The organism is Streptomyces sp. f51, from assembly GCF_037940415.1.
Classification (GTDB): Bacteria; Actinomycetota; Actinomycetes; order Streptomycetales; family Streptomycetaceae; genus Streptomyces.
In genome coordinates this window covers 1,370,655-1,420,000 of the sequence record NZ_CP149798.1, presented here as the reverse complement: position 1 = coordinate 1,420,000, position 49,346 = coordinate 1,370,655, and the positions used below count along the sequence as shown (strand labels likewise).

General features: G+C 71.3%; 41 protein-coding genes, 2 rRNA genes and 1 pseudogene (1 of these 44 only partly in view). 33 read left to right on the top strand and 11 right to left on the bottom strand.

Annotated elements, in window-relative coordinates; genetic code table 11:
* The 4 genes and pseudogenes from WJM95_RS06350 to WJM95_RS06335 form a co-directional block, all read left to right on the top strand.
* Positions 1-2,788, top strand: a 23S ribosomal RNA gene (locus WJM95_RS06350); it begins 334 nt to the left of the window's first position.
* Between the two features lie 137 nt (positions 2,789-2,925).
* Positions 2,926-3,042, top strand: a 5S ribosomal RNA gene (rrf, locus tag WJM95_RS06345).
* A gap of 477 nt (positions 3,043-3,519) precedes the next feature.
* A pseudogene (locus WJM95_RS06340) lies at positions 3,520-4,647 on the top strand (hypothetical protein); the annotation flags it as partial.
* A 159-nt stretch (positions 4,648-4,806) separates the two neighbouring features.
* Positions 4,807-5,652 (top strand): hypothetical protein, encoded by an 846-nt coding sequence (locus tag WJM95_RS06335; protein ID WP_339135386.1) that lies wholly within the window; start codon positions 4,807-4,809, stop codon positions 5,650-5,652.
* A gap of 98 nt (positions 5,653-5,750) precedes the next feature.
* Here WJM95_RS06335 and WJM95_RS06330 read toward each other — a convergent pair whose 3' ends face one another.
* Positions 5,751-7,043: a DUF1015 domain-containing protein gene (locus WJM95_RS06330; RefSeq protein ID WP_339128497.1), complete on the bottom strand. Its 1,293-nt coding sequence runs from the start codon at positions 7,041-7,043 to the stop codon at positions 5,751-5,753.
* Between the two features lie 72 nt (positions 7,044-7,115).
* On the opposite strand from WJM95_RS06330, the gene WJM95_RS06325 reads away from it, so the two are divergent.
* The 4 genes from WJM95_RS06325 (at position 7,116) to WJM95_RS06310 (ending at position 11,271) form a co-directional block, all read left to right on the top strand.
* Complete coding sequence (locus tag WJM95_RS06325; RefSeq protein ID WP_339128496.1) at positions 7,116-8,144, top strand: HAD hydrolase-like protein; 1,029 nt, start codon at positions 7,116-7,118, stop codon at positions 8,142-8,144.
* Positions 8,145-8,252: 108 nt separating this feature from the next.
* Complete coding sequence (locus tag WJM95_RS06320; protein WP_339128495.1) at positions 8,253-9,296, top strand: iron ABC transporter permease; 1,044 nt, start codon at positions 8,253-8,255, stop codon at positions 9,294-9,296.
* Between the two features lie 20 nt (positions 9,297-9,316).
* Positions 9,317-10,393: an iron chelate uptake ABC transporter family permease subunit gene (locus WJM95_RS06315; RefSeq protein WP_339135384.1), complete on the top strand. Its 1,077-nt coding sequence runs from the start codon at positions 9,317-9,319 to the stop codon at positions 10,391-10,393.
* Positions 10,390-11,271: an ABC transporter ATP-binding protein gene (locus WJM95_RS06310; RefSeq protein ID WP_339128494.1), complete on the top strand. Its 882-nt coding sequence runs from the start codon at positions 10,390-10,392 to the stop codon at positions 11,269-11,271. Before WJM95_RS06315 ends, WJM95_RS06310 begins: the two co-directional genes overlap by 4 nt.
* Here WJM95_RS06310 and WJM95_RS06305 read toward each other — a convergent pair.
* Positions 11,255-11,602 (bottom strand): SCP2 sterol-binding domain-containing protein, encoded by a 348-nt coding sequence (locus WJM95_RS06305; protein WP_339128493.1) that lies wholly within the window; start codon positions 11,600-11,602, stop codon positions 11,255-11,257. The two genes, WJM95_RS06310 and WJM95_RS06305, sit on opposite strands and share 17 nt — an antisense overlap.
* 42 nt (positions 11,603-11,644) lie before the next feature.
* On the opposite strand from WJM95_RS06305, the gene WJM95_RS06300 reads away from it, so the two are divergent.
* The 7 genes from WJM95_RS06300 to WJM95_RS06270 all read left to right on the top strand — a co-directional run bounded on the left by WJM95_RS06300 (position 11,645) and on the right by WJM95_RS06270 (position 19,224).
* A complete protein-coding gene (locus WJM95_RS06300; protein WP_339128492.1) occupies positions 11,645-11,962 on the top strand; it encodes a hypothetical protein in 318 nt (105 codons plus the stop codon).
* 108 nt (positions 11,963-12,070) lie between these two features.
* Complete coding sequence (locus WJM95_RS06295) at positions 12,071-12,886, top strand: TlyA family RNA methyltransferase (RefSeq protein ID WP_339128491.1); 816 nt, start codon at positions 12,071-12,073, stop codon at positions 12,884-12,886.
* Complete coding sequence (locus WJM95_RS06290; RefSeq protein WP_339128490.1) at positions 12,883-13,788, top strand: NAD kinase; 906 nt, start codon at positions 12,883-12,885, stop codon at positions 13,786-13,788. Before WJM95_RS06295 ends, WJM95_RS06290 begins: the two co-directional genes overlap by 4 nt.
* A gap of 162 nt (positions 13,789-13,950) precedes the next feature.
* Positions 13,951-15,693, top strand: a complete 1,743-nt coding sequence (gene recN, locus WJM95_RS06285) for a DNA repair protein RecN (RefSeq protein ID WP_339128489.1) — start codon at positions 13,951-13,953, stop codon at positions 15,691-15,693.
* Positions 15,694-15,776: 83 nt separating this feature from the next.
* On the top strand, positions 15,777-16,898 hold the full coding sequence (locus tag WJM95_RS06280) for an IS630 family transposase (RefSeq protein WP_339128488.1): 1,122 nt from the start codon (positions 15,777-15,779) through the stop codon (positions 16,896-16,898).
* Positions 16,899-16,944: 46 nt separating this feature from the next.
* A complete protein-coding gene (locus WJM95_RS06275; protein ID WP_060897217.1) occupies positions 16,945-17,496 on the top strand; it encodes a S1 RNA-binding domain-containing protein in 552 nt (183 codons plus the stop codon).
* 591 nt (positions 17,497-18,087) lie between these two features.
* The gene (locus WJM95_RS06270) at positions 18,088-19,224 is read left to right on the top strand and encodes a glycosyltransferase family 4 protein (RefSeq protein ID WP_339128487.1); all 1,137 of its coding nucleotides are present in this window, start codon (positions 18,088-18,090) and stop codon (positions 19,222-19,224) included.
* Positions 19,225-19,240: 16 nt separating this feature from the next.
* On the opposite strand, the gene WJM95_RS06265 is transcribed toward WJM95_RS06270, so the two are convergent.
* The 3 genes from WJM95_RS06265 to WJM95_RS06255 form a co-directional block, all read right to left on the bottom strand.
* Positions 19,241-20,869, bottom strand: coding sequence for a PucR family transcriptional regulator (locus WJM95_RS06265; RefSeq protein WP_339128486.1), 1,629 nt, complete (start codon positions 20,867-20,869; stop codon positions 19,241-19,243).
* 111 nt (positions 20,870-20,980) lie between these two features.
* Positions 20,981-22,375 (bottom strand): FAD-binding oxidoreductase, encoded by a 1,395-nt coding sequence (locus tag WJM95_RS06260; protein ID WP_339128485.1) that lies wholly within the window; start codon positions 22,373-22,375, stop codon positions 20,981-20,983.
* A 110-nt stretch (positions 22,376-22,485) separates the two neighbouring features.
* Positions 22,486-24,288: a glycoside hydrolase family 15 protein gene (locus tag WJM95_RS06255; RefSeq protein WP_339135382.1), complete on the bottom strand. Its 1,803-nt coding sequence runs from the start codon at positions 24,286-24,288 to the stop codon at positions 22,486-22,488.
* 548 nt (positions 24,289-24,836) lie between these two features.
* Here WJM95_RS06255 and WJM95_RS06250 point away from each other — a divergent pair.
* From WJM95_RS06250 to WJM95_RS06195, 12 genes are all read left to right on the top strand, one after another.
* Complete coding sequence (locus tag WJM95_RS06250; RefSeq protein WP_339128483.1) at positions 24,837-26,504, top strand: CTP synthase; 1,668 nt, start codon at positions 24,837-24,839, stop codon at positions 26,502-26,504.
* A 112-nt stretch (positions 26,505-26,616) separates the two neighbouring features.
* Positions 26,617-27,243, top strand: a complete 627-nt coding sequence (locus WJM95_RS06245) for an NUDIX hydrolase (RefSeq protein WP_339128482.1) — start codon at positions 26,617-26,619, stop codon at positions 27,241-27,243.
* A 216-nt stretch (positions 27,244-27,459) separates the two neighbouring features.
* The gene (locus tag WJM95_RS06240; protein WP_339128481.1) at positions 27,460-29,541 is read left to right on the top strand and encodes a tetratricopeptide repeat protein; all 2,082 of its coding nucleotides are present in this window, start codon (positions 27,460-27,462) and stop codon (positions 29,539-29,541) included.
* 162 nt (positions 29,542-29,703) lie between these two features.
* Positions 29,704-30,828 (top strand): alanine dehydrogenase, encoded by a 1,125-nt coding sequence (ald, locus tag WJM95_RS06235; RefSeq protein WP_339128479.1) that lies wholly within the window; start codon positions 29,704-29,706, stop codon positions 30,826-30,828.
* A 425-nt stretch (positions 30,829-31,253) separates the two neighbouring features.
* Complete coding sequence (locus WJM95_RS06230) at positions 31,254-32,381, top strand: ParA family protein (RefSeq protein WP_078943795.1); 1,128 nt, start codon at positions 31,254-31,256, stop codon at positions 32,379-32,381.
* Complete coding sequence (locus tag WJM95_RS06225; RefSeq protein ID WP_339128478.1) at positions 32,366-32,944, top strand: hypothetical protein; 579 nt, start codon at positions 32,366-32,368, stop codon at positions 32,942-32,944. Before WJM95_RS06230 ends, WJM95_RS06225 begins: the two co-directional genes overlap by 16 nt.
* 18 nt (positions 32,945-32,962) lie before the next feature.
* Entirely contained in the window at positions 32,963-34,357 is a 1,395-nt protein-coding gene (locus WJM95_RS06220) for a segregation/condensation protein A (protein ID WP_339128477.1), read from the top strand.
* Complete coding sequence (gene scpB / locus WJM95_RS06215; RefSeq protein WP_339128476.1) at positions 34,354-35,010, top strand: SMC-Scp complex subunit ScpB; 657 nt, start codon at positions 34,354-34,356, stop codon at positions 35,008-35,010. Before WJM95_RS06220 ends, scpB begins: the two co-directional genes overlap by 4 nt.
* A complete protein-coding gene (locus WJM95_RS06210; protein WP_339128475.1) occupies positions 35,010-36,248 on the top strand; it encodes a pseudouridine synthase in 1,239 nt (412 codons plus the stop codon). The genes scpB and WJM95_RS06210 overlap by 1 nt, the downstream gene beginning before the upstream one ends.
* A 174-nt stretch (positions 36,249-36,422) precedes the next feature.
* Positions 36,423-37,166, top strand: a complete 744-nt coding sequence (locus WJM95_RS06205; protein WP_339128474.1) for an NUDIX domain-containing protein — start codon at positions 36,423-36,425, stop codon at positions 37,164-37,166.
* Positions 37,167-37,177: 11 nt separating this feature from the next.
* Positions 37,178-38,200, top strand: coding sequence for an ADP-ribosylglycohydrolase family protein (locus WJM95_RS06200; protein ID WP_339128472.1), 1,023 nt, complete (start codon positions 37,178-37,180; stop codon positions 38,198-38,200).
* 3 nt (positions 38,201-38,203) lie between these two features.
* Positions 38,204-39,001, top strand: coding sequence for a nucleotidyltransferase domain-containing protein (locus WJM95_RS06195; RefSeq protein ID WP_339128470.1), 798 nt, complete (start codon positions 38,204-38,206; stop codon positions 38,999-39,001).
* Here the strand turns inward: WJM95_RS06195 and WJM95_RS06190 are convergent.
* The 4 genes from WJM95_RS06190 to WJM95_RS06175 are packed head-to-tail and all read right to left on the bottom strand — an operon-like array spanning position 38,998 to position 41,495.
* Positions 38,998-39,780: a nucleotidyltransferase domain-containing protein gene (locus tag WJM95_RS06190; protein ID WP_339128469.1), complete on the bottom strand. Its 783-nt coding sequence runs from the start codon at positions 39,778-39,780 to the stop codon at positions 38,998-39,000. The two genes, WJM95_RS06195 and WJM95_RS06190, sit on opposite strands and share 4 nt — an antisense overlap.
* A 21-nt stretch (positions 39,781-39,801) precedes the next feature.
* Positions 39,802-40,212 (bottom strand): Rieske (2Fe-2S) protein, encoded by a 411-nt coding sequence (locus WJM95_RS06185; RefSeq protein WP_339128468.1) that lies wholly within the window; start codon positions 40,210-40,212, stop codon positions 39,802-39,804.
* Positions 40,209-40,793, bottom strand: a complete 585-nt coding sequence (locus tag WJM95_RS06180) for a DUF6529 family protein (protein ID WP_339128467.1) — start codon at positions 40,791-40,793, stop codon at positions 40,209-40,211. Before WJM95_RS06180 ends, WJM95_RS06185 begins: the two co-directional genes overlap by 4 nt.
* 24 nt (positions 40,794-40,817) lie before the next feature.
* Entirely contained in the window at positions 40,818-41,495 is a 678-nt protein-coding gene (locus WJM95_RS06175; protein ID WP_339128465.1) for a hypothetical protein, read from the bottom strand.
* A 266-nt stretch (positions 41,496-41,761) separates the two neighbouring features.
* On the opposite strand from WJM95_RS06175, the gene aroH reads away from it, so the two are divergent.
* From aroH to der, 5 genes are all read left to right on the top strand, one after another.
* Positions 41,762-42,124 (top strand): chorismate mutase, encoded by a 363-nt coding sequence (gene aroH / locus WJM95_RS06170; RefSeq protein ID WP_339128464.1) that lies wholly within the window; start codon positions 41,762-41,764, stop codon positions 42,122-42,124.
* On the top strand, positions 42,121-43,206 hold the full coding sequence (locus WJM95_RS06165; protein WP_339128463.1) for a prephenate dehydrogenase: 1,086 nt from the start codon (positions 42,121-42,123) through the stop codon (positions 43,204-43,206). Before aroH ends, WJM95_RS06165 begins: the two co-directional genes overlap by 4 nt.
* Before the next feature lie 175 nt (positions 43,207-43,381).
* On the top strand, positions 43,382-44,077 hold the full coding sequence (gene cmk, locus WJM95_RS06160; protein WP_339128462.1) for a (d)CMP kinase: 696 nt from the start codon (positions 43,382-43,384) through the stop codon (positions 44,075-44,077).
* A 53-nt stretch (positions 44,078-44,130) separates the two neighbouring features.
* On the top strand, positions 44,131-44,748 hold the full coding sequence (locus WJM95_RS06155; RefSeq protein ID WP_339135380.1) for a lysophospholipid acyltransferase family protein: 618 nt from the start codon (positions 44,131-44,133) through the stop codon (positions 44,746-44,748).
* A gap of 76 nt (positions 44,749-44,824) precedes the next feature.
* A complete protein-coding gene (gene der / locus WJM95_RS06150) occupies positions 44,825-46,303 on the top strand; it encodes a ribosome biogenesis GTPase Der (protein WP_339128461.1) in 1,479 nt (492 codons plus the stop codon).
* Between the two features lie 79 nt (positions 46,304-46,382).
* Here der and WJM95_RS06145 read toward each other — a convergent pair whose 3' ends face one another.
* A complete protein-coding gene (locus tag WJM95_RS06145; protein ID WP_339128459.1) occupies positions 46,383-46,727 on the bottom strand; it encodes a hypothetical protein in 345 nt (114 codons plus the stop codon).
* Between the two features lie 550 nt (positions 46,728-47,277).
* A complete protein-coding gene (locus tag WJM95_RS06140) occupies positions 47,278-48,051 on the bottom strand; it encodes a hypothetical protein (protein WP_339128458.1) in 774 nt (257 codons plus the stop codon).
* Positions 48,052-48,586: 535 nt separating this feature from the next.
* Here WJM95_RS06140 and WJM95_RS06135 point away from each other — a divergent pair.
* A complete protein-coding gene (locus tag WJM95_RS06135; protein WP_339128457.1) occupies positions 48,587-49,279 on the top strand; it encodes a transglycosylase family protein in 693 nt (230 codons plus the stop codon).
* Positions 49,280-49,346 lie beyond the last annotated feature (67 nt).

Genomic DNA, 49,346 nt, shown 5'->3' with positions numbered 1-49,346 from the left:
ACAGTCTGCCGGCTGTGAGGCGAGTCAGAAACCGTTGATGTAGGCGAAGGACATGCGAAAGGTCCGGCGTAGAGGGTAAGACCCCCGTAGTCGAAACATCAACGGCTCGTTTGAGAGACACCCAAGTAGCACGGGGCCCGAGAAATCCCGTGTGAATCTGGCGGGACCACCCGCTAAGCCTAAATATTCCCTGGTGACCGATAGCGGATAGTACCGTGAGGGAATGGTGAAAAGTACCGCGGGAGCGGAGTGAAATAGTACCTGAAACCGTGTGCCTACAAGCCGTGGGAGCGTCGGGCAAGCACTTGTGCTTGCCTCGTGACTGCGTGCCTTTTGAAGAATGAGCCTGCGAGTTTGCGGTGCGTTGCGAGGTTAACCCGTGTGGGGAAGCCGTAGCGAAAGCGAGTCCGAACAGGGCGATTCAGTAGCGCGCTCAAGACCCGAAGCGGAGTGATCTAGCCATGGGCAGGTTGAAGCGGCTGTAAGAGGTCGTGGAGGACCGAACCCACCAGGGTTGAAAACCTGGGGGATGACCTGTGGTTAGGGGTGAAAGGCCAATCAAACTCCGTGATAGCTGGTTCTCCCCGAAATGCATTTAGGTGCAGCGTCGTGTGTTTCTTGCCGGAGGTAGAGCACTGGATAGGCGATGGGCCCTACCGGGTTACTGACCTTAGCCAAACTCCGAATGCCGGTAAGTGAGAGCGCGGCAGTGAGACTGTGGGGGATAAGCTCCATGGTCGAGAGGGAAACAGCCCAGAGCATCGACTAAGGCCCCTAAGCGTACGCTAAGTGGGAAAGGATGTGGAGTCGCAGAGACAACCAGGAGGTTGGCTTAGAAGCAGCCACCCTTGAAAGAGTGCGTAATAGCTCACTGGTCTAGTGATTCCGCGCCGACAATGTAGCGGGGCTCAAGCGTACCGCCGAAGTCGTGTCATTGCAGCAATAGGGCCAACGCCCGCTGTGATGGGTAGGGGAGCGTCGTGTGCCGGGTGAAGCCGCGCCGGAAGGCAGTGGTGGACGGTTCACGAGTGAGAATGCAGGCATGAGTAGCGATACACACGTGAGAAACGTGTGCGCCGATTGACTAAGGGTTCCTGGGTCAAGCTGATCTGCCCAGGGTAAGTCGGGACCTAAGGCGAGGCCGACAGGCGTAGTCGATGGATAACCGGTTGATATTCCGGTACCCGCTGTGAAGCGTCAAACATCGAGCCCATTAATGCTAAGGCCGTGAAGCCGCCCTGATCTCTTCGGAGTTGAGGGGAGTGGTGGAGCCGCCGACCCAAGGTGGTAGTAGGTGAGTGATGGGGTGACGCAGGAAGGTAGTCCATCCCGGGCGGTGGTTGTCCCGGGGTAAGGGTGTAGGCCGTGTGATAGGCAAATCCGTCACACATCAAGGCTGAGACCCGATGCCGAGCCGATTGTGGTGAAGTGGATGATCCTATGCTGTCGAGAAAAGCCTCTAGCGAGTTTCATGGCGGCCCGTACCCTAAACCGACTCAGGTGGTCAGGTAGAGAATACCGAGGCGTTCGGGTGAACTATGGTTAAGGAACTCGGCAAAATGCCCCCGTAACTTCGGGAGAAGGGGGGCCATCACTGGTGATTGGATTTACTCCATGAGCTGGGGGTGGCCGCAGAGACCAGCGAGAAGCGACTGTTTACTAAAAACACAGGTCCGTGCGAAGCCGTAAGGCGATGTATACGGACTGACGCCTGCCCGGTGCTGGAACGTTAAGGGGACCGGTTAGTCACTCTTCGGGGTGGCGAAGCTGAGAACTTAAGCGCCAGTAAACGGCGGTGGTAACTATAACCATCCTAAGGTAGCGAAATTCCTTGTCGGGTAAGTTCCGACCTGCACGAATGGCGTAACGACTTCTCGACTGTCTCAACCATAGGCCCGGTGAAATTGCACTACGAGTAAAGATGCTCGTTTCGCGCAGCAGGACGGAAAGACCCCGGGACCTTTACTACAGTTTGATATTGGTGTTCGGTTCGGCTTGTGTAGGATAGCTGGGAGACTGTGAAGCTCGGACGCCAGTTCGGGTGGAGTCGTCGTTGAAATACCAGTCTGGTCGTGCTGGATGTCTAACCTGGGTCCGTGATCCGGATCAGGGACAGTGTCTGATGGGTAGTTTAACTGGGGCGGTTGCCTCCTAAAGAGTAACGGAGGCGCCCAAAGGTTCCCTCAGCCTGGTTGGCAATCAGGTGTTGAGTGTAAGTGCACAAGGGAGCTTGACTGTGAGACCGACGGGTCGAGCAGGGACGAAAGTCGGGACTAGTGATCCGGCGGTGGCTTGTGGAAGCGCCGTCGCTCAACGGATAAAAGGTACCCCGGGGATAACAGGCTGATCTTCCCCAAGAGTCCATATCGACGGGATGGTTTGGCACCTCGATGTCGGCTCGTCGCATCCTGGGGCTGGAGTCGGTCCCAAGGGTTGGGCTGTTCGCCCATTAAAGCGGTACGCGAGCTGGGTTTAGAACGTCGTGAGACAGTTCGGTCCCTATCCGCTGTGCGCGTAGGAATATTGAGAAGGGCTGTCCCTAGTACGAGAGGACCGGGACGGACGAACCTCTGGTGTGCCAGTTGTCCTGCCAAGGGCATGGCTGGTTGGCTACGTTCGGGAGGGATAACCGCTGAAAGCATCTAAGCGGGAAGCCTGCTTCAAGATGAGTATTCCCACCCCCTTGAGGGGTTAAGGCTCCCAGTAGACGACTGGGTTGATAGGCCAGATCTGGAAGCCCGGTAACGGGTGGAGGTGACTGGTACTAATAGGCCGAGGGCTTGTCCTCAGTTGCTCGCGTCCACTGTGTAGTTCCCAGACAACGAACGGTTGTGCTGGCTGAACAGTTCCACTTAATCAATTGAAAAGTGTGCTTGTTCGCTGCCCGTTCGAGGCCTCGTTTCATCACGAGGCGTCTGACAGGGTTTCGGTGGTCAAAGCGTGAGGGAAACGCCCGGTTACATTCCGAACCCGGAAGCTAAGCCTCACAGCGCCGATGGTACTGCAGGGGGGACCCTGTGGGAGAGTAGGACGCCGCCGAACTAAATTTGGAGGACCCTTGGTCCCAGCGACTCGCTGGGGCTGAGGGTCCTTTTTTGTTTTGCCGAAGCGCGCCGGGTACCCGGCTGCGCGAGAATGACTTGCGGTACCGAAGACAGGAGTCACCCCATGTCCACCAACTCTCCCGACGAGCGACCGGAGCGCGACCAGCGCCGTCGTGACAGTGGTGACCGCGGTGACTACCGCGGCGGCCCTCGCCGAGACAACGACCGTGGTGGTTCCGGCCGCCGTGACGACAACCGCGGTGGCGACAACCGCGGCGGTGGTGACCGTGGCGGCTTCCGTCGCGACGACAACCGCAGCGGCGGCACCGGCGGCAGTGGCGGTGGCTACCGTGGCCGCGACGACCGCCGCGAGGGCGATCGGGGCGGCCGGCCGCCGTTCCGCCGTGACGACCGTCCGAGCGGCCCGCGCCGCGACGACCGCGGTGGCGCCGGCGGCAGCGGCGGTGGCTTCCGCCGGGACGGGGACCGCCCCGCCTTCAACCGCGACGACCGGCCCAGCAGCCCGCGTCGCGATGACGACCGCGGTGGATTCCGCCGTGACGACCGTCGTGACGACAACCGTGGTGGCGGCGACCGTGGCGGCTTCCGCCGCGACGACAACCGTGGTGGCAGCAGCGGTGGCGGCTTCCGTCGCGACGACCGTGGCGGCAGTGCCGGCGGCTACCGAGGCCGTGACGACAACCGTGGCGGCAGCAGCGGTGGCGGCTTCCGCCGTGACGACAACCGCGGTGGTGCCAGTGGCGGTGGTTTCCGTCGCGACGACAACCGTGGTGGTGGCAGCGGTGGCGGCTTCCGCCGTGATGACCGTGGCGGCAGTGCCGGCGGCTACCGAGGCCGTGACGACAACCGTGGCGGCAGCAGCGGTGGCGGCTTCCGCCGTGACGACCGCGGTGACTTCCGACGGGACGACCGTCGTGACGAGCGCAGGGGCGACGACCGTGGCGGCTTCCGCCGCGACCCCGACCGTCCGGCCTTCCGCCGTGACGAGCGCCGTGACGAGCGCCCCAGCGGCCCCCGTCGTGACGACGACCGCGGTGGGTTCCGTGGAGACTCCCGTCGCGACGAGCGCCCCAGCGGCCCGCGTCGCGACGACGACCGCGGCGGCTTCCGCCGTGACGACAACCGGGGCGGCGGCGACTTCCGCCGTGACGAGCGCAGGGGCGACGACCGTGGCGGCTTCCGCCGCGACCCCGACCGTCCGGCCTTCCGCCGTGACGAGCGTCGCGATGAGCGCCCCAGCGGCCCCCGTCGTGACGACGACCGCGGTGGGTTCCGTGGAGACTCCCGTCGCGACGAGCGCCCCAGCGGCCCGCGTCGCGACGACGACCGCGGCGGCTTCCGCCGTGACGACAACCGGGGCGGCGGCGACTTCCGCCGTGACGAGCGCAGGGACGGCGACCGTCCGCCCTTCCGCCGCGACGACCGTGGAGACTTCCGTCGTGACGAGCGCCCCAGCGGCCCGCGTCGTGACGACGACCGCGGCGGCTTCCGCCGTGACGACAGCCGTGGTGGCAGCGGCGGCGGCTACCGGGGCCGGGACGACCACCGTGGTGGCAGCAGCGGTGGCTTCCGCCGTGACGACCGCGGCGGGCGCCCCGGCGGCTTCCGCGGCCGTGACGACCGCGGGGGCGACGACCGGCGTGGTGGCGGCCGTTACCGCGACGAGCGGGACCGGGACCGTGAGCCGATCAAGCGCCTGCCGATCCCGGACGACGTCACGGGCGAGGAGATCGACCAGGACGTGCGACAGGAACTCCTGAGCCTGCCCAAGGGGCTTGCCGAGGACGTCTCCCGCAACCTGGTGATGGTCGCCCGGCTCATCGACGAGGACCCCGAGACCGCCTACGCGTACTCGAGGATCGCGCTGCGGCTGGCCTCACGTGTCGCGGCCGTGCGCGAGGCGGCCGGCTTCGCCGCGTACGCGAACCAGAAGTTCAGCGAGGCGCTCGCCGAGTTCCGCGCCGCGCGCCGGATGACCGGTGGCGTGGAGCTGTGGCCCGTGATGGCGGACTGCGAGCGCGGCATGGGCCGGCCCGAGAAGGCGCTGGAGATGGCGGGCGCGCCCGAGGTCCAGAAGCTGGACAAGGCGAGCCAGGTCGAGATGCGGCTCGTGGCGGCCGGCGCCCGGCGTGACATGGATCAGCTGGACGCCGCCATCGTCACCCTCCAGAGCCCCGAGCTGGCTTCGAACTCCGTCCAGCCCTGGACCGCGCGACTGCGGTACGCCTACGCCGACGCGCTCCTCGCCGCCGGACGCGAGGGCGAGGCACGCGAGTGGTTCGCCAAGACCGTCGAGTCCGACAAGGACGGCAGCACGGACGCCTCCGATCGTCTCGCCGAGATGGATGGCGTCGAGTTCGTCGACGCCCTCGTCGAGGACGACGAGCCCGTGAGCGTGACCGCGACCGACGCCACGCCGGAGATCCACGCCCAGGACGACGACGAGGACGACGACGAGGACGAGATCGGGTCCGAGACCAAGGACGCGATCACGGACGACATCGACGACGTCGACGACCTCGACGAGGACGAAGAGGACGAGGACAAGGACGACGAGGACGACGCTCCTCACCGTCCGCAGAGCTGACGCCGGACACCGGCACAAACACGTGGGCGGCAGGACACCGGAAGGTGCTCCTGCCGCCCACGTGGCGTTTCCGGGGGAGTTCCCGGGAGCCGGGTGCCTCAGGGAGTGAGCGCCCGCAGGACGAGACCGGACGCCGGCTTCGGCCCGAAGGACGTCGACTTGCGCGGCATCGTGACCCCCTGGCGGGCGAGTTCGCGTACGACCTCCTCGTGGACCGGGTGCATCAGCACGGCCGTGCCCCCGTCGTGCTCCGCCTTCTCGACCGTGGCGGTCGTGTCGTGGATGTACGCGATGTCCGCGGGGGAGTCCTCGGGGATGCCCCACACATGGTCGAGAAGGGTGGCGTGCAGCACCGTGGCGTCCAGCGCGCGCCAGGCCTCCGGGTGCCCGGCCGGGATCGTACGGGCGAGGAGGTCGGGCGAAGGGCGGTCGACGAGGTGGAAGGCGCCGTCGCCCGCGAGGAGGAACGCGTTCCCCTCGGCCGCAGCCGCCGCGAGGGCCTCCAGTGCCTCGGCGAGGGGCACGTCGAGGTGGCGTACGCGGAAGGAGTCCCCGAGCGCGGCCAGCGCCTCGGCGACCGGCAGACGGTGCAGCAGACGGTGGATCGCCCGGACGCGCAGCGGATAGCGGGCGGTGTCCACCAGGAGGACCAGACCGTAGTCCCAGGGGCTCGGGGAGGGGTGCTCCGCGCGTAGACGCAGATACGTGGCCCAGCGGTGGTGGCCGTCGGCGATCAGGGCCTGGTGCCGGCCCAGGTCCGTGCGGATCTCCGCGAGCTCCGCGGGGTCCGTGACCGCCCACAGACGATGGCTGATGCCGTCCTCCGTGGTGGTGCACAGCAGCGGCGGCAGGGCGACGGTGCGTTCGATGACGGCGCCGGCGCCGCGCCCGGAACCGTTGCCGCGATAGGTCAGCAGCAGGGGTTCGAGGTTGGCGGACGTGGCGCGCATCAGGGCAGCGCGGTCCGCGATGACGTGCGGCATCACGTCCTCGTGCGGGAGCACCACACCGTCGGCGGGATCGGACAGCCGCAGATTGCCGATCACGCCCCGTTGCAGCAGGTCGCCGTCGCGCTGTTCGTACACGTACAGGCCGGGCTCGGGATCGGCGGCCAGGACGCCCTCCGACAGCCAGCGGCGCAGCGTGTCGGCCGCCTGCCGGTTGCGGGCGGCCGGGGTGCCGTCCTGGGGGAGGATCAGCCGGACGATGTTGTACGGGTCGGCCGATTCGAGTTCGAGGAGTCCGTCGGGCCGCACGATCACGTCGTAGGGCGGGGACGTCACGGCGGCGAGACTGCCGACCCGGTCCGGGTCGTAGCGCAGGCCTCGGAACGGGGTGAGTTCGAGGCCGCTCCCCGCCGGTGTCGCCTCCTCGGGACCTGCATAGTTCATTGGGGCATCGTAAGTGTGTCGGTGGCATGAGCGATGATCGGGGGAAAGGGATCTAACGAGGAGCGATGCGCAATGAGCCAGACCGTCAGGACGCGGCCCGAGGGCAGTGGGCAGGCGCTGAGCGAGGCGTACGACACCGCGCTGCTTGACCTGGACGGTGTGGTGTACGCGGGCGGTGAGGCGATCGCGCACGCGGTGGACTCACTGGCGACGGCGCGCGCGGGCGGGATGCACCTCGCGTACGTCACGAACAACGCGCTGCGCACCCCGGACGCGGTCGCCGGGCACCTCACGGAGCTGGGCATACCGACGGTGGCCTCGGACGTCATCACCTCGGCGCAGGCCGTGGCCCGGCTCATCAGCGAGCAGGTTCCGGCCGGGGCGCGTGTCCTGGTGATCGGCGGCGACGGGCTGCGGGTCGCGCTGCGCGAGCGCGGGCTGGAACCGGTCGACTCGGCGGAGGACGAGCCCGTCGCGGTGGTCCAGGGGTACGGCGGTCCCGATCTGGCCTGGTCCCGTTTCGCGGAGGCGTCCTACGCCGTCGCGCGGGGGGTTCCCTGGTTCGCCTCCAACACGGATCTGACGATTCCGGGCGCGCGCGGGATCGGGCCCGGCAACGGAGCGGCCGTGGAGGTCGTCCGGATCGCCACGGGTGCCGAGCCGCAGGTGGCGGGCAAGCCGCTGCCTCCGATGCACCGCGAGACGATCCTGCGGACCGGGGCCGAGCGGCCGCTGGTGGTCGGGGACCGGCTGGACACGGACATCGAGGGCGCGTTCAACGGAGAGGTGGACTCGCTGCTCGTCCTGACCGGTGTGACGGACGGCGCCCAGCTGCTCGCCGCACCGCCGAAGCACCGTCCGACGTACGTCGACGCCGATCTGCGCGGGATGCTCACCGGGCAGCCCGAGGTCGTCGAGGCAGGCGACGGCTTCCGCTGCGGCGGCTGGACGGCGACGGCGGGCGGCGAGGAACTGGAGCTGACGGGCGAGGGCGAAGCCCTCGACGGCCTGCGGGCGCTGTGCGCGGCGGCGTGGACGGCCGCGGGTGAGGGCTCGTGCGAGCTGAACGGCGGGAAGGTGCTGGCGCGGCTGGGGCTCTAGGGCGCGGAGGGGCTCCAGGGCGCTGCCGGGGGCGTTGACCTGGGCCTCGGTGGGGTGTGAGGGTGCGGGGCCATCGAACGCGATGCGAGGGTAGGCTAACCTAACCTCGTGTTGGTCGACAGTCCTCCTGAACAGCGCGCGGAAACCGCCCCCGCGCCCCCAACCCGCCGGGCGATACGGACCCTTGGGCTCCTCGTCTCCGTGGGCGTCCTGCTGCTGGTCGCGCTGGCGAGCATCGCGATCGGCGCGAAAGCGCTGCCGCCGGCACAGGTGTGGCACGGCCTGTTCCACGACTCGGGGACGTACGCGGACGTCGTGGTCGGTGACCGGATCTCCCGCACCGTGCTCGGGCTGCTGGTCGGCGCCGCGCTCGGGCTGTCCGGTGCCGTCCTCCAGGCGCTCACCCGCAATCCCCTGGCCGACCCCGGCCTGCTCGGGATCAACGCGGGCGCGTCGGCCGCCGTCGTCACCGCGATCACCTACTTCGGCGTCACCTCGCTGACCGGCTACGTCTGGTTCGCCTTCCTCGGCGCGGCCGCAGTCGGTGCGCTGGTCTGGTTCCTGGGCGGCAGCCGGGGCGCGACCCCGGTGCGGCTCGCGCTCGCCGGAACCGCCATCAGCGCCGCGCTGTACGGCTATCTGCAAGCCGTGATGATCATGGACGACGCGGCCCTCGGCAAGATGCGCTTCTGGACGGTCGGTTCGCTGGCCTCGGCGACCGACGCGACGATCGAGCAGGTGGCCCCGTTCCTCGCCGTCGGCACGCTTCTCGCGCTGGCCCTCGCCCGGCCGCTGAACGCGGTGGCCATGGGCGACGACACCGCCCGCGCGCTCGGCGCCCACCTGAACCGCACCCGCGCGCTGTCCATGGCCGCCGCGACCGTGCTCTGCGGCGCGGCGACCGCCGCCTGCGGACCGATCGTGTTCGTCGGACTCATGGTCCCGCACGCCGTCCGCTCCTTCACCGGCCCCGATCTGCGCTGGATCCTGCCGTACGCCACCGTCCTGTCGCCCGTGCTGCTGCTCGGCGCCGATGTCCTGGGCCGGATGGTCGCCCGTCCGGCGGAGCTCCAGGTCGGCATCGTCACGGCGGTGCTCGGCGGTCCGGTCTTCATCTTTCTCGTACGGCGACGGAGGACGGCGCAGCTGTGACGACCCCACCTGTCCGAAGCATCCGAAGCGCCCTCGGGCGGCGCGCCCCGGGCCTTCCCGCGCGCCGCGTCCGGGCCCTGCGCACCGCGGGCGGGCTGTCCGTCCGGTTCGACCTCCGCGCGTTCACCGTGGTCGTCCTGCTGCTGCTGGCCGCGGTCGTCGCGAGCGTGGTGCTCATCGGCACCGGCGACTTCCCGATCCCGGCCGCCGACGTGCTCAGGACCCTGGCCGGCGACGGCAGCCCCAGCCAGGAGTTCATCGTCAACGACCTGCGGCTGCCGCGCGTACTCGTCGGGCTGCTGGTGGGGGCCTCGCTCGGGCTGGCCGGAGCGCTCTTCCAGTCGATCTCCCGCAACCCGCTCGGCAGCCCCGACGTGCTCGGCCTCGGCCAGGGTTCCACGGCCGGCGCACTCGTCATGATCGTCCTGTACTCGGGCAGCGCGACCGAGGTCGCCTTCGGGGCGCTCGTCGGCGGCCTGCTGACCGGGCTCGCCATCTATCTGCTCGCCTGGAAGCGGGGCGTGCACGGCTACCGCCTGGTCCTGGTCGGCATCGGCGTCTCCGCGATCGTCACGGCGGTCAACGGCTACCTCCTCACCAAGGCCGACCTCGTCGACGCGGCCCGCGCCGTCGTCTGGATGACCGGCTCCCTCAACGGCCGGGACTGGGCCCAGGTCTGGCCCCTGCTCATCATGTGCGCCGTCCTCGTCCCCCTCGTCCTCGGCAACGCGCGCGGGCTGCGGATGATGGAGATGGGCGACGACGTGTCGTACGCCCTCGGAGTGAGCGTCGAGCGGACGCGGCTGCTGCTGATGGTGGCCGCCGTGCTGCTCACCGCGGGTGCCACCGCCGCCGCGGGCCCGGTCGGCTTCGTCGCGCTCACCGCGCCGCAGCTGGCCCGGCGGCTCACCCGGTCGCCGGGACCGAACCTGACGGCCTCGATGTGCATGGGCGCGACCCTGCTGATCGTCGCGGACTGGGCCTCACAGCGGGCCTTCGGCGCCGACCAGCTGCCGGTCGGCGTGGTCACCGGTGTCCTCGGCGGCCTCTACCTGCTGTGGCTGCTGGTCACCGAACGCAAGGCGGGCCGGATATGAGCCGCCCGGCGAAGGCCACCCCCGTGACCGCGGACGAGAACACCCCAAGGAGCACTGTGAACCGCCTGTCCGCCGAGAACGTCACCCTCGGCTACGACCAGCGCGTCATCGCCGAGAAGCTGTCGGTGGAGATCCCCGACCGCTCCTTCACGGTGATCGTCGGCCCGAACGCCTGCGGCAAGTCCACCCTGCTGCGCGCCCTCTCGCGCATGCTGAAGCCGTCGTCCGGGCGGGTGCTGCTCGACGGACAGGCGATCCACTCGATGCCCGCGAAGAAGGTGGCACGCACCCTCGGGCTGCTGCCGCAGTCGTCGATCGCGCCGGAGGGGATCACGGTCGGCGACCTCGTCGGCCGGGGCCGCTACCCCCACCAGGGCCTGCTGCGCCAGTGGTCGGCGGAGGACGAGCGGGTGGTCAGGGAGTCGATGGCCTCGACCGGGGTCGCCGAACTCGCCGACCGCCATGTCGACGAACTGTCGGGCGGCCAGCGCCAGCGCGTGTGGATCGCGATGGCGCTCGCGCAGCAGACGCCGCTGCTCCTGCTGGACGAGCCCACGACCTATCTCGACATCCAGCACCAGATCGACGTCCTCGACCTGTGCGCCGAGCTCCACGAGACGCAGGGCCGCACCCTAGTCGCCGTGCTGCACGACCTCAACCACGCGGCCCGCTACGCCACCCACCTGATCGCCCTGACCGGCGGCGAGGTCGTCGCCGAGGGCGCCCCCGGCGACATCGTCACGGCCGCGCTCGTCGAGGAGGTCTTCGGGCTGCGCTGCCAGGTCATCGACGACCCCGAGACCGGTACGCCGCTCGTGGTGCCCGCGGCCCGCGGGGCCAGGGTCCGCGCCGGCGCGGCCGCTACAGAAGCGTCCTGAGCCGGAGCAGGTCGCGCAGGCCCGCCTCCAGCTTCACCCGGCCCGAACCCCAGGCCTTCGCGAAGTTCAGCTCGCCGTTCACCATCGACACCAGATCGTCGCCCTTCATCGTCAGGCGGATCTGGGCCCGCTCGGGGGGCGGGCCCTGGAGGGTGTCCAGCACCTCGATCCGGCCGCCCCTGAGGCGGCCCACGAAGGTGATGTCCAGGTCGGTGATACGGCAGCTCAGCGAGCGGTCGAGGGCCGCGGCGGCCCGTACGTCCCCGTCGGCGCCCGCCATGTTGTCCGAAAGTTTGTCGAGTGCGGTGCGGCACTCCTCAGTCGTCGCCATCGTGATCGACGGTACCGCAGCCCTTCGCGGTAGCGTCGGGGCATGAACGACTCAGTCCCCGAGGGCGGGCTCCCCGAGGCCGCGACCGCGGGAGGGCCCGTCCCGCCCGCGGAGGCGGAACCGGCTCCCGTGTACGACCCCGCCGCACCGGCCCCGCTGAACGTCCCGCGGGTCCCCACGGGCGACCCCGGTGTCGACGCCGGGCTCGACCGGCTGGCCGACGCCGACGACCTTGCCACGGACGGACACCTGGAGGTGTACGAGGATGTGCACCGGGGACTGCGCGACGCGCTCACCGCGCTCGACGTCCGCCCGGGAGGTCCGGCTCCCTCCGGCCGCCCGGCCGGCGCCCCGCAATGAGATCCTTCGGGACACCCGGGGAATCCGCCGGGGCGCCCGGAGGGACCCCAGGGGAACCTGAGGGACACCCCTTTCCATCGCCGTACGACCGCAGGAGCTGATCCGAACGTGGCAGGAGTGGCACGCCGCCGCCTCGACGCCGAGCTGGTCCGCAGGAAGCTCGCCCGCTCGCGCGAGCACGCCGGACAGCTGATCGCCGCGGGCCGGGTCAGCGTGGGCAAGACCCTCGCGACCAAGCCCGCCACCCAGGTGGAGACCGCCGCGGCGATCGTGGTCAGCAAGGACGACAGCGACCCCGACTACGTCTCGCGCGGCGGGCACAAGCTCGCCGGCGCGCTCGCCGTCTTCGGGCCGCAGGGCCTGAAGGTCGAGGGGCGAAGGGCGCTGGACGCCGGCGCGTCCACCGGCGGCTTCACCGACGTCCTGCTGCGCGCGGGCGCCGCCCACGTCGTCGCCGTGGACGTCGGTTACGGACAACTCGCCTGGTCTCTCCAGAGCGATGAACGCGTCACCGTCAAGGACCGTACGAACGTACGCGAGTTGACGTTGGAGGCGATCGATGGGGAGCCCGTGGACCTTGTTGTCGGGGATCTGTCCTTCATCCCGCTCGGATTGGTGCTGCCCGCCCTCGCGCGGTGCACGGCGCCGGATGCCGACCTGGTGATGATGGTCAAGCCACAGTTCGAGGTGGGGAAGGACCGGCTGGGCAGCGGCGGTGTCGTGCGCAGTCCGGAACTGCGCGCAGAGACGGTGCGCGGTGTGGCGGGGCGAGCCCGGGAGCTGGGGCTCGGAGTGAAGGGCGTGACAGCGAGCCCGTTGCCCGGACCGTCGGGCAACGTCGAGTACTTTCTGTGGCTGCGTGCCGGGGCACCCGAACTCGACCCGGCCGACGTTGACCGTGCAGTGGCGGAGGGGCCGCGTTGACACAGACCCGAGCTCGTACTGTTTTCCTGCTGGCCCACACCGGGCGGCCGGCAGCCATCCGCAGCGCCGAACTGGTCGTCCAGGGGCTGCTGCGTTCCGGGATCGGCGTACGGGTCCTGGCGGCCGAGGCGGCCGATCTGCCGCTGCCGCACGAGGTGGAACTGGTCCAGGAGGCGACTCCGCAGTGCCTCGACGGCTGCGAGCTGCTCATCGTCCTCGGCGGTGACGGAACGCTGCTGCGCGGCGCCGAGTTCGCGCGCGCCTCGGGCGTGCCGATGCTCGGCGTCAACCTCGGCCGGGTCGGCTTCCTCGCCGAGGCCGAGCGCGACGACCTGGACAAGGTCGTCGACCGGGTGGTCACCAGGGCCTACGAGGTCGAGGAACGCATGACGGTCGACGTCGTCGTGCACCGCAACGGCGACATCGTGCACACCGACTGGGCGCTGAACGAGGCGGCCGTGCAGAAGGTGTCCGCCGAGAAGCTCCTCGAAGTGGTGCTGGAGATCGACGGGCGGCCCGTCACCGGGTTCGGCTGCGACGGGATCGTCTGCGCGACCCCGACCGGGTCGACGGCGTACGCCTTCTCCGCGGGCGGCCCCGTGGTCTGGCCCGAGGTCGAGGCGCTGCTGATGGTGCCGATCAGCGCGCACGCCCTGTTCGCCAAGCCGCTGGTGACCTCGCCCGACTCGGTGCTCGCCGTCGAGGTGCTGCCGCACGTCCCGCCGGGTGTGCTGTGGTGCGACGGCCGGCGGACGGTCGAGCTGCCGCCGGGGGCGCGGGTCGAGGTACGGCGCGGGGCCGTTCCGGTGCGGCTGGCCCGGCTGCACCACGCGTCCTTCACCGACCGGCTCGTCGCCAAGTTCGCCCTCCCGGTCTCCGGGTGGCGCGGAGCGCCGCACTAGGAACCGCGGAGCGCCGCACGGGGAACGCGGTCCCGGCACCCGGATTCCGTCCGGGCGCCGGGCCTCTTCGCGCGGTCCGCCGCCGAACGAGACGACCCCCCGAAAGTAACGCTCGGTTCTCTTTGCGGGGGGCGGCGTCGCACGGTGGCGGGAAAACCTCGTATGGTCGGGGACGTGTTGGAGGAGATGCGGATACGGTCGCTCGGAGTCATCGACGACGCGGTCGTCGAGCTGTCACCCGGCTTCACCGCCGTGACCGGTGAGACCGGCGCGGGCAAGACGATGGTGGTCACCAGTCTCGGGCTGCTGCTGGGCGGGCGTGCCGACCCGGCCCTCGTACGGATCGGCGCCAAGAGCGCGGTCGTGGAGGGGCGGATCAGCGTACCCGCGGGCGGGACGGCCGTCGTACGGGCCGAGGAGGCGGGCGCCGAACTCGACGACGGTGTGCTGCTCATCAGCCGTACCGTTTCGGCGGAGGGGCGTTCCCGCGCGCATCTGGGCGGACGCTCGGTGCCGGTGGGCGTGCTCGCCGAACTCGCCGACGAACTCGTCGCGGTGCACGGCCAGACCGACCAGCAGGGGCTGCTCAAGCTGTCCCGGCAGCGGCAGGCCCTGGACCGGTACGCGGGTGACGCGGTCGCCGTGCCGCTCGCCAAGTACGCGGGCGCCTACCGCCGGCTGCGGGCGATCTCGGCCGAACTGGACGAGATCACCACCCGCGCCCGCGAACGGGCCCAGGAAGCCGACATGCTGCGCTTCGGACTCGACGAGATCGCGGCCGTGGAGCCGCGCGCGGGCGAGGACGCGGAGCTGGCGGCGGAGGCGGAGCGGCTCGGGCACGCGGAGGCGCTGGCCTCGGCCGCCACGGCCGCGCACGCCGCGATGGCGGGCAATCCCGAGGATCCGGAGGGCATCGACGCGGCCACGCTCGTCGCGGGCGCCCACCGGGCGCTGGAGGCCGTACGGTCGCACGACGCGGCCCTCGCCACGCTGTCCGGGCGGATCGGGGAGATCGCCATCCTGCTCGGCGACGTCGCGGGCGAACTCGCGGGCTACGCCGACGACCTCGACGCCGACCCGCTGCGGCTCGCGGCGGTCGAGGAGCGCAGGGCCGCGCTCACCCAGCTCACCCGCAAGTACGGCGAGGACATCGACGCCGTGCTCGCCTGGGCCGAGCGCGGTGCCGAGCGGCTCACGGAACTCGACGGGGACGACGACCGGCTGGAGGAGCTGACCGCCGAGCGGGACGCGCTGCGCGGCGAACTGGGCGGCCTCGCCCAGGCGCTGACGGACGCCCGTACGGAGGCCGCCGAACGGTTCGCCGCCGCCGTCACCGCCGAGCTGGCCTCGCTCGCCATGCCGCACGCGCGCGTGTCCTTCGAGCTCCGGCAGACCGACGACCCGGAGGGCGTGGAGGTCGGCGGACGCCCCGTGGCCTACGGTCCCGCCGGTGCCGACGAGGTGGAACTCCTGCTCGCCCCGCACCCGGGGGCGCCGCCGCGGCCCATCGCCAAGGGCGCGTCCGGCGGTGAGCTCTCGCGCGTGATGCTCGCGGTGGAGGTCGTGTTCGCGGGAACCGACCCCGTGCCGACGTATCTGTTCGACGAGGTCGACGCCGGTGTCGGCGGCAAGGCCGCGGTCGAGATCGGGCGCCGGCTGGCGAAGCTCGCCCGGAGCGCGCAGGTCGTGGTCGTCACGCATCTGCCGCAGGTGGCCGCGTTCGCCGACCGGCAGCTGCTGGTCGAGAAGACGAACGACGGCTCGGTGACGCGGTCCGGTGTGAAGGTGCTGGAGGGCGAGGAGCGGGTTCGCGAACTGTCCCGGATGCTCGCCGGCCAGGAGGACTCCGAGACGGCCCGGGCCCACGCCGAGGAGCTCCTGGCCACGGCCCGGGCCGACGCCTAGTGCTCTGACCGCGTTGGTTCGCCGGGTTGGTGGTCGTGGCGGTTGGATGTGGGGTGACGTCCGATCCGACCGCTGGAGGCGCGGTGGCCGAGCCTGTCCGTGTGCGCAGACTGACCGACCAGGAGGGGCAGAAGCTGCAGCAGATCGTGCGCCGGGGCAGCACGAGTTCGGTGCGCTATCGGCGGGCGATGATGCTGCTGGCTTCGGCCGGCGGGAACCGGGTGCCGGTAATTGCCCAGCTGGTGCAGGCCGACGAGGACACCGTCCGCGACGTGATCCACCGGTTCAACGAGATCGGCCTGGCCTGCCTGGACCCTCGGTGGGCGGGAGGCCGTCCCCGCCAGCTCAGCGATGACGACGAGGACTTCGTCATCGCGACGGCCACCACCCGCCCCACCAAGCTCGGCCAGCCGTTCACTCGCTGGTCACTGCGCAAACTCGTCGCCTACCTGCGCAAAGTGCACGGCCGGGTGATCCGTATCGGCCGCGAGGCGTTACGGTCTCTGCTCGCCCGCCGCGGCGTCACCTTCCAGCGCACCAAGACCTGGAAGGAGTCCCCGGACCCCGAACGGGAGGCGAAGCTGGACCGGATTGAGGAGGTCCTGGACCGCTTCCCCGACCGGGTGTTTGCCTTCGACGAGTTCGGACCGCTCGGGATCCGGCCCACCGCGGGCTCGGGCTGGGCGAAACGGAAGCATCCCGACCGGGTGCCGGCCACCTACCACCGCACCCACGGGGTGCGCTACTTCCACGGCTGCTATTCCGTCGGCGACGACCGCCTGTGGGGCGTCAACTGCCGCAGGAAAGGTGCCGCGAACACGCTGACCGCGCTGAAGTCGATCCGCGCCGCCCGGCCCGACGGTGCACCGATCTACGTGATCATGGACAACCTGTCCGCCCACAAGGGCACGGACATCCGTCGTTGGGCGAAGAAACACAAGGTCGAGCTGTGCTTCACCCCGACCTACGCCTCGTGGGCGAACCCGATCGAGGCCCACTTCGGACCACTGCGGCAGTTCACCATCGCCAACTCCCATCACCCAAATCACACCGTCCAGACAAGGGCCCTGCACGCCTACCTGCGCTGGCGCAACGCCAACGCCCGCCACCGTGACGTCCTGGCCGCCGAGCGCAAGGAACGCGCCCGCATCCGCAGTGAGAAGGGCATCCGCTGGGGCGGACGCCCCCTCAAAACTGCAGCGTGATCGCCCTTCCCGCCGAGTGCGCAGCTCCTTGTGAAAGGCTGGGAGCATGATGGGCGGACGGTCCGAGAACCCAGAACTCTGGGCGTTCCTAGAATCACTGCACTACGGCGACATCCTTTCCGGCACCGTCACAGCGATCGAACGGTTCGGCGTGTTCGTGGCACTGGACGACGGCCCCGACCACCCGGTCTTCCCCGGCGTCGGGTTCATCACGATCCCCGAACTGTCCTGGCGGCGCATCGAAACCACCTTCGACGTTGTACAGGTCGGACAGCACGTCTCAGCCGAGTTCCTCCAGTTCGACACATGGAACCTGGAGGCCAGACTGTCCTTGCGGGCGACACAGCCGGACCCCTTCCAAACATTCGCCGACCGCACCGCGGTGGGGCAGAAACTGCACGGACGGGTCACCAAACTGATTCCGTTCGGCGTCTTCGTCCAGGTCGCCGACGGGATCGAGGGACTGGTCCACCTGCGAGAGCTCGCATCGACGCCCGTGGAAAGTCCGTCAGATGTCGTCCAGGCCGGCGACGAGGTCACGGTCGTCGTCACAGAAATCGACCGGGAGCGACGCAGGCTGGTTCTCTCTCGACGATAAAGCTCCTCCGACCACTCGTGGCTCCCGCATGTTCCCGCGACGGTTCCTCACACCAGCGTTCCTGAGCATCTGAGCGCCCGCTCGGCGCAAGGAAAACCCCGCTCCAACCCGGTGGACCTAGGCGGTCACAGCACTAGCCGGCCGGCCCGCCCGGGGGCTCCGCCCCGGACGCCGCTCCTCGAACGCCGGAGGGCCGAATTCTCCCTCGCCGGGACTGCGGCGGGGGAGTGCGGTGTCCCGGGTGCGCCGTTCGGTGCGCGGGCGCACCCTCGGTACGGCGTGGCGGAGGACCCGCGGGAACCCGTTCGGCTCGGGTCGGCCCGCGGGGCGCGGGGAGTCACGCGCGCCGCACGGGTTCCAACGGGACCCCCTCTCCCCGGAACGGACCATTCATCACTCGTGCGGGTGATCGTCGTCGCCGGGTTGCCTTGTCTGACGTGCCCTCGTCGTGATGGCGGTGCCGGAACGCCCGGGCGGCCTGGCATCCTTGGCGTAGTACGCGGTGCACGACGTGCGGTGTCCCTTCCTCCGCACGATCCTTCTGTACGTTTCCTCGTGACCGTCCGACGCCGAACCAGGAGCCCCGGCCACGTGAGCCACGTGAGCAGCCACTCACCGCACGGCCAGTCGCCGCTGCGCACCGTGCAGGTGCTCGGCGGGGCGAGCGCGGGCAGCAGCGCGCACGTGCGGTCGCTGGCGGCGGGCCTGGTCGCCCGAGGGGTCCGGGTCACCGTCTGCGCTCCCGCCGAGGCCGACCTCGCGTACGGCTTCACCGGGGTCGGCGCGCACCACGTCCCCGTGCCCCGCAGCAGCGACCCCGCCGCCGTGTCCGCGCTGCGGGCCGCCTGCGCCGACGCCGATCTCGTGCACGCGCACGGGATCCACGCGGCGCTGCGGGCGGTACTGGCGCTCAGCGGGCGGAGCGTCCCCCTGATCGTCACCTGGCACACCCGCTCGCAGGCCGACGGCGCCCGGGCCCATCTGCTGCGTCTCCTGGAGCGCCGGGTCGCCAGAGCCGCCGCCGTCGTGCTCGGTACCTCCTCCGACCTGGTGGACCGGGCCCGCAGGAGGGGAGCCAGGGACGCGCGGCTGGCCGCGGTGGCGTTCCCGGCGCCGCGCCCGCCCGCCGAACCGCTGGACCTCGACCCCTCCCGGCACAAGGCACGAGCCGAACTCGGCGCGACCGAGGGCCCGTTGCTCATCGCGGTCGGCTCCCTGGACCGGCACCGCGGCTACCACACCCTCCTCGACGCCTCGCGCGCCTGGTGCCGCCTGGACCCGGTGCCGCTGCTGGTCGTCGCGGGGGAGGGGCCGCTGCGCCCCGTCCTCCAGCGCCGGATCGAGGACGAGGAACTGCCGGTCCGGCTCATCGGGAAGCGCGAGGACGTCACGGAACTGCTGGCCGCCGCCGACCTCGTCGTGCTGCCCAGCAAGTGGGAGTCGCGCTCGCTGCTGGCGCAGGAGGCCCTCCACGCGCGCGTGCCGCTGGTCGCCACCGCCGTCGGGGGCATCCCCGAGACGGTCGGTGACGCGGCCGAGCTCGTCCCGTACGGGAACGCGAAGGCACTGGCCGACGCGGTCGTCCGCCTGCTCGCCGATCCCGAACGCCGTGAGGTGCTGCGGGAGAAGGGTGCCCGGCAGGCCGCGACCTGGCCGACCGAGGACGAGACGGTGGCCCAAGTGCTCAGCGTCTATGACGAGTTCACCCGGTTCCGGCCGCTGGTCTGACGCCCGCGGGCGGCGCTCAGGGAACGTGTCTGCGTGCGCGCAGCGCCAGGCTCAACGCCAGTACCGTCTGCGGGTCGTCCAGGTCCATGCCCAGCAACTCGCCGATCCGGGCGAGGCGGTTGTAGAGGGTCTGCCGGTTGAGATGCAGTTCGCGGGCGGTCTCCGCCTTGCGGCCCGCGTGCGCCAAGTACGTCTGGAGGGTGGGCAGAAGGGGCGGCTTGGAGCGGACGTCGTGGTCGCGGAGCGGGCCGATCGCGCGCTCCACGAAGGCGGCCAGATCGGGGTGCTCGCGCAGCCGCCACAGCAGCAGGTCGATGTCCAGCCGCCGGGCGTCGTACCAGGGGCGGTCGGACAGGCCCTGCGCCGCCGTGGCCGTCTCCGCCGCGTGCCGCAGTCCCGCCGACGCGGCCGCCCAGCCCCCGGCGACCCCGACCACCACCACCGGCGGCTGCGCCCCGGGCCGCTGCATGCCCGCGCGCTCCACCCCGGCGCGCAGCGCCGCGGCGACACGGTCCGCGACGGCCCCTCGCTCCGACTCCGAACGCAGGCCGAGCAGCAGCGGGACCCGCCCCTCGACGGGACGCACGCCGAGCAGCACGGGCACGCCCACCGAGGCCAGCTCCTCGGCGACGGCGCGGGCCAGGACCGCCCAGCCGCCGCCGGGCGCGAGGCCGTCGGCGAGTCGCATCACGACCGGCAGCAGCGGGCCCGCGCCGGGCTTGAAGCCGAGCACACGGGCCTGCGCGGGCGCGTCCTCGGCCTCGATCCGGCCCTCGGCGAGATCGGTCAGGAAGTCGCCGCGCCCCCGCGCCGCCAGTTCCTCCTCCTGGCGGGCCTGCATCAGCACGACGGCCAGGATGCCCGCGGCCCGTTCGGCGGCGATCCGGTGCACCGGGGCGACCGGCGCGCCGACGGGCAGGAGCACCAGGCGGGCCCGGACGGAGCCGGTGCCCGGGCCGCCGCCGGGGACGTCCACCAGCGTGGTCCCCGCGGGCGGCTCCTCCTTGTGCTGGCCGCGCATGCCCTCCCAGACCTGGAGCGGGTCGGCGGCCGCGGAGCCGGCCCCGGCCGCGTAGAGCAGCTGTCCGTCGGCGGTCTCCAGGAAGACCGGGTTGCCGCTGAACTCGGCGAGGATGCTCAGGACCTGGGGCACCCCGCCACCGCCGAGCAGTGCCTCGGTGCAGCGGCGGTGGACCTCCTCGGCCTGCTGGAGCAGGGCGTAGTGGCCGTTGACGATCTCGGTGTGGATCTCCTCCGTGACCGTCACGAAGGGAACCTCGCGGTGCAGCTGGACCAGCGGCAGCCCCGTGGAACGCGCCGTCTCCACGAGCGCGGCCGGGAGCCGGGTGAAGCGCGGGCCCAGCTCGACGACGAGGGCCGCGATCCCCCGCTCGGCGAGGGTGCGAACGAACGCGCGCTGGTCGGCGGGGCGGGTGCCGAGGCCGTATCCCGTGGTCAGCAGCAGTTCGCCGCCCTTGAGCAGCGAGGCGATGTTCGGCACCTCGCCCGCGTGCACCCAGCGCACGGTCCGGTGCAGCCGGTCGGCCCCCGCGATGATCTCCGGCAGCCCGCTGCGCAGTCCGGGCAGCTCAAGGGCCCGCTGCACGGTGATTCCGGCGCCTTGGGTGTCGTAACGGCTGTCCATGCAGCGGACGCTACCCGCGGACGGCTTCCGGGGGCATCTCCGGGTCGTGACGGGCGACGGGGGAGACCGCGGGAGCCGTCCGCGGGAGGTGCCGGGACGAGTGCCCGGGGGTCAGGCGCCGGCCGGGACCGGGGGGATGTTGTGGTTGAAGCGGAACACGTTGTCGGGGTCGTACTCGGCCTTCACCGCGGCCAGCCGCCGGAGGTTGTCCTCGCCCAGGCCGGCTCTGACGCGATCCGTGCCCTCGTCGCCGATGAAGTTCAGATAGACCGCGCCGGTGCTCCACGGCCTGACGTCCTCGCGGACCTTCCTGACCCAGTCCACGCACCGCTCGTCGTCGGCCGGGTCCTCCCAGATCCCGAAGGGGTGCACGGCCCAGGGCGCGTCGCGGTAGGGGACCGGCCAGCGGGTCGGCCCGGAGGCGATGGCGCCGCCCTGGGGGAACAGCACGTGCTGGGTGCCGGTGGGCACCGGCATGGCGTCGCCGAGTGCGCAGAAGACGTCCACGAAGTCGTCGGGCGCGCCGGTCAGATACTCCGCCGACCAGTAGTTACGCCATCCGGGAGGGTCGTCGATCATGCACTGGAGGTCGGCGTAGGGCAGGGCGGTGACGATCTCGACCTCGTGCGGCAGCGCCAGCAGCGGCTGGGCGATCTTGCGCATGTCGTCCTCGCCGCCCGCGTACGCGACGAGCGCGCCGCACAGCCGCGTGCCGACCAGGTGCCCGGGCACGAACTCCTCGGGCGGCGCGGTCAGGTAGAGGACGCCCCCGCTCGCCTCAGGGGGCCCGTTCTCGATGATCTCGCGGTAGACGCGTACGACGTCGGGGCCACTGTCCGGGAGATACATGACCAGCGCCATGGAGAACTCGGGCAGCGGGTGCAGCTTGAGGGTCAGCGCGGTGGCGACCCCGAAGTTCCCGCCGCCCCCGTGCAGGGCCCAGAACAGCTCCGGGTTCTCCTGGTCGGTGGCGCGTACCGGCGTGCCGTCGGCGGTCACCAGTTCGACCCCGAGCAGATTGTCGACGGCCAGGCCGAGGGACCGGTCCAGCCAGCCGGTGCCGCCGCCGAGGACGTAGCCGCCGACACCGGTCGTCGAGGCGCGCCCGCCGGTGGTCGCGAGGCCGTAGGGCTCGGTGGCCCGGTCCAGATGGGTCATCAGGGCCCCGCCCCCGACCCGGACGGTCTCGGACCCGGGGTGGACGGTGACCTCGTGCATTCGGCTGAGGTCGACGACGAGACCGCCGTCGTTGAGCGACATCCCGGCGACGCTGTGACCGCCTCCGCGTACGGCGATCGGCAGATCGAGGTCACGCGCGAAGCGCACCGCGCGGGTCACGTCGGCCTCGCTCTCGCACCGCGCGATCACCGCGGGCCGCCGGTCGATCATCGCGTTGAAGATCGTCCGGGCCTCGTCGTACCCGGGATCGTCCGGGGTGAACACAGCACCGGTGAGACCTGCGCGGAGCGCGGCGAGGGCCGCGCCGGCCTTCGAAAGGGGAGCCATGGAAGCCGCCCCCTTCCATGAGGGGACAGGACTCCTTCCAGGCTAGGCGGGTACGGCGCCCGGGGCGCGTCGGGGAGCCACGGCGCCCCACGCGCCCCGCACGGACCGGCTCAGCCGCCGTACGCCCCGCTCGCCGTCAGCCGCAGGGCCGTGTCGATCAGCGGGACGTGGCTGAAGGCCTGCGGGAAGTTCCCGACCTGGCGCTGAAGACGCGGGTCCCACTCCTCGGCCAGCAGACCGAGGTCGTTGCGCAGGGCCAGCAGCCGCTCGAACAGCTTGCGGGCCTCGTCGACCCGGCCGATCATCGCGAGGTCGTCGGCCATCCAGAACGAGCAGGCGAGGAAGGCGCCCTCGTCGCCCTCCAGGCCGTCCACGCCCGCGTGTTCGCCCGAGGTCGGGTAGCGCAGGATGAAGCCGTCGGAGGTGGACAGTTCGCGCTGGATCGCCTCGATGGTGCCGATCACCCGCTTGTCGTCCGGCGGCAGGAAGCCCATCTGCGGGATGAGCAGCAGGGAGGCGTCCAGCTCCTTCGAGCCGTAGGACTGCGTGAAGGTGTTGCGCTCCGGGTCGTAGCCCTTCTCGCAGACGTCCCGGTGGATGTCGTCGCGCAGTTCGCGCCACTTCTCCAGCGGGCCGTCCGCGTCACCGGACTCGACGAGCTTGATCGTGCGGTCGACGGCGACCCAGGCCATCACCTTGGAGTGCACGAAGTGCCTGCGCGGGCCCCGGACTTCCCAGATCCCCTCGTCCGGCTGGTCCCAGTGCGTCTCCAGGTAGCGGATCAGCTTCAGCTGGAGGAGCGAGGCGTAGTCGTTGCGGGACAGGCCCGTCATGTGGGCCAGGTGCAGGGCCTCGGTGACCTCGCCGTACACGTCGAGCTGGAGCTGGTGCGCCGCGCCGTTTCCGACCCGGACGGGCGCCGAACCCTCGTACCCGGGAAGCCAGTCGAGTTCCGCCTCGCCCAACTCCCTTTCCCCCGCGATGCCGTACATGATCTGGAGGTTCTCCGGGTCGCCGGCGACCGCGCGCAGCAGCCATTCGCGCCAGGCGCGGGCCTCCTCGCGGTACCCGGTGCGCAGCAGCGAGGAGAGGGTGATGGCCGCGTCGCGCAGCCAGGTGTAGCGGTAGTCCCAGTTGCGTACGCCGCCGATCTCCTCCGGCAGGGAGGTGGTGGGCGCGGCGACGATGCCTCCCGTGGGCGCGTACGTCAGGGCCTTGAGGGTGATCAGGGAGCGGACGACGGCCTCGCGGTAGGGGCCGTGGTACGTGCACTGGTCGACCCAGTCGCGCCAGAACTCCTCGGTCGCCTCGAGCGACTGCTCCGGTTCGGGCAGCGCGGGCGGCTGCTTGTGCGAGGGCTCCCACGACACGGTGAACGTGACCGTCTCGCCCGGCGCCACCGTGAAGTCGGCGTAGGTGGTCAGGTCCTTGCCGTAGGTCACGCAGTCCGTGTCGAACCAGACCGAGTCGGGTCCCGCGACCGCGACCGTGCGGCCCTCGTGCCGGCGCACCCAGGGCACGACACGGCCGTACGAGAACCGCATGCGCAGCGTGGAGCGCATCGGCACCCGGCCGCTGACGCCCTCGACGATCCGGATCAGCTGCGGCGCCCCGTCGCGCGGGGGCATGAAATCGGTCACCCGGACCGTGCCCCGCGGGGTGTCCCACTCGGATTCCAGGATCAGCGAGTCGCCGCGGTACCGGCGGCGCGTGGCCGCGGGCGGCTGCGCGTCGGCGGCGTGCGCGGGGCCGAGCCGCCAGAATCCGTGATCCTCGGTGCCGAGCAGTCCCGCGAAGATGGCATGGGAGTCGAAGCGGGGCAGGCACAGCCAGTCGACTGTGCCGTCCCGGCAGACCAGCGCGGCTGTCTGCATGTCTCCGATGAGTGCGTAGTCCTCGATGCGCCCGGCCACGTGCATCTCCAGTCGAACGGCCACGGCGCCCCTGCACGGGGCGGTCGCTCTTGCGGTCAAAGGGAACGTAGGTACTGCAAAACAGTAGGCAATGGGATGAGGTGTCCGCGGAACGTCGCTGATGGGGGACGTCCGCCGTGCGTCGCCGCGAAGCGTCAGGTGTCGGTGCGATGGGCGATGCGATTGTCGTCTCGAAACGAACTGACAGGCCCTCTTTGTTCCGGTTACGTGCGGGATGGTGCCGTGTGCCGGAGGGACTCGGCAGCGAGTGTCCGAGCAGGATACGACGCACGTGGAAGATCCGCGTGCCGCTCCGGGCAACCCGGCTGAGCCGATCGAGTGAGCGGTGTGTGGGCCGTGTGCCCGGCGGGGTGCCCGGGTGTGCGCGGAGCGTGGCCGGAAGCGGCCTCCTCCGGTCGCTGATACCCTGGTAGCCCGTGGACCGGTGGGCAAGAAACCCCCGAACCGCAGCGACGGCAACCCCCGGAAATCCCCGGGCCCCACGCCGGCACGCACCCCAGACCGACCACGGGAGCCCCCTCTTGGCCATGCCGCCCAGTGCTTTTCGAAACAGCACAGCCACGACGACCAAGCACATCTTCGTCACCGGGGGTGTCGCGTCCTCCCTCGGGAAGGGCCTGACCGCCTCCAGCCTGGGCGCGCTGCTCAAGGCACGGGGTCTGCGCGTCACGATGCAGAAGCTCGACCCGTACCTGAACGTCGACCCGGGCACCATGAACCCGTTCCAGCACGGTGAGGTGTTCGTCACCAACGACGGCGCCGAGACGGACCTGGACATCGGGCACTACGAGCGCTTCCTCGACGTGGACCTGGACGGCTCGGCCAACGTGACCACCGGTCAGGTCTACTCCACCGTCATCGCCAAGGAGCGGCGCGGCGAGTACCTCGGTGACACCGTGCAGGTCATCCCCCACATCACCAACGAGATCAAGCACCGCATCCGCCGTATGGCGACCGACGACGTCGACGTCGTCATCACCGAGGTCGGCGGCACGGTCGGCGACATCGAGTCCCTGCCCTTCCTGGAGACGGTCCGCCAGGTCCGCCACGAGGTCGGCCGCGACAACGTCTTCGTCGTGCACATCTCGCTGCTGCCCTACATCGGCCCGTCCGGCGAGCTGAAGACCAAGCCGACCCAGCACTCCGTCGCGGCGCTGCGCAACATCGGTATCCAGCCCGACGCGATCGTGCTGCGGGCCGACCGCGAGGTCCCCACCGCCATCAAGCGCAAGATCTCGCTGATGTGCGACGTCGACGAGGCCGCCGTGGTCGCGGCGATCGACGCCAAGTCGATCTACGACATCCCGAAGGTCCTGCACACCGAGGGCCTCGACGCCTACGTCGTGCGCAAGCTGGACCTGCCGTTCCGTGACGTGGATTGGGCGACCTGGGACGACCTCCTGGACCGCGTCCACAACCCGGTCCACGAGATCACCATGGCGCTCGTCGGCAAGTACATCGACCTGCCCGACGCCTACCTCTCGGTGACCGAGGCGCTGCGCGCCGGCGGTTTCGCCAACAAGGCCCGCGTCAAGATCAAGTGGGTCACCTCGGACGACTGCAAGACCCCGGCGGGCGCCGCCAAGCAGCTCGGCGACGTCGACGCGATCTGCATCCCCGGCGGCTTCGGCGACCGCGGTGTGTCCGGCAAGGTCGGCGCGATCCAGTACGCCCGCGAGAACCGCATCCCGCTGCTCGGTCTGTGCCTCGGCCTCCAGTGCATCGTGATCGAGGCCGCGCGGAACCTGGCCGACATCCCCGACGCCAACTCCACCGAGTTCGACTCCGGCACCGGCCACCCGGTCATCTCCACGATGGCCGAGCAGCTCGACATCGTGGCGGGCGAGGGCGACATGGGCGGCACCATGCGCCTGGGCATGTACCCGGCCAAGCTCGCCGAGGGCTCGATCGTGCGCGAGGTGTACGACGGCAAGGAGTACGTCGAGGAGCGCCACCGTCACCGCTACGAGGTGAACAACGCCTACCGCGCCGAGCTGGAGAAGAAGGCGGGCCTCCAGTTCTCCGGAACGTCCCCGGACGGCAAGCTCGTCGAGTACGTCGAGTACCCGCGTGACGTCCACCCGTACCTGGTCGCGACCCAGGCGCACCCCGAGCTGCGCTCCCGTCCGACCCGGCCGCACCCGCTCTTCGCGGGCCTGGTCAAGGCCGCGGTGGCGCGCAAGACGGGCAAGTAGCACCAGGGTTGTACGGTGACCGGGGTGCGTGTCGGCGGGTGTTCCCGCCGGACGCGCACCCCGGTCCCGTCACCCGGACCGGCTTCTTTTTGCGCGTGTGGGAGGACAGGCCATGACGATCAAGGACACCCCCGAGGAGTGGGAGGTCCGGGCGACCGAGACCCCCTTCAAGGGCAACAAGACCTCGGTGCGCACCGACGACGTGGTCATGCCCGACGGATCCGTCGTCCGCCGGGACTACCAGGTCCACCCGGGCTCCGTGGCCGTGCTCGCCCTGGACGACGAGGACCGGGTGCTGGTCCTGCGCCAGTACCGCCACCCGGTGCGCCAGAAGCTGTGGGAGATCCCGGCGGGCCTGCTCGACATCCCCGGCGAGAACCCGCTGCACGCCGCCCAGCGCGAGCTCTACGAGGAGGCGCACGTCAAGGCGGAGACCTGGCGGGTGCTGACCGACGTCTACACCACGCCCGGCGGCTGCGACGAGGCCATCCGGATCTTCCTGGCCCGCGATCTCTCCCAGGCGGAGGGCGAGCGGTTCGAGGTCGAGGACGAGGAGGCCGACATGGAGCTGGCCCGCGTCCCCCTCGACGACCTCGTCGCCGGTGTGCTCGCCGGTGACCTGCACAACAACTGCCTGGTCGTGGGGGTCCTCTCGCTCGTCGCCGCGCGCCGGGGCGCCGGACCGGACGCCCTGCGCCCGGCCGGGGCGCCGTGGCCCGCGCGCCCCTTCGAGGCCTGACGCCGGCTCCGGGACGGCCGGTCCGTTCCGTCGCCCCGCTCCGGACGGTCGTATACGCCCGTCCGGGGCCACCGGTCCTACGATCGCCTGATCCGATCGAGGGATGTCCCCGTCGTGCTCCGTCCGAATCGTCGCAGAGCGTGAACTAGGCTCTGGAAAACGCCCGTACCGGAGTCCCGGCGGGCTTGCGCGTGCAGTGGAACGGGAGCGTGGCCCGTGGCGGATCAGGCGGTGGACGACGGCGGCACCAAGGTGGCGCCCACGGGGCAGCGCCCGGCTGCCGGGTCCGCTCCCACGGAGAGTCAGTTCCTGGGCCGTACAAGAGAGTTGAAGGAACTCCGGGCGGACATCGAGCGGGCAGGACTCGACACCATCGCCGGCCGGAAGGCCCCCCGCGCGCGGGTGCTCCTCATCGCCGGCAAGCCCGGCTCCGGCCGCACCGCGCTCGCGGCGAGCCTCGCCGCACAGGTCGCCGAGAGTTACCCCGACGGCGTCCTGAGCGCCCGGCTCACCGAACCCGACGGCACGCCGGTGCCCACCGAGGCCACCGCGCGGGAACTGCTCACCGCCCTCGGGCTGACCGCACCTCCCGGAGCCGGCGCCGACGAGCTCTGCGAGCGGCTGCGCGAGGCCCTCGCGATCCGGCGGGCGGTGCTGCTGCTCGACGACGCGGCCGACGCCGAGCAGGTCGACGCGCTGTTGCCCGACTCCCCCGACTGCCTGGTCGTCGCCGTCTCCGGCGGGCCGCTGACCGGGATCGCGGACGTCCGGCCCTGCACCCTCGGCGGCCTCGACACCAAGTCCGCCCTCGAACTCCTCGGCCACTTCACCGGCTCGGTGCGCATCACCGTCGACCCGCTCGCCGCCGAAGGGCTGGTCGAACTGTGCGCGGGCCAGCCGACCGCCCTGGTGCTGGCCGGCGGCTGGCTCGCCGCGAGACCCTCCGCCGCCGTCGCCGACCTCGCCAAGCAGCTGCGCACCGAGGGCGGGGACGGCTCCCCGATGGAGCGCGTCTTCCGGCTCTCGTACGCCTCCCTGCCGGGCGCCGCCGCGCGTATGCTGCGCCTGCTCTCCCTGGCCCCCGCGGGCCTCGTCGACCCGCACACGGCCTCCGCGCTGGCCGGCTGCTCGGTCCAGTCGGCGCACACCATGCTGGACGAGTTCGTCGGCCTGCGCCTGCTGCGGGCGGTCCCCTCGCAGCTGCCCCAGTACGAGGTCCCCGGCTGCCTCCAGCCGCTGCTCCGCGCGCTCGTCGACACCCACGACCGGCCCGCCGAGGTCCAGCTGGCCCGCGCCCGGATGCTGGAGCGGACCGTACGGCTCCTGGTGTCCTGCCGCGCGATCACCGAGACCGACAGCTCCCCCGCCCGGGAGCGGCTCGCCGGGATGCCGCGTGCCCTGCGCTTCGCCGGACCCCGGGCCGCGGAGGACTGGCTGCGCGTGCGCAGGCCCGCGCTGCTCGCCTCGGCCCGGCTGGCCGTCGCCGACGGCGAGCTCGACACCCTGGCCCGGCGCCTGATGGCCGCCCTGGTGCGGGCGATGGCCGCGCACTTCGGCACCCGGGCCGCCGCGCCCGACCTGTACGGCATCCACCGTCTCGTCCTGGACGTCGCCGAACGCCGCGACCTGCCCCGCGAGAAGGCGGCGGCCCTGCTCAATCTCGCCGACCTGGACGCGCAGACCGGCCGCAGGACCGGCGCCCTGGCCCGCTACCGGGCCGCGCTCGACGCCGGACGCGAGGCGAACGACCCCTACGCGACCGGCCGCGCGATGGAATCCGTAGGCGGTGCCCACCAGGAACTCGGGGACCACGACCGGGCCGCCGACTGGTACGGCAGGGCGCTCGCCCAGCGGCTGGCACGCGACGAGCGGGTGGACGCCGCCCGGCTCTACGGGCGCATCGCCGCGGCGCACACCTACGCGGGCCGCTACGGCGAGGCCCAGGTCAACTGGCGCGCCGCGGTCGCCTGGCACCGCAAGAACGGCGATGTCGCCTCCCAGGCAAGGGCGTTGAGCGAGATGGCCCGCGTCCAGGAGTACGCGGGACGCCCCGAGGAGTCGCTGCGCACCTGCCAGGAGGCCGTCGAGTGGGCGCGCCGCGCGGACGACGTACGTCTCCAGGCCGCCCTCCAGGTCAGGCTGGCCGACACCCTGGAGCGGCTCGGCGACCCCGCGGCCGCCGGGCTGCACCGAGCGGCGGCCGAGCGCATGCTGGGAGATGAGCTGCTGGAGAGCACATCCGGCCTGGAACACGACGCTAACGCCTACGAAATCCGCAGTGCATCCGCTGAAGATTGATGCATTGAAAGGCTAGACAGAGGGAATCCCTTCATTAGACTGGCTCCGCCGCGTTCTTCCGTGGTGTCTCCCGGTGTGCTCCCGTACGTCGGGTATGACATGCATTGCCTGGCTTGCATCGCCTCGGCATGCATAGCCCCAGAGCCCTCTGAGTCAAGGACCGTGATCGACGTGAAGGTCGGCATCCCCCGCGAGGTCAAGAACAACGAGTTCCGGGTGGCCATCACCCCGGCAGGCGTGCACGAGCTCGTGCGCCACGGCCACCAGGTCTTCGTCGAGCAGAACGCCGGCGTCGGCTCCTCGATCACGGACGAGGAGTACGTCTCCGCAGGCGCGCAGATCCTGCCCACCGCCGACGAGGTCTGGGCCACCGCCGACCTGCTGCTGAAGGTCAAGGAGCCCATCGCCGAGGAGTACCACCGCCTCCGCAAGGACCAGACGCTCTTCACCTACCTGCACCTGGCCGCCTCCCGCGAGTGCACGGACGCCCTCCTGGAGTCCGGCACCACGGCCATCGCCTACGAGACCGTCGAGCTGCCGAGCCGCGCGCTGCCGCTGCTCGCCCCGATGTCCGAGGTCGCGGGCCGCCTCGCCCCGCAGGTCGGCGCCTACCAGCTGATGCGCGCCAACGGCGGCCGCGGTGTCCTGCCCGGCGGTGTCCCCGGCGTCCTGCCGGCCAAGGCCGTCGTCATCGGCGGTGGCGTCTCCGGCTGGAACGCCGCGCAGATCGCCATCGGCATGGGCTTCGACGTGACGCTGCTCGACCGCGACATCAACAAGCTGCGCGAGGCCGACAAGATCTTCGGTACGAAGGTCAAGGCCGTCATGTCCAACTCCTTCGAGCTGGAGAAGGCCTGCCTGGAGGCCGACCTCGTGATCGGCGCCGTGCTGATCCCCGGTGCCAAGGCGCCGAAGCTGGTCACCAACGAGCTGGTCTCGCGGATGAAGCCCGGCAGTGTCCTTGTCGACATCGCGATCGACCAGGGCGGCTGCTTCGAGGACTCGCGTCCCACCACGCACGCCGAGCCGACCTTCCCGGTCCACAACTCGGTCTTCTACTGCGTCGCCAACATGCCCGGCGCGGTCCCCAACACCTCGACCTACGCGCTGACCAACGCCACGCTGCCGTACATCGTCGAGCTCGCCAACCGCGGCTGGACCGAGGCGCTGCGTCGTGACAACGCGCTGGCCAAGGGTCTCAACACGCATGACGGCAAGGTTGTTTACCGCGAGGTCGCCGAGGCCCACGGGCTGGAGCACGTCGCGCTGGAGAGCCTGCTCGGCTGACTTTGCCGATGGCTCCATGAGTCGACATTTTCGGTCGACTCGGCGCCGACAAAAGGCGATACGTCAACACGGGTCGTCAACACCGCTCACCAGGCCGGACCTTGCCCGACAAGGTCCGGCCGGGTGTGTGTCGGGTCACTTTGCGGCACTCGTTCAACTCGCCACGAACGTAACTCTTCAGCCGATTCGCACACCGGTGAAACCTGCCGTGCGACGGCCTTACGCCCTTGACAGAGGGATGTTCGGTTGCCGACACATCGGGTCGGGTCCGGCGGATTGTGTTGCTGCGGAGCGGTGACACGCCATAGAGTCGCCAACCGTCGGCATGGTGCCACGCTGACCTATCGAGAAGTTTCCTGGTCACCAAGGAGGTAAGACGACTTGTGAATGAGTCGACATTTACTCCCGGGGGTGGTCAACCAGGAATGCCGGCGCGGGGCCAGGACCCCACGGGGCTCGAGGCTGTCGGCTCCGTCGCTGTCCGCACCTTCGCAGCCCACCAGAGTCCCCGGACGACTCAGACAGCACACCCGAGCATGGATGGCCATCACGTGAACGCCATGGCCGGCAACGGAAGTGGCGAGAACCACACCCACTTCGCCGACTACGACGAACTGCCCGAGGGGCACTTCTACGACCCCGACGCCGAGTACGAGCCCGATCCGGAGTACGCGGCCACGCTCGCGCCCGACGCGGCCCGTCAGCGCCGTGAGCGCATCGGCCCGACGGGGCGCCCGCTGCCCTACTTCCCGATCCCGGGTCCGCTGACCAGTCACGGCCCCGCGACGATCATCGCGATGTGCAACCAGAAGGGCGGCGTGGGCAAGACCACGTCGACCATCAACCTGGGGGCCGCGCTCGCGGAGTACGGACGCCGGGTGCTGCTCGTCGACTTCGACCCGCAGGGCGCGCTGTCCGTGGGACTCGGCGTCAACCCGATGGAGCTCGACCTCACCGTCTACAACCTGCTCATGGAGCGGGGCATGGCGGCCGACGAGGTGCTCCTGAAGACGGCGGTCCCGAACATGGACCTGCTGCCCAGCAACATCGACCTGTCCGCCGCCGAGGTTCAGCTGGTGAGCGAGGTCGCCCGCGAGTCCACGCTCCAGCGCGCCCTGAAGCCGCTGATGGCCGACTACGACTACATCGTGATCGACTGCCAGCCCTCGCTCGGCCTGCTGACCGTGAACGCGCTGACGGCGGCCCACAAGGTGATCGTGCCGCTGGAGTGCGAGTTCTTCGCGCTGCGCGGTGTCGCCCTGCTCACCGAGACGATCGAGAAGGTCCAGGAACGGCTCAACCCCGAGCTGGAGCTGGACGGCATCCTCGCCACGATGTACGACTCCCGCACGGTGCACAGCCGTGAGGTGCTCGCACGCGTCGTCGAGGCGTTCGACGATCACGTCTACCACACCGTGATCGGCCGGACCGTCCGCTTCCCGGAGACCACGGTCGCCGGTGAGCCGATCACCACCTACGCCTCCAACTCCGTCGGCGCCGCCGCCTATCGCCAGCTCGCCAGGGAGGTGCTCGCCCGGTGTCACGCCGAGTGAGTCTGCCGGGGGCCGACGAACTGTTCCGTACCACCGGGGGCATGGCGCTCCAGGCATCCAGCCCCAACCGCCGGACCAACGGCGAGGCCCGGGTGCCGGCTCCGGCCGGCGAGGGCGACGCGGCGGCCGGGGAGGACACTCCCCAGTCGGTGCCCGTCCAGGGCGGTGACGGCGAGGGCGACGAACACGTCGCCGCCGACGCCGACCCGTCCGGCGCGGGGGAGTCGCGCAGCAGGGGCGGCGCCCCGGACCGTTCGGGGCGCGGCCGGCCGCCGCAGGAAGGTTCTGCCGCCACCTCGGCCTCCGTGCAGTCGTCCCGCAAGCGGGCGCGCGCCGCGAACCGCCGGCCCAGCGGGCGGGAGCGGCACGACGAGAAGATCACGGTGTACGTGTCCGCCGAGGAACTGATGGACCTCGAACACGCGCGCCTGGTGCTCCGCGGCGAGCACGGTCTCGCCGTCGACCGCGGGCGGATCGTCCGCGAGGCGGTCGCCGTGGTCCTCGCGGACCTGGAATCGCGCGGCGAGGCGAGCATTCTCGTACGGCGACTGCGCGGGCGGTAGCGGTAGCCTTCGACGGCTATGACCTCGAACGTCCCGCCCCCGTCAGCCGCCTCCGGCGGTCGTCGGCGTGCGCTGGGGCGCGGCCCGGGAACGCCACCGGCGCCTCCCGAGCCACCCGAGACCGCGGAGCCGTCCGAGACCGCGGACCCGTCCGAGCCGCCCGAGACCGCGGACCCGTACGGGGACCCGGTGACGGCGGAACATTCCGCGGAACCGGCGACGGCGGAGCTGTCCGGGGAATCCGTGCCCGCGGCGCCGACCGGGGCGCCCGGGCGTCCGGAGCCGACCGAGACACCCGGGGGTGCCGAGCCGTCCGAGGTGTCCCCTGCGTCCGACACCGGCGCCGTACGGACCGCCGATCACCCGAAGACCCCCGCCGAGGCGCCCGAGGCGCCCGTGGAGGGCTTCGCGGCACCCGCGCGCCCCGATGGGCCGGTCGAGCGCCCCGAGGCGCCCCAGGGCGCCCCTGAGACCTCCACGGCCCCGCCCCCCGATCCCGAGGCGCCCCCCGCCGGCTCGGGGGACGGTGTCTTCAAGGTGCGCCTCTCGAACTTCGAGGGACCCTTCGACCTGCTGCTCCAGCTGATCTCCAAGCACAAGCTCGATGTCACCGAAGTGGCGCTGTCCAAGGTCACCGACGAGTTCATGGCGCACATCCGGGCGATGGGCCCCGACTGGGACCTGGACCAGACGACCGAGTTCCTCGTCGTCGCGGCGACGCTGCTCGATCTGAAGGCTGCCCGGCTGCTGCCCTCCGCCGAGGTCGAGGACGAGGGCGACCTGGCCCTGCTGGAGGCACGCGACCTGCTGTTCGCGCGGCTGCTCCAGTACCGCGCGTACAAACAGATCGCGGACATCTTCAACGCGCGCCTGGAGGAGGAGGCCCGCCGCTACCCCCGTACCGTCGGCCTGGAGGCGCAGTACGCCGAGCTGCTGCCCGAGGTGGTCATCAGCATCGGCCCCGAGGGCTTCGCGAAGCTCGCCGTGAAGGCCATGCAGCCCCGGCCCAAGCCCCAGGTGTACGTCGACCACATCCACGCGCCGCTCGTCAGCGTGCAGGAACAGGCCGGGATCGTGGTGGCACGGCTGCGGGAACTCGGCGAGGCCAGCTTCCGCTCGCTCGTCGAGGACACCGACGACACCCTCACCGTGGTCGCCCGCTTCCTGGCCCTGCTGGAGCTCTACCGGGAGAAGGCCGTCGCGCTCGACCAGGAGGAGGCCCTCGGGGACCTCCTGGTGCGCTGGACGGGCGGTGAGGGCGAGGGGACGCCTCGGGTGACCGACGAGTTCGACCGGCCGGCGGAAGCGGCGAAGGACGAGACGCGCCGTGGCACCGGGAAGGCCGGCACCGAGAAGGCCGGCACCGGCAAGAGCGGCACCGAGAGGGACGGCACCGAGAAGGAGAAGTCGTGAGCGAGGAGACCACCGGCGCCCCCGCGGGGCCGCCCGCCGTCGCGGACCTCGATCTCGGGGCCGCCCTGGAGGCCGTCCTCATGATCGTGGACGAGCCGGCCACCGAGGAACACCTCGCCAGGATCCTGGAGCGGCCCAGGCGGCAGGTCGCGGACGCGCTGCGCGCCCTCGCCGACGAGTACACCGTCCAGGGCCGCGGATTCGAACTCAGACTGATCGCGGGCGGCTGGCGTTTCTACTCGCGTCCCGCCTACGCGAGCGCCGTCGAACGCTTCGTCCTGGACGGTCAGCACGCCCGGCTCACCCAGGCGGCCCTTGAGACGCTCGCGGTCGTCGCGTACCGCCAGCCGGTCAGCCGGTCGAGGGTCTCGGCGGTCCGCGGAGTCAACTGCGACGGCGTGATGCGCACCCTCCTCCAGCGCGGTCTGGTGGAGGAGGCGGGCACGGAACCCGAAACAGGTGCGATCCTGTACACGACGACGAACTACTTCCTGGAGCGAATGGGCCTGCGTGGTCTGGACGAGCTCCCGGAGCTCGCGCCCTTCCTCCCCGAGGCGGACGCGATCGAGGCAGAGACGCTGGAAGGGGTCCCGTCGTTCGATCCGGACGCACCGGATGCAGACGCAGACGACACGACGACGACGGAACTTTGATGCGAAGCAGTGGCAGCGGCAGTGGCAGGAACAGCGGGCGCGGCAACCCGCGCGGAACCGGCGGGAGTGGCGGTTCGCGTGGCAGCGGCGCGCCCCGCGGGGCCGGCGGGGGCGGTGGCTCGCGCGGCGGAAGCGGTGGCGGCTCCCGCGGCGGAAGCGGCGGCGGTTCGCGCGGCGGAAGCGGCGGCGGCTCCCGCGGTACGGGCGGCGGCGGCTTCCAGCCGAGGAGTTCGGCGGCGGGGCGTGACGACCAGCCGAAGCGTCCCAGCAAGCCCCGTCCCGAGGAGCGTCGCTACGACGTAGGCCCCGGGGGCTCGCACGAAGGCCCGAAGTCCGGGCGCGGCGCCTCGGCGCGCGGTGGTGCCAAGGGCGGCCCCAAGCAGGGCCAGCAGCGCGGCGGCCGCACCGAGCCCGCCCGCTCGCGCGAGTACGAGACGCGGGCCGAGGAGCGCAACCGCGACCGGTACGCGGGCAAGCCGGAGATCAAGCTGCCCAAGACCTTCCCGGGCGCCGAGGAGGAGGGCGAGCGCCTTCAGAAGGTGCTCGCGCGCGCCGGCTACGGCTCGCGGCGTGCCTGCGAGGAGCTGGTCGACCAGGCCAGGGTCGAGGTCAACGGCCAGATCGTGCTGGAGCAGGGTCTCCGGGTCGACACGGACAAGGACGAGATCAAGGTCGACGGCCTGACCGTCGCCACGCAGTCGTACCAGTTCTTCTCGCTGAACAAGCCGGCCGGTGTCGTCTCCACCATGGAGGACAACGAGGGCCGCCAGTGCCTCGGCGACTACGTGACGAACCGCGAGACGCGGCTCTTCCACGTGGGCCGGCTCGACACCGAGACCGAGGGTGTCATCCTGCTCACCAACCACGGCGAGCTGGCGCACCGGCTGACCCACCCCAAGTACGGCGTGAAGAAGGTCTACCTCGCGCACATCGTGGGCCCGATCCCGCGCGACCTGGGCAAGCGGCTCAAGGACGGCATCCAGCTGGAGGACGGTTACGCGAAGGCGGACCACTTCCGGGTCGTCGAGCAGACCGGCAAGAACTACCTCGTCGAGGTGACCCTGCACGAGGGCCGCAAGCACATCGTGCGCCGCATGCTCGCCGAGGCCGGCTTCCCGGTCGACAAGCTGGTGCGCGTCGCGTTCGGCCCGATCACCCTGGGCGACCAGAAGTCGGGCTGGCTGCGCCGTCTGTCGAACACCGAGGTCGGCATGCTCATGGCCGAGGTCGGTCTCTGATCCCTCCCGCTCGTACGACGGCCGGTCCCGGAGTTTCTCCGGGACCGGCCGCCGTGTTTCCGCCTCGGCCCAAGGAGTCGCAACTTCCCTGACCGAGAACCTTGTTGACACCCACCGCTCCCTTTATAGTCGTAGTGACCATGGTCAGGTTGACCATAAAGGGAGAGGTGCGGGGTGGAGACAGGGGAGAGCCGCACGCCCGGGGGCGCGGCACCCGAGGGCTACGACAAATACGCCTTCGAGCCCTTCGCCGTCACCGTCGACCTGGCCGTCCTGACCGTGCGCGCGGGCGCCCTCCAGGTCCTGCTCGTCGAGCGGGGCACGGAGCCCTACGCCGGCAGCTGGGCCCTGCCCGGCGGCTTCGTCCTGCCCCGCGAGTCCGCCGAGGAGGCGGCCCGGCGTGAACTCGCCGAGGAGACCGGCCTGTCGGACCTGACGGGCCTCCACCTGGAGCAGCTGCGCACCTACAGCGAACCCGGCCGCGACCCCCGTATGCGGGTCGTCTCCGTCGCCTTCGCCGCGCTGCTGCCCGACCCTCCCGAACCGCACGGCGGCGGCGACGCGGCGCGGGCCCTGTGGCTGCCGTTCGACGACCTCGGCCCGCTCGCCTTCGACCACGACCGGATCCTCGCCGACGCCCACGACCGCGTGGGCGCCAAGCTCGAGTACTCCTGTCTCGCCACGTCCTTCTGCCCGCCCGAGTTCACCCTCGGAGAGCTCCAGCACGTCTACGAGACGGTGTGGGGCACCGTCCTCGACCGGCCCAACTTCCGCCGCAAGGTCCTCGCGACGCCCGGATTCGTCGAACAGGTCCCCGGCGCCGCGCGCCTCACCGGCGGCCGCGGCAAACCCGCCGCCCTCTACCGCGCGGGCGGCGCCAAGGTACTGCACCCACCCCTGCTGCGTCCCACCTCGTAAGGACGGCCCCGATGACCAGCACGACCCTCACCAAACGCGCGGCCACCGGCGCCCTCATCGGCCTGGCCCTCGGCGACGCGCTCGGGTTCCCCACCGAGTTCAGCACCGTGCCCGCCATCCTCGACAAGTGCGGCCCCTGGCCGCAGATGGCGCTGCCCCGCCCCGCGATCGTCACCGACGACACCCAGATGACCCTGGCGCTGGCCCACGGACTGCGCACCGCCATGGACCGCGGACTGCTCGGCCCGCTGCGGATGGAACGGCCGGTGCGCGAGGAGTTCGTGAACTGGTACCAGTCGCCCGAGAACAACCGGGCCCCCGGCCGCACCTGCCTGGTCGCCTGCGAGCTTCTCAAGGACGAGAAGCGCCGCTGGCAGGAGGCCAGCCAGACCGGTTCCAAGGGCTGCGGCGCCAACATGCGCGTGGCGCCCGTCGGACTGGTCGGCGGACTCAGCGACGAACAGCGCGCGGGCGCCGCCCAGTTGCAGGCCGCGCTCACCCACGGCCACCCCACCGCGCTCGCCGCCTCCGACCTCACCGCCCACACCGTGCGACTGCTCTCCCAGGGCACACGGCCGGCCGAGCTGATCGGCCTGCTGCTCTCGTACGCGCACGAGAACCGGCACCGCTACCACTCCCGCTGGCTCGGCGACCTGTGGACCTTCTGCCACGACGCCACACCCGAGCAGTACATAGCGCGCGGCTGGGACGAGTGCATCGCGGTCCTGGAGAACCTCCGTCTGGCCGTGCGCACGGCCTCGCCCGAGGCCGACCCCTGTCTGGCCACCGGCGAGGGCTGGATCGCCGAAGAGGCGTTCGCCACCGGCCTGCTGTGCTTCCTGATGTTCGCCGACGAACCCCTGACCGCGCTGCGCCGGGCCGCCTGCACCTCGGGCGACTCCGACTCCATCGCCTGCCTGACCGGCGCCTTCGCGGGCGCCCACCACGGCTCGGACGTCTGGCCGGCCGAGTGGGCCGACCGCATCGAGTACCACAGCGACCTCATGGCGCTGGGGGCCCTCTGGGATGCTTGATCCATGACAGACGTCCCCGGCATCGGCGCCGACCTCGCGAGCGTGGTGCGCGAACAGCCCGACCCCGTGCTCTTCGCCACCGTCTCCGGGGCGCACCTGTACGGCTTCCCCTCGCGCGACTCCGATGTCGACCTGCGCGGTGTCCACGTGCTGCCGACGGCCGATCTGGTGGGGCTGCGCGAGCCGGAGGAGACCCGGTCGAGGATGTGGGTGCGGGACGGGACCGAGATGGACCTGGTCACCCACGACCTGCGCAAGTTCGTCCGGCTGATGCTGCGCCGCAACGGCTACGTCCTGGAGCAGCTGCTGTCGCCGCTGGTCGTGCACAGCGGCGACGGACACCGTGAGCTGATCTCGCTCGCCCCCGGGGTCGTCACCCGCCATCACGCCCACCACTACCGCGGGTTCGCGGCCACGCAGTGGCGGCTCTTCGAGAAGAGCGGCGAACTCAAGCCGCTGCTCTACACGTTCAGGGTGCTGCTCACCGGCATCCACCTCATGCGCAGCGGCGAGGTGCAGGCCGATCTGCCCACGCTGGCCGGGCAGATCGCGTCCCCCGCGTACCTCCCGGACCTGATCGCCGCGAAGGCGGAGCGCGAGCACGGGGCCGCCGACGTCCCGCACGCGCGCGTGGAGGAGGACGTGGAGCGGCTGCACGTCCTCCTCGACGAGGCGCAGGACGCCTCGACGCTCCCGGACGCCCCCTCCGCGTACGACGCCCTGGACGCCTTCGTCGTCAGGGCCCGCCTGGACGGAATCACGGGGTCCTGGACGGCGTCGGGGGAGCGGACGGCGTCCTAGCCGTCCCCGGCGGGGTCCTGGAGCGCCGAGGCGCGGCGGACCCGGATCAGGAAGTCCTGCACGCGAGCGTGGTCCGGCTCGGGCGGGAGCGGGCTGCGGTGGGCGGCCTCGTCGCTCTCGGCCGCGAGCCGGACCATCCGGCGTTCGACCTCGGGCCAGGGCACCTCGCCCCGCTTCACCGCGAGCAGCGGCTCGCGCCGGTCCGTGACGTCGATCGTCAGGGACCCGGTGCGCAGCAGATCGCGCGCACTCGTCAGCAGGCGCAGCAGATGCATGGCGTGCTTCCAGCGCGGCGCGCCGTGCGAGCGGACGTCGGCCTCCAGCTTCCTGCGCTGGCCCAGGGCGTAGCGGGTGAAGGTCTCGTGCGCCTGGCGGGAGAGGAACGCCCCGCGCAGGGCGAGGAGTTGGCGGCCGGTGTCGTCGGCGTACTCGACGAGCGGGGAGTGCAGGCACTCCAGGATGTTCGGGTTGGCGCGCAGCGCGAGGGCGCAGAACCGCTCCAGTTCCCAGCTGAACTGCTCCGGCGCCGGGCCCTCGACGTGCGTCGGCGGTTTCTCGAACCGCCAGAACAGCGCGGTCGGGGCGAGGAAGACGCCCCGGAGGTCGGTGTCGCTGTCGTCCGTGGCCAGGCCGAACGCGCGTGAGCCCATCACACAGGAGTAGACCGTGTGGTCCCGCACCAGGGAGAGCCCGGCCGCCGGGGCCGGCGAGGGGGCGGGAGGCGTCCGGGGTGTTCCAGGTGCCTGCGATGCCAGGGGTGCCGGGGACTCGGAGCTCATGTCCGGAGCGTACGGGCCCGTTCACGCCAGGCGGATCGAGTTTCCCTCCACCGTGATCTTCTCCGCGGGCAGCGGGCGCGGCGCGGGACCGGCCTTGACCGCACCGTCCTCGACGCTGAACCTGCTCCCGTGGCACGGGCAGTCGATGGTCCCGTCCGCCACCTTGTTCACCAGGCACCCCAGATGCGTGCAGATCGCCGAGAAGGCCTTGAAGTCGCCCTTCGTCGGCTGGGTGACCACGATCTTGCGGTCGGTGAAGACCGTGCCGCCGCCGACCGGGATGTCGCCCGTCGTGGCGAGTTCCCCGCCGCCCGAGGTGTTGGGGGACGCGCTGGAGGAGTCGCCGCCGCTGCCGTACTGGCTGCACCCGGCGAGCAGCGCGGACGCCCCCGTGGCGAGGATCACCGTGCGCCGCGTCGAGGGGTTGGTCATGTCGTCACTCCGAACGTACGGAAGAACCAGAAGGCGGAGGTCAGCCAGATGGCGGTGAGCACGGCGAAGACGAGGCCGCCGATGACCGGCAGCAGCCAGCCGGGCAGGCGCTCCGAGCGGAGCAGCAGCATCTTGGCACTGAAGGCACCGAAGAAGAAGCACCCCAGGAGCGAGTGCCACATGACCCGGGTGCTGTACGTCTGATAGCCCAACGCGTACAGGCAGTGCACCGCGACGGGCACCGTCACCAGGAACGCGATGCGCCCCGACCACCGGTGCAGTGCCGCCGACCATCCCGGGCCCGGCAGCTTTCCGTACATCATCAGCGCCGAGACGAGCTGGACGAGCGCGAAGAAGAACGCCGTCGTCGCCAGCCAGGACTTCACGGCACCGGTACTGCTGAACCCGGCGAGGTCGAAGGCCGTGCCCGTGGGGTCGTGGACCTTGCCGTAGACGCCGAGGCCGACCGCGACGGCCGCGGCGACCAGGGCCGGGACCAGATAGCGCGCCGCGCCGGGACGGTCGTGGCCGGGGGGCGGGGGAGGGAAGCCCTGGGTGGCGGCGTTCGGGTCCACGGTCATGAACGGCTCCTGTGGCAGAGGAGGTCAGGGGGTGACAGGACGGGCGGTGATCTTCTGGCCGTCGATCGTCACGGCGCCGGTCTCCGGGTCGATCTCCGGTGCCGCCGAGGGCGTGCCGTCGCGCTCCACGACGCCGACCTGCTTCCCGCCGGGCAGCACGATCCAGCCGCCGTCGACCTTCGCGCCGCGCACGGTGGCCGTCGCCCGGTACAGGCCGGAGGGCCGAACGGCCCGGTCCGCCGTGAAGGCGTACCGCTGCCCGCCGACGTCGGCGGTGCCGCGGATCAGCTCGTGGCCCCGGAGGGTTCCGTTCAGCTCGTCGCCGTTGCCGCCGGTGAGCTTCATGCTGCCGTCCTGCGCGACGTCGCCCTTCAGCCAGGACTCCTTGTCGTGGCCGTCGCAGAAGTACGCGATCGCCCTGCCGCCGCGCAGGGAGACGGCGACGGCGGAGGTGTCGTCGTCGGTGCGGCCCGCGTAGTCGCCGTTGGCGACGGCGGTGCGGGACGGCGAGGGGCTCGGCGGCGGGCTCACCGGGGGAGAGGCGGAAGCGGCCGGGGCGGTGGCCGACACCGAGACGCCGGGCGACGCCGGCCGGTACGGGTTCGACGTCCCCTTCGCCCCCGTCGTCACGTCGAGCGTCAGCAGGATCACACCGAGCACGAGCCCCGCGAGGAGCGTCAGCAGGGGTCCTGGTCGCTTCATCCGGTCCTCCCCCGGGGCGGGTCTCCTGCCATGAGAGCGGACGGGCGCGCCCGCGTCCAGAGGCGCACGGGCGCGTTCGCGCCCGAGGTGAAGGAATGGGGCGATTCGGGTGACATCGACACGGCCGGGCGGCCGGTGCGGGCCGCGACGGGCGCCCGGTGCCCGTCTCGTCAGGCGGGCGCCGCGCACCCGCGCCCGGAGGGCTGACTACGCTGGTGTGACACGACACGCACACCGATCGGCACAGATCAGCGAGGAGCATCACCGTGGCGGTACGAGCGGTCCGGGGCGCCGTCCAACTGGAACGGGACGAGGCCGGGCACATGGACGAGCAGGTCAGCGAGCTGCTCACCGCCATCCTGGAGCGCAACGCGCTCACCACGGACGACCTGATCAGCATCTGGTTCACGGCGACGCCCGATCTGCACAGCGACTTCCCGGCCGCGGCGGCGCGCAAGCTCGGCATCGTCGACGTCCCGCTGATCTGCGCGCAGGAGCTGGACATCGACGGCGCGATGCCCCGGGTCGTCCGCGTCCTCGCGCACATCGAGTCCGACCGGCCGCGCGCCGACGTCGTGCACGTCTACCTGGGCGCCGCGGGCGCGCTGCGGAAGGACATCGCCCAGTGAGGACCGCCCTCGTCATCGGAACCGGGCTGATCGGCACGTCCGCGGCCCTCGCGCTCGCCGCCCGCGGCGTCGTCGTCCACCTCGCCGACCACGACCCGGAGCAGGCCCGTACGGCGGCGGCGCTCGGCGCCGGCACGGACGAGACGCCCGAGGGTCCGGTCGACCTCGCGATCGTCGCCGCACCGCCGGCGCACGTGGCCGCCACCCTCGCGGACGCCATGCGCCGCGGCCTCGCCCGCGGCTACCTGGACGTCGCCAGCGTCAAGGGCGGTCCCCGCCGCGAGCTGGAGGCGCTCGGCCTCGACCTCACCGCGTACATCGGCACGCACCCCATGTCGGGCCGCGAGAAGTCGGGTCCGCTGGCCGCGAGCGGCGACCTCTTCGAGGGCCGGCCCTGGGTGCTCACCCCGACCCGGGACACGGACACCGAGGTCCTGAACCTCGCCCTGGAACTGGTCTCGCACTGCCGTGCCGTGCCCGTCGTCATGGACGCGGACGCCCACGACCGCGCCGTGGCGCTCGTCTCCCACATGCCGCACCTGGTGTCCAGCATGGTCGCCGCGCGCCTGGAGCACGCGGAGGAGACGGCGGTACGCCTGTGCGGGCAGGGCATCCGCGACGTGACGCGGATCGCGGCCTCCGACCCCCGGATGTGGATCGACATCCTCTCCGCGAACCCGGGCCCCGTCGCGGACCTCCTCGCGGACGTCTCCGCCGACCTGGACGAGACGGTCCAGGCCCTGCGCGCCCTCCAGTCCTCGGACGAGGCCAAGCGCCGCGAGGGCGCCGGCGGGATCGAGGACGTCCTGCGGCGCGGCAACGCGGGCCAGGTCCGCGTCCCCGGCAAGCACGGCTCCGCGCCGCGCGTCTACGAGGTCGTGGCCGTCCTCATCGACGACCAGCCGGGACAGCTCGCCCGCATCTTCGCCGACGCGGGGATGGCCGGGGTCAACATCGAGGACGTACGCATCGAGCACGCGACCGGTCAGCAGGCCGGCCTCGTGCAGCTGATGGTGGAGCCCAAGGCGGTGCCGGTGCTCGGCGCGGCCCTGCGGGAGCGGGGCTGGGCCCTGCGCCAGTGAGACCGGCGCGGGGGCGCGGCGGCCGCCACCGCCGCCGCGAAGGGCCGCCGCACCGCCCCCGGGAGGGCCGCCGGGAAGGGCCAGTAATACGGGGTCCGCGGGGCCGGTAACCTTGTGCGGGGCGCGCTCGCGCCCCGCAGAGACCTCCACCCCGCACCAGGAAGGTGTTCCCACCGTGGAAAACGGCGCCGCCCGTACCGCTCCGGCTGTGATTGTCGCCATCGACGGCCCCTCCGGCACGGGCAAGTCGAGCACCTCGAAGGCCGTGGCCGCGAAGCTGGGTCTGAGCTACCTGGACACCGGGGCCCAGTACCGCGCGATCACGTGGTGGATGGTCAGCAACGACATCGACATCACGGACCCCTCCGCGATCGCCGCCGCCGCCGGCAAGCCGGAGATCATCTCCGGTACCGACCCGGCCGAGCCGACCATCACGGTCGACGGGACCGACGTCGCCGGACCCATCCGCACGCAGGAGGTCACCTCCAAGGTCAGCGCGGTCAGCGCCGTCCCGGAGGTGCGCGCCCGCATCACCGAGCTCCAGCGCGCCCTCGCCGGGTCCGCGGCGGCCGGCATCGTCGTCGAGGGCCGGGACATCGGCACCACCGTGCTGCCCGACGCCGACCTGAAGATCTTCCTCACCGCCTCCCCCGAGGCGCGTGCCGCCCGGCGCAGCGGTGAGCTGAAGGGCGCGGACATCGACGCGACGCGCGAGGCGCTGGTCAAGCGCGACGCGGCCGACTCCAGCCGGAAGACCTCCCCCCTCGCCAAGGCGGACGACGCGGTCGAGGTGGACACCTCCGACCTCACGCTCCAGCAGGTCATCGAGTGTGTCGTCACCCTCGTCGAGGAGAAGCGGGCCGCCGCGTGAGCGCACCCTCCGCGAGACGCGCCGAGGTCGGTCGCCGCATCGGCGTCGGCCTGATGTACGGGCTGTGGAAGCCGCGCGTGCTCGGCGCCTGGAAGGTCCCGGCGACCGGTCCCGCGATCCTGGCCGTGAACCACGCGCACAACATCGACGGACCGATGGTCATGGGCGTCGCGCCCAGGCCGACGCACTTCCTGATCAAGAAGGAGGCGTTCGTCGGCCCGCTCGACCCGTTCCTGCTGGGCATCGGCCAGCTGAAGGTCGACCGCGAGATCGCCGACCGCGCCGCCATCACCGACGCCCTCGGCGTCCTGGCGGACGGCGGAGTCCTCGGGATCTTCCCCGAGGGCACCCGGGGCGAGGGCGACTTCGCCTCGCTGCGGGCCGGTCTCGCCTACTTCGCTGTACGCAGCGGAGCGCCGATCGTCCCGGTCGCGGTGCTGGGAAGCACCGAGCGCACCAGCCGGCTGACGAAGGCGCTGCCCCCGCTGCGCAGCAGGGTCGACGTCGTCTTCGGAGACCCCTTCGAAGCGGGCGACGGCAGCGGCCGGCGCACGCGACAGGCGCTGGACGAGGCCACCGGCCGCATCCAGAAACAGCTCAGCGCCCACCTGGACAACGCCAGACATCTGACCGGACGCCGGGAAAACGCCGGGCGCCCCGCCGGGCGTTAGGCGACACTTAGTAGTGGATCACCCCGTTAACGGGTGGTCCACCGATCACCACGATGAACGACGAGGTACGGACTTCATGAACGACCACATCCAGCCCGACGGCTCGGCGGAACACGAGCACGGGGCGCTTGGCGATGCCGAGTACGCGGAGTTCATGGAGCTCGCCGCGGAAGAGGGCTTCGACGTCGAGGACGTCGAGGGCGCGATCGAGGAGGCGGGCCACGGCCCGCTGCCCGTCCTCGCCGTCGTCGGCCGCCCGAACGTCGGCAAGTCGACCCTGGTGAACCGCATCATCGGCCGCCGCGAGGCGGTCGTCGAGGACAAGCCGGGCGTCACCCGCGACCGCGTCACCTACGAGGCCGAGTGGGCGGGCCGCCGCTTCAAGCTCGTCGACACCGGCGGCTGGGAGCAGGACGTCCTCGGCATCGACGCGTCCGTCGCCGCCCAGGCCGAGTACGCGATCGAGGCCGCCGACGCGGTCGTCTTCGTCGTCGACGCCAAGGTCGGCGCGACCGACACCGACGAGGCCGTCGTACGCCTTCTGCGCAAGGCCGGCAAGCCCGTCGTCCTGTGTGCCAACAAGGTCGACGGCATGAGCGGCGAGTCCGACGCCTCGTACCTGTGGGCCCTCGGCCTCGGCGAGCCGCACCCGGTCTCCGCGCTGCACGGCCGCGGCACCGGCGACATGCTCGACGCCGTCCTGGAGGCGCTGCCCGAGGCCCCGGCGCAGTCCTTCGGCACCGCGGTCGGCGGCCCCCGCCGCATCGCCCTCATCGGCCGCCCGAACGTCGGCAAGTCCTCCCTGCTGAACAAGGTCGCCAACGAGGACCGCGTGGTCGTCAACGAGATCGCGGGCACCACCCGCGACCCGGTCGACGAGCTCATCGAACTCGGCGGCGTCACCTGGAAGTTCGTCGACACGGCGGGCATCCGCAAGCGCGTCCACCTCCAGCAGGGCGCGGACTACTACGCCTCGCTGCGCACGGCCGCCGCCGTCGAGAAGGCCGAGGTCGCGGTCATCCTGATCGACGCGTCCGAGACCATCTCGGTGCAGGACCAGCGCATCGTCACCATGGCCGTCGACGCGGGCCGCGCCATCGTCCTCGCCTTCAACAAGTGGGACACCCTCGACGAGGAGCGCCGCTACTACCTGGAGCGGGAGATCGAGACCGAGCTCGCCCAGGTGGCCTGGGCGCCCCGGGTGAACGTCTCGGCCCGTACCGGCCGTCACATGGAGAAGCTCGTCCCGGCGATCGAGACGGCCCTGGCCGGCTGGGAGACCCGCGTTCCGACCGGCCGTCTGAACGCCTTCCTCGGTGAGCTGGTCGCCGCCCACCCGCACCCGGTCCGCGGCGGCAAGCAGCCCCGCATCCTGTTCGGGACCCAGGCGGGCACCAAGCCCCCGCGGTTCGTGCTCTTCGCCTCCGGGTTCATCGAGCACGGCTACCGCCGCTTCATCGAGCGCCGGCTGCGCGAGGAGTTCGGCTTCGAGGGCACCCCGATCCACATCTCGGTGCGGGTGCGCGAGAAGCGCGGTACGAACAAGAAGAAGTGACGCCCACGGGCGAAGCGTGAGGGGCGGCTCCCCCCCTGGGGAGCCGCCCCTCATGTATGACCGCTCACGGACCCGCCGCTCAAAGACCCCTGCGCGGGGCGGGCGGCAGCGCGGCCGGGATGTGGTGCATCCCGGAGCCGTGCTGGCGCGCTCCCGGCTGCCAGACGGCCGTCGTCGTGGTGGTGTGCCCGTGCTGCGCGGCGATCTGCCGGGTCGTCTGCGCTCCCGCGCTGTACGAGCTGTAGGTGCCCGAGGAGCTGAACGAGTTGGAGCCCCGTCCGAGGATCCCGAAGGCCTTGAACTCCAGGTTCTCCTCACCGTGCCGGTCACCGGGCAGCGTCCTGAACGCTCTGATCCACTCGGCGTAGAGCGCGTCGTAGATCGGTGTGGCCGATGAGCCGCCCTGATGATGAGGGTCATGCACCGGCCGCGACGCCGTCACCTCTCTGCTCGGACGGTGGGAGGAGCCAGAGGCAGGGACCGGCTGGAAGGGCCGGTGGCCGGGGACGTCGTAGGTGTGCACGTACGTGCCAACGACCCCGCCGCCCAACGGATGCGGCCGGAAAGGTCATTTCGCGGTCCGTGAGGAGTGAGCGGCGCGCGTGGGGGCGCGGGACGCCGTACGGGCACCCTTGAGCGGCGGACGCCGACCGGGCTGCCCGCGGCTCTCCGCCATGCCCCGAAGCACCGCCGCACACACGCTTCCGCGCCGCCCCGAAGCACCGCCGCGCCGCGCCGTCCACGCGCTACTGCGCCGCGCCGGACCACATGCATCCGCGCCGCGCCGGACCACGCGCCTCCCGCGCCGCGTCAGACCACGCGCTACCGCGCCGTGCCGGACCACGCCCGCCTGACCGGCCACGCGCTACCGCGCCGCGGCGAACCGGGCGCCGCCGTGCCCTCACACCCTCCGCGGCTCAGCCGGCCTCCGGTTCATCGTGATTCCCGCCGGGCCCCGGCCCGGCGGGACGTCTTCACGTGCCGGCGAGGGGCATCGCCGCCGCGACCAGCTGGCCGTTGGCGGCCGCCTTGTCGAGCGCGTCGCGCAGCAGGTCCTCCCGCGGCTGACGGCCGATCGAGCCGACCGGCGCCGCGAACAGGAGCACCTGCTGGAGCTTGTTCGCGGCGGCACGCCAGCTGTCGGTGACCTGGAGCGCCTGGTGGGCCTGCCACCAGGCGACGGGCGAGCCGCCGCCGGTGCCCGGCTGGAGCACGGCGTGCAGCTGGCCCGCCGCGAGCAGGACGGACCAGCCGTGCAGGACCGGCGGCACCGAGTTCAGCTCGGTCGCGGGCATGAAGCCCTGTTCGATCAGCAGGGGCAGGAAGTCGTCGCCGATGTCGGTCGAGCCCGGTCGCACGATCGGACCGGTCGGCTCGACGACGAGCGCCGGGTGCAACTCGCCGTTGATCAGGACGAGTCCGCTGGTGACCCCGAGCACGGCCTGCTCGGGAACGGGGTCGGCGGGCGCTCCGTCGGGGTGGATCGAGCGGACGGCGCCCTGGAGTTGTTCCTCGGTGACCTGCACGACCTGCGAGGGAAGGCAGGTGGCGTGGGCGAAGGCGAGGACGGCGGTCTCGTCGCCGATGAACAGGACGGTGCTGGTGCGCTCCTGTTCCGAGTCGCCCGGGGTGCGGCACGACGTGCAGTCGTAACTGCCGGGGGCGTTCTCTCCGGCGAGCAGCCGGTCGGCTTCTTCGTCGCCGATCTCGGCGCGTACGTCGTCGCTGACGTCGAGCATGCGCGGCACGGTGGCTCCTCGGGATGCGGTGCGTGGCGGTGCCGGGTGGCTCCCGGCCCATGAACCGGGGGTTCCCGGCTCTTGAAGATGTCAACGGGTGATCTGTGGCCGGAGTCACGCCCGAGAGCGAACGGAATCGAACCATCCGACGCCCAGGGTGAAGGCGCCCCCGGAATTGGTTACTCCCAGTCAACTTCCGGAAGGCCGGAGGAAGTTGACCGGGTGAAGTGAGTCACAGATCGCAACGGGCGAGGGTCGACAAATCCGGAAATCACCCAATGAAATGGGTGGCCGAAAATCGATGTTCCCTACGGTAACCGTTAACTGGCCTCGAATGACAAGGAGTTGGTTGATATCGGGGCGCCTCGCTCCATAGATTCCTCCGCCGTGTGCAACGAGCACCGCTCGGGTACGTCCGCCGGCCGATCCTTTCCGGGATCACAGCAGGCCGCCGGTGGACGGGTCGGAGCGCGACGGCCGCGTCCTACGCGCAGGCCATCGCGCCCCTTCCTGGGGGACCCCGGGTGTTTCGAGAGGGAAATACATGTCCGCATGTGCCGACAGCACCCACGGGAACGGCCGGAAGGCTCGTACGGCGAACAGGACACGGACGACGGCGGTCCTCGCCGGGGCGGCACTGCTCGCCCCGCTCGGACTGCTCGCCGCGACCGGTGACGCCGCCGCGGCCGACAGTGGGGTGTGGGACCGCATCGCCCAGTGCGAGAGCGGCGGCAACTGGCACATCAACACCGGCAACGGCTACTACGGGGGACTCCAGTTCTCCGCCGGCACCTGGCGCGCCTACGGCGGCACGGCGTACGCGCCGACCGCCGACAAGGCGTCGAGGAGCGGGCAGATAGCCGTCGCCAACAAGGTCCAGAGCGCGCAGGGATGGGGCGCATGGCCCACCTGCTCGGCCCGCGCCGGGGCCTACGGGAAGGCACCCGGCTCCTCGGGGTCCGGGCGGTCGACGGGGTCCTCGAGCGCCGAGGCGGCCTCGAAGCCGGCCCGGACGTCCGTCCCGGCGAAGCGGGAAGCGGCAAAGACGCCGTCCCGGGCGCCGGGCCACGTGAACCGCGGCGCGTCCCGCGGCGACTACACCGTCCGCGAAGGCGACACCCTGAGTGTCATCGCCGCGCGGCACGGGACCACCTGGCGGAAGATCTACGCCGCCAACACGTCCGTGATCGGCGGTGATCCCGACCTGATCGTGCCCGGGCAGCGGCTCGACATCTGAGCCACGCTCCCCCTCGTCCCGGGCGCGAGGCCCCATCCGGTCGTCCGACCGGGTGGGGCCCCGGGCG

Excerpts from the sequence above, each read along its gene's own strand:
- WJM95_RS06200 (WP_339128472.1), top strand. The coding sequence starts at position 37,178 with ATGACCAGCACGACCCTCACCAAACGCGCGGCCACCGGCGCCCTCATC.
- der (WP_339128461.1), top strand. The coding sequence starts at position 44,825 with ATGAACGACCACATCCAGCCCGACGGCTCGGCGGAACACGAGCACGGG.
- WJM95_RS06230 (WP_078943795.1), top strand. The coding sequence starts at position 31,254 with ATGCCGGCGCGGGGCCAGGACCCCACGGGGCTCGAGGCTGTCGGCTCC.
- recN (WP_339128489.1), top strand. The coding sequence starts at position 13,951 with ATGGTCGGGGACGTGTTGGAGGAGATGCGGATACGGTCGCTCGGAGTC.
- WJM95_RS06330 (WP_339128497.1), bottom strand. The coding sequence starts at position 7,043 with ATGAACTATGCAGGTCCCGAGGAGGCGACACCGGCGGGGAGCGGCCTC.
- WJM95_RS06300 (WP_339128492.1), top strand. The coding sequence starts at position 11,645 with ATGAACGACTCAGTCCCCGAGGGCGGGCTCCCCGAGGCCGCGACCGCG.
- WJM95_RS06175 (WP_339128465.1), bottom strand. The coding sequence starts at position 41,495 with ATGAAGCGACCAGGACCCCTGCTGACGCTCCTCGCGGGGCTCGTGCTC.
- WJM95_RS06245 (WP_339128482.1), top strand. The coding sequence starts at position 26,617 with ATGACGATCAAGGACACCCCCGAGGAGTGGGAGGTCCGGGCGACCGAG.
- WJM95_RS06275 (WP_060897217.1), top strand. The coding sequence starts at position 16,945 with ATGATGGGCGGACGGTCCGAGAACCCAGAACTCTGGGCGTTCCTAGAA.
- WJM95_RS06155 (WP_339135380.1), top strand. The coding sequence starts at position 44,131 with ATGTACGGGCTGTGGAAGCCGCGCGTGCTCGGCGCCTGGAAGGTCCCG.
- WJM95_RS06195 (WP_339128470.1), top strand. The coding sequence starts at position 38,204 with ATGACAGACGTCCCCGGCATCGGCGCCGACCTCGCGAGCGTGGTGCGC.
- WJM95_RS06185 (WP_339128468.1), bottom strand. The coding sequence starts at position 40,212 with ATGACCAACCCCTCGACGCGGCGCACGGTGATCCTCGCCACGGGGGCG.
- WJM95_RS06250 (WP_339128483.1), top strand. The coding sequence starts at position 24,837 with ATGCCGCCCAGTGCTTTTCGAAACAGCACAGCCACGACGACCAAGCAC.
- WJM95_RS06310 (WP_339128494.1), top strand. The coding sequence starts at position 10,390 with ATGAGCCGCCCGGCGAAGGCCACCCCCGTGACCGCGGACGAGAACACC.
- WJM95_RS06305 (WP_339128493.1), bottom strand. The coding sequence starts at position 11,602 with ATGGCGACGACTGAGGAGTGCCGCACCGCACTCGACAAACTTTCGGAC.
- WJM95_RS06210 (WP_339128475.1), top strand. The coding sequence starts at position 35,010 with ATGCGAAGCAGTGGCAGCGGCAGTGGCAGGAACAGCGGGCGCGGCAAC.
- WJM95_RS06135 (WP_339128457.1), top strand. The coding sequence starts at position 48,587 with ATGTCCGCATGTGCCGACAGCACCCACGGGAACGGCCGGAAGGCTCGT.
- WJM95_RS06260 (WP_339128485.1), bottom strand. The coding sequence starts at position 22,375 with ATGGCTCCCCTTTCGAAGGCCGGCGCGGCCCTCGCCGCGCTCCGCGCA.
- WJM95_RS06220 (WP_339128477.1), top strand. The coding sequence starts at position 32,963 with ATGACCTCGAACGTCCCGCCCCCGTCAGCCGCCTCCGGCGGTCGTCGG.
- WJM95_RS06180 (WP_339128467.1), bottom strand. The coding sequence starts at position 40,793 with ATGACCGTGGACCCGAACGCCGCCACCCAGGGCTTCCCTCCCCCGCCC.
- WJM95_RS06325 (WP_339128496.1), top strand. The coding sequence starts at position 7,116 with ATGAGCCAGACCGTCAGGACGCGGCCCGAGGGCAGTGGGCAGGCGCTG.
- WJM95_RS06190 (WP_339128469.1), bottom strand. The coding sequence starts at position 39,780 with ATGAGCTCCGAGTCCCCGGCACCCCTGGCATCGCAGGCACCTGGAACA.
- WJM95_RS06265 (WP_339128486.1), bottom strand. The coding sequence starts at position 20,869 with ATGGACAGCCGTTACGACACCCAAGGCGCCGGAATCACCGTGCAGCGG.